This window comes from Pseudoalteromonas sp. NBT06-2 (assembly GCF_002276045.1).
Lineage (GTDB): Bacteria > Pseudomonadota > Gammaproteobacteria > Enterobacterales > Alteromonadaceae > Pseudoalteromonas.
In genome coordinates, this window is record NZ_NQMR01000068.1 from 1 (window position 1) to 46,749 (window position 46,749).

General features: G+C 34.4%; 42 protein-coding genes. 29 read left to right on the top strand and 13 right to left on the bottom strand.

Annotated elements, in window-relative coordinates; genetic code table 11:
• The coding region (locus CJF42_RS29545) for a hypothetical protein (protein WP_212668820.1) at positions 1-222 on the top strand (222 nt) is incomplete at its 5' end.
• Between the two features lie 4 nt (positions 223-226).
• Here the strand turns inward: CJF42_RS29545 and CJF42_RS29550 are convergent.
• Positions 227-394: a helix-turn-helix domain-containing protein gene (locus tag CJF42_RS29550; RefSeq protein ID WP_095367240.1), complete on the bottom strand. Its 168-nt coding sequence runs from the start codon at positions 392-394 to the stop codon at positions 227-229.
• Between the two features lie 148 nt (positions 395-542).
• Positions 543-1,178: a PAQR family membrane homeostasis protein TrhA gene (trhA, locus tag CJF42_RS13765; protein ID WP_095367241.1), complete on the bottom strand. Its 636-nt coding sequence runs from the start codon at positions 1,176-1,178 to the stop codon at positions 543-545.
• 340 nt (positions 1,179-1,518) lie between these two features.
• Here trhA and CJF42_RS13770 point away from each other — a divergent pair, with 340 nt between their 5' ends.
• Positions 1,519-2,223: a helix-turn-helix transcriptional regulator gene (locus CJF42_RS13770; protein ID WP_095367242.1), complete on the top strand. Its 705-nt coding sequence runs from the start codon at positions 1,519-1,521 to the stop codon at positions 2,221-2,223.
• Between the two features lie 56 nt (positions 2,224-2,279).
• Here the strand turns inward: CJF42_RS13770 and CJF42_RS13775 are convergent, their stop codons facing one another.
• From CJF42_RS13775 to CJF42_RS13795, 5 genes are read right to left on the bottom strand one after another with little or no spacing between them, the layout of a single operon-like run.
• Positions 2,280-3,086, bottom strand: a complete 807-nt coding sequence (locus tag CJF42_RS13775; protein ID WP_095367243.1) for a CsgG/HfaB family protein — start codon at positions 3,084-3,086, stop codon at positions 2,280-2,282.
• A gap of 2 nt (positions 3,087-3,088) precedes the next feature.
• The gene (locus CJF42_RS13780) at positions 3,089-3,538 is read right to left on the bottom strand and encodes a curli assembly protein CsgF (protein ID WP_095367244.1); all 450 of its coding nucleotides are present in this window, start codon (positions 3,536-3,538) and stop codon (positions 3,089-3,091) included.
• Positions 3,532-3,912, bottom strand: coding sequence for a CsgE family curli-type amyloid fiber assembly protein (locus CJF42_RS13785; protein WP_095367245.1), 381 nt, complete (start codon positions 3,910-3,912; stop codon positions 3,532-3,534). The genes CJF42_RS13780 and CJF42_RS13785 overlap by 7 nt, the downstream gene beginning before the upstream one ends.
• A gap of 40 nt (positions 3,913-3,952) precedes the next feature.
• Complete coding sequence (locus CJF42_RS13790) at positions 3,953-5,404, bottom strand: curlin (RefSeq protein WP_095367246.1); 1,452 nt, start codon at positions 5,402-5,404, stop codon at positions 3,953-3,955.
• 20 nt (positions 5,405-5,424) lie between these two features.
• Positions 5,425-5,916 (bottom strand): curlin subunit CsgB, encoded by a 492-nt coding sequence (locus CJF42_RS13795; RefSeq protein WP_095367247.1) that lies wholly within the window; start codon positions 5,914-5,916, stop codon positions 5,425-5,427.
• 394 nt (positions 5,917-6,310) lie between these two features.
• Between CJF42_RS13795 and CJF42_RS13800 the strand changes: the two genes are divergently transcribed.
• The 6 genes from CJF42_RS13800 (at position 6,311) to CJF42_RS13825 (ending at position 13,800) form a co-directional block, all read left to right on the top strand.
• On the top strand, positions 6,311-8,806 hold the full coding sequence (locus CJF42_RS13800; protein WP_095367248.1) for a S8 family serine peptidase: 2,496 nt from the start codon (positions 6,311-6,313) through the stop codon (positions 8,804-8,806).
• A 174-nt stretch (positions 8,807-8,980) separates the two neighbouring features.
• Positions 8,981-9,892, top strand: coding sequence for a tryptophan 2,3-dioxygenase (gene kynA, locus CJF42_RS13805; RefSeq protein WP_252097611.1), 912 nt, complete (start codon positions 8,981-8,983; stop codon positions 9,890-9,892).
• A 41-nt stretch (positions 9,893-9,933) separates the two neighbouring features.
• On the top strand, positions 9,934-10,644 hold the full coding sequence (gene fre / locus CJF42_RS13810; RefSeq protein WP_095367250.1) for an NAD(P)H-flavin reductase: 711 nt from the start codon (positions 9,934-9,936) through the stop codon (positions 10,642-10,644).
• A gap of 88 nt (positions 10,645-10,732) precedes the next feature.
• Positions 10,733-11,956: an LLM class flavin-dependent oxidoreductase gene (locus CJF42_RS13815; protein ID WP_095367251.1), complete on the top strand. Its 1,224-nt coding sequence runs from the start codon at positions 10,733-10,735 to the stop codon at positions 11,954-11,956.
• Between the two features lies 1 nt (position 11,957).
• Positions 11,958-12,887 carry an asparaginase gene (locus CJF42_RS13820; protein WP_095367252.1) on the top strand — a complete coding sequence of 310 codons (930 nt, stop codon included), beginning with the start codon at positions 11,958-11,960 and terminating at the stop codon, positions 12,885-12,887.
• A complete protein-coding gene (locus CJF42_RS13825) occupies positions 12,874-13,800 on the top strand; it encodes a LysR family transcriptional regulator (protein ID WP_170940610.1) in 927 nt (308 codons plus the stop codon). Before CJF42_RS13820 ends, CJF42_RS13825 begins: the two co-directional genes overlap by 14 nt.
• Positions 13,801-13,843: 43 nt before the next feature.
• Here CJF42_RS13825 and CJF42_RS13830 read toward each other — a convergent pair whose 3' ends face one another.
• On the bottom strand, positions 13,844-14,722 hold the full coding sequence (locus tag CJF42_RS13830) for an alpha/beta hydrolase (RefSeq protein WP_095367254.1): 879 nt from the start codon (positions 14,720-14,722) through the stop codon (positions 13,844-13,846).
• Positions 14,723-14,988: 266 nt separating this feature from the next.
• On the opposite strand from CJF42_RS13830, the gene CJF42_RS13835 reads away from it, so the two are divergent.
• The 4 genes from CJF42_RS13835 (at position 14,989) to CJF42_RS13850 (ending at position 21,188) form a co-directional block, all read left to right on the top strand.
• Positions 14,989-17,487, top strand: coding sequence for an EAL domain-containing protein (locus CJF42_RS13835; protein WP_095367255.1), 2,499 nt, complete (start codon positions 14,989-14,991; stop codon positions 17,485-17,487).
• Between the two features lie 361 nt (positions 17,488-17,848).
• Positions 17,849-19,585 carry a thiamine pyrophosphate-binding protein gene (locus tag CJF42_RS13840; RefSeq protein ID WP_095367256.1) on the top strand — a complete coding sequence of 579 codons (1,737 nt, stop codon included), beginning with the start codon at positions 17,849-17,851 and terminating at the stop codon, positions 19,583-19,585.
• Entirely contained in the window at positions 19,582-20,409 is an 828-nt protein-coding gene (locus CJF42_RS13845) for a citrate synthase family protein (RefSeq protein ID WP_095367257.1), read from the top strand. Before CJF42_RS13840 ends, CJF42_RS13845 begins: the two co-directional genes overlap by 4 nt.
• Positions 20,394-21,188, top strand: coding sequence for a citrate synthase family protein (locus CJF42_RS13850; RefSeq protein ID WP_095367258.1), 795 nt, complete (start codon positions 20,394-20,396; stop codon positions 21,186-21,188). The genes CJF42_RS13845 and CJF42_RS13850 overlap by 16 nt, the downstream gene beginning before the upstream one ends.
• 52 nt (positions 21,189-21,240) lie before the next feature.
• Here the strand turns inward: CJF42_RS13850 and CJF42_RS13855 are convergent, their stop codons facing one another.
• The 3 genes from CJF42_RS13855 to CJF42_RS13865 are packed head-to-tail and all read right to left on the bottom strand — an operon-like array spanning position 21,241 to position 25,830.
• The gene (locus CJF42_RS13855) at positions 21,241-23,373 is read right to left on the bottom strand and encodes a TonB-dependent receptor plug domain-containing protein (protein ID WP_095367259.1); all 2,133 of its coding nucleotides are present in this window, start codon (positions 23,371-23,373) and stop codon (positions 21,241-21,243) included.
• Positions 23,374-23,387: 14 nt separating this feature from the next.
• Positions 23,388-24,908, bottom strand: coding sequence for a sensor histidine kinase (locus CJF42_RS13860; protein ID WP_095367260.1), 1,521 nt, complete (start codon positions 24,906-24,908; stop codon positions 23,388-23,390).
• A 13-nt stretch (positions 24,909-24,921) separates the two neighbouring features.
• The gene (locus CJF42_RS13865; protein ID WP_095367261.1) at positions 24,922-25,830 is read right to left on the bottom strand and encodes an ABC transporter substrate-binding protein; all 909 of its coding nucleotides are present in this window, start codon (positions 25,828-25,830) and stop codon (positions 24,922-24,924) included.
• A gap of 121 nt (positions 25,831-25,951) precedes the next feature.
• On the opposite strand from CJF42_RS13865, the gene CJF42_RS13870 reads away from it, so the two are divergent.
• Entirely contained in the window at positions 25,952-28,243 is a 2,292-nt protein-coding gene (locus tag CJF42_RS13870) for a sensor domain-containing protein (protein WP_252097612.1), read from the top strand.
• The gene (gene tesB, locus CJF42_RS13875; protein WP_095367262.1) at positions 28,240-29,100 is read left to right on the top strand and encodes an acyl-CoA thioesterase II; all 861 of its coding nucleotides are present in this window, start codon (positions 28,240-28,242) and stop codon (positions 29,098-29,100) included. The genes CJF42_RS13870 and tesB overlap by 4 nt, the downstream gene beginning before the upstream one ends.
• Before the next feature lie 29 nt (positions 29,101-29,129).
• Here tesB and plsB read toward each other — a convergent pair whose 3' ends face one another.
• Entirely contained in the window at positions 29,130-31,595 is a 2,466-nt protein-coding gene (plsB, locus tag CJF42_RS13880; RefSeq protein ID WP_095367263.1) for a glycerol-3-phosphate 1-O-acyltransferase PlsB, read from the bottom strand.
• A gap of 172 nt (positions 31,596-31,767) precedes the next feature.
• Here plsB and lexA point away from each other — a divergent pair, with 172 nt between their 5' ends.
• The 5 genes from lexA (at position 31,768) to CJF42_RS13905 (ending at position 37,094) form a co-directional block, all read left to right on the top strand.
• On the top strand, positions 31,768-32,385 hold the full coding sequence (gene lexA, locus CJF42_RS13885) for a transcriptional repressor LexA (RefSeq protein ID WP_095367264.1): 618 nt from the start codon (positions 31,768-31,770) through the stop codon (positions 32,383-32,385).
• A 481-nt stretch (positions 32,386-32,866) separates the two neighbouring features.
• Entirely contained in the window at positions 32,867-34,012 is a 1,146-nt protein-coding gene (coxB, locus tag CJF42_RS13890) for a cytochrome c oxidase subunit II (RefSeq protein ID WP_095367265.1), read from the top strand.
• A complete protein-coding gene (gene ctaD / locus CJF42_RS13895) occupies positions 34,012-35,670 on the top strand; it encodes a cytochrome c oxidase subunit I (protein WP_252097613.1) in 1,659 nt (552 codons plus the stop codon). The genes coxB and ctaD overlap by 1 nt, the downstream gene beginning before the upstream one ends.
• Before the next feature lie 3 nt (positions 35,671-35,673).
• Positions 35,674-36,222: a cytochrome c oxidase assembly protein gene (locus tag CJF42_RS13900; protein ID WP_095367266.1), complete on the top strand. Its 549-nt coding sequence runs from the start codon at positions 35,674-35,676 to the stop codon at positions 36,220-36,222.
• Positions 36,219-37,094 carry a cytochrome c oxidase subunit 3 gene (locus CJF42_RS13905; protein WP_095367267.1) on the top strand — a complete coding sequence of 292 codons (876 nt, stop codon included), beginning with the start codon at positions 36,219-36,221 and terminating at the stop codon, positions 37,092-37,094. The genes CJF42_RS13900 and CJF42_RS13905 overlap by 4 nt, the downstream gene beginning before the upstream one ends.
• Before the next feature lie 106 nt (positions 37,095-37,200).
• Here the strand turns inward: CJF42_RS13905 and CJF42_RS13910 are convergent, their stop codons facing one another.
• The gene (locus CJF42_RS13910; protein WP_095367268.1) at positions 37,201-37,410 is read right to left on the bottom strand and encodes a DUF2909 domain-containing protein; all 210 of its coding nucleotides are present in this window, start codon (positions 37,408-37,410) and stop codon (positions 37,201-37,203) included.
• Positions 37,411-37,430: 20 nt separating this feature from the next.
• Between CJF42_RS13910 and CJF42_RS13915 the strand changes: the two genes are divergently transcribed.
• The 10 genes from CJF42_RS13915 to CJF42_RS13960 all read left to right on the top strand — a co-directional run.
• Complete coding sequence (locus CJF42_RS13915; protein ID WP_095367269.1) at positions 37,431-38,222, top strand: SURF1 family protein; 792 nt, start codon at positions 37,431-37,433, stop codon at positions 38,220-38,222.
• Positions 38,212-38,712, top strand: coding sequence for a redox-active disulfide-containing membrane protein (locus CJF42_RS13920; protein WP_095367270.1), 501 nt, complete (start codon positions 38,212-38,214; stop codon positions 38,710-38,712). Before CJF42_RS13915 ends, CJF42_RS13920 begins: the two co-directional genes overlap by 11 nt.
• A gap of 75 nt (positions 38,713-38,787) precedes the next feature.
• On the top strand, positions 38,788-39,837 hold the full coding sequence (locus CJF42_RS13925) for a COX15/CtaA family protein (RefSeq protein ID WP_095367271.1): 1,050 nt from the start codon (positions 38,788-38,790) through the stop codon (positions 39,835-39,837).
• Positions 39,838-39,988: 151 nt separating this feature from the next.
• Positions 39,989-40,900 carry a heme o synthase gene (cyoE, locus tag CJF42_RS13930; RefSeq protein ID WP_095367272.1) on the top strand — a complete coding sequence of 304 codons (912 nt, stop codon included), beginning with the start codon at positions 39,989-39,991 and terminating at the stop codon, positions 40,898-40,900.
• Positions 40,881-41,513: an SCO family protein gene (locus CJF42_RS13935; protein WP_095367273.1), complete on the top strand. Its 633-nt coding sequence runs from the start codon at positions 40,881-40,883 to the stop codon at positions 41,511-41,513. The genes cyoE and CJF42_RS13935 overlap by 20 nt, the downstream gene beginning before the upstream one ends.
• Before the next feature lie 270 nt (positions 41,514-41,783).
• The gene (locus tag CJF42_RS13940; protein ID WP_095367274.1) at positions 41,784-42,053 is read left to right on the top strand and encodes an STAS domain-containing protein; all 270 of its coding nucleotides are present in this window, start codon (positions 41,784-41,786) and stop codon (positions 42,051-42,053) included.
• A 12-nt stretch (positions 42,054-42,065) separates the two neighbouring features.
• Positions 42,066-42,428, top strand: coding sequence for a response regulator (locus CJF42_RS13945; RefSeq protein ID WP_095367275.1), 363 nt, complete (start codon positions 42,066-42,068; stop codon positions 42,426-42,428).
• A 22-nt stretch (positions 42,429-42,450) separates the two neighbouring features.
• Complete coding sequence (locus CJF42_RS13950; RefSeq protein ID WP_095367276.1) at positions 42,451-44,517, top strand: chemotaxis protein CheA; 2,067 nt, start codon at positions 42,451-42,453, stop codon at positions 44,515-44,517.
• A gap of 110 nt (positions 44,518-44,627) precedes the next feature.
• Positions 44,628-45,158, top strand: coding sequence for a chemotaxis protein CheW (locus CJF42_RS13955; protein ID WP_095367277.1), 531 nt, complete (start codon positions 44,628-44,630; stop codon positions 45,156-45,158).
• A 55-nt stretch (positions 45,159-45,213) separates the two neighbouring features.
• Positions 45,214-46,749: PAS domain-containing protein (locus tag CJF42_RS13960; RefSeq protein ID WP_141235559.1), on the top strand; the 1,536-nt coding region annotated here is incomplete at its 3' end.

The window sequence follows — 46,749 nt, forward strand, 5'->3', positions numbered from 1 at the left end:
GCTAAATGTTGCTTCATTACGGCTATATTAATAACTAGAGAAATAAGTGCTTCAGTTGCCCCTGTTGATGGGCTGGCAGCACCAAAATATAGGCCTATTCAAATAGTTGTTGTCTTACTGCTCTTGGTCGAGTTCCTTTTTTTGTCCAAAGCTTTGTCGTTGTATTCTGCTGGCCAAAGCGTGCTTCATCTTGGAACCATACATCAATGTTTTCAAGACTGACATTTCATGGGATCATAACGATCATTTCACTTTCGAATTTTTTAAAAGTCTCTTGTACTTCAACTGATTGTTTGGGGTGTCTTGAACGTGTTGTTATCCAATTAAACCCCATCGACTTTAATAGCTTATAAATAACATTAGGATGATAATTAATGTTAAAATTAGGTTTAATATAAGATGAATACTCTCACCTGTTAACCGTCCCCCAGTCTTTGAATGGCTTTGAGCTTTTATATATATATGCTAAATGCTTTCTTTTCCTGCTCATTTAGGTTATTAGATCATAAAATTATCGGAATTGGTATTAATACGCGATCTTCTTAAACGTAATTTAAAATCATAAAAAAATGTGAACAAGCACCGCCGATGACAAATAAATGCCAGATTGCATGATTAAAAATAATTTTCTTTTGTACATAAAATATAACACCTAAACAATAGATTAATCCGCCTAATACTAATAATGACATTCCTTCACTTGCAAGTGTACCCTTTAGCTGTGGCAATACGGCTAAAGATATAAACCCCATGCCAATGTAACTACAAAGAGATAACCATTTAAAACGATTGCTAAACTTTATTTTAAAAATGATACCTGCCAGTGCGATGAGCCAAATTAATGTTGTCATAGCATAGCCAAGTGGATCATTTAAGGTAACTAACATTAATGGAGTATAAGTTCCGGCTATTAATAAATAAATGGCGCAATGATCTAATAACTTAAATGTTTGTTTTACTTTTTTAGAGCTAAAAGCATGATAAAGCGTAGAAGCTAAAAATAAAATAATAAGGCTTGAACCATAAATACTAAAGCTGATGACTTTTGTTATATTTTGCTGATCAATCGCATTAGTTAATAAAAGAGTTAATCCAGCAACACTGAGTAGCGTCGCTATCCCGTGACTAACTGAATTAGCTATTTCTTCATTAACACTATATGTAGTTGAGTGAGTCATATTTTCTAGTTTATCTCTATGTATAACAAAAAGTAGTAGCTATTATATTTTAGTGTACAAGTGTACGCTCAAATTAAATCAAAGGAAAGTTGAATATAAAGTTTAAGAAAAGACTAAATAAAACTAACTGCTTAATTAGATAAAAATTTCAAATTAATTAATTAGTTAGTTTTTTTACCTGTATTTTCCCCAATAAAGAATTAATTATCTACTTTGTAATGGTTTTTACTTTTAAGACGGCATTTGATGAAATTAAAGTATAGACACTAAAACCCATAAAAGGTACATTTGTAATCATAAGGTTACATTTAAGTTTATAAAGAATTAATAAAGGAAGTGTATGGGCTCAGAAATGGTAATAAGCACAGCAAATATTCTTACGTCAGACGGCGCTATGCAAAATAACGCTCATAAAGTGGCTTTAGATAGTTTTATCGCCCTAATTAAAACATGTTCTATTGAAGTAACGACACAAAATAAATTTGCGGAACATCAAATCAATGATAATTATGATATCTATTTTATGGATTTATTTTATTGTGATTGGAATGGCAAAATTCCTAGTGATATTTTGAAATTAGCTAAAAAATCGAAAGTTATTTTATTCAACGTGCAAAATGATCAACTATGTGAAAAGCATTTATTGCTGGCTGGTTTTGAGGGGATATTTTATCTTGCTGATAGGCCTGATATTGTATTAAAAGGATTAAATCAATTGAAATATAGTGAACGCTGGTTTAAGCGCTCGTCTATGAATGATGCTTTTTCATACCTACTAAAATTAAATAAAACTTTGATTTTACCAGTTAATCATACTGAAGAAAAAACAATATTTCCGACTTTAACTAAGCGTGAAAATACAATTATTAATTTAGTAACTAAGGGTTCACAAAATCAAGAGATTGCAGACCAGTTGAATATTAGTACTAATACTGTAAAAACTCATATATATAGTATTTTTAGAAAAACTAAGTCAAGAAATCGCATTGAGTTAATTACTTGGTCTTTGCAATCTTCAGATCATCAAGGGTCTGTATTGAATTAATTATTTAAAGTAGCATTAACATGCTACCTTTAATAACATGCTACCTTTAATCTTTGTTATTTATATTGGTTATGATATTGATAAGAAGCAGTGGTATCTTGTGCTTTCCATACTCGCTTATCTAATCCTTTTTTAACTAACTCTGTTATTGCTTTTTCTAACGCTTGTTTTACACATATATGCATTGGTTCGTTGCTTGTGTAGCCTGCTTCGGCTTCGGCTAAACGTTTAAAACTGACATAACGGAAAAAACCAGCTCGTGCTTCAGTGCTTAGCACTGTTTTGCTGGTTGATACAGATACAAGTACTTGTCCTGTTCTGACATCAATCGCACGCATGTATACTGAGATTACATCCTCTCTATATAGTTCAGAGGCACCTATACCGAAGTACTCCGCACCAAATCCACCGGTTTTTGTATTCGAATCGTAACTTATGATACCGCCTTCTAATAAGATTTTAGCTGTTGTCAGAGGTGGTAACTCTGTTTTCCCATTTTTATTTTTGTTAGCTGCGCGTGTGATCTTTCTTTCAGTTAAAATATTCTGCAATCCTTCTCTTTCAACAGGTAAAAACCAATCAGAATCACTTAATGCCTGCATTAAAATTGAAGTTGCGCCTTGAGTTACAGCAGTTGAAAATGAGCTTATATTAGCTTGTGGTTTATATTGGCCAGTTTGATCTCTAAAAGAATAAACGGATACAGGAATAGCACCTTTAGGTTTTGGTAAAGACTTCAGTTCTTTAAAAGTTTCTGACTCTTCAATTTTTATTGCTGTTGCTATATCTGGTGGAACAAGATTACTTAAACTACTACAGGCAGATAATATAAAAGTAAGTGATAGTATTATTATTATTTTCATTTTTACTCCCCATATCTGGGTATTTCGATAACAGTAACTTCACCTGTTACAGTATTTGTTATTTGTACAGTGATGGCATCAGTATTACTTGTAAGTACTAAAATCTCGTAATCACCACTACTAAAAATAGAATCTTCTCCAAATAAGCTACTATCGCCTTCTTCCCCAAAAGCAAGATCTGTAATTTCTCTTACCATTTTACTAATATAAGCACGCTCGAGAGACTCTTGAAACTTTTCAGCGTATGATTTTTTAGTGATTGATGCTTTATGTTTATTTTGTGCACTTGCTTTACCTAATAAAAAGCTGCCATTAAGTGGGTTACCACCAAAACTAGGGTTGATTGGTTTATAAACTAATTCGGATGCTTTTAAGGAAGCTGGAATTAACAGAAGTATTATAAGTAATGTTAAATATACCTGATTGATAATGAATTTTTTCATAACTACCATCCATTTGTTGCTAAGTCAGGGTTGCTTTGACTTAATTGAGATTGTGCCATTGCTTCAATTAAAATTAACACCGCTTGTTCTACACGGTCTTTAATTGGGCTTTGTCGTCTACCAAGGTAGGTCACATATACGTTTTGATTATTTAAAATCACAGTTAAACGCGTACCTGAACGCGGGATTACGACTTCTTTTATGACAACAACATGGCTATTGGTATTTGGCACATCTTGCCATAATTGGCTAAAAGCTGTGAAGAACTCGTGACCTTGGCGGCTTCTTGTATTGTCTAATAACAATCCGCCTATTTCGACTTCACTTGAAAGTAGTGTTGAGGGGTTGAATAGAAATAGTAAAATTAATAATTTATACAGCATAATGATATAAAGGGGATCTCTCCCCTTTTTTAATCCAGTGTTATTGTTGGGTAATAACAGTGCTATTATTATCACCTACTTGGGTAATTGAAACACTACCAGAAGCACTAATTATAGAGCCCTCTACTAAATTACCAAAGCCTGTTTGACTTATATTTAGTGTAATATCAGCGCCACCAATTAACATCGCATCGCCATTGCTACCAGTTACCATATTTGAATCGCCATCTTGTGCAATATCAATACTGTGACCACTGCCTTCAACTAAGATATCTAAAGCATTTAAATCACCGTCTTGAGCAACATTAATAGTATTATCATTGCTATCTAGTATTGTGCTCATATTGATAACAGCATCATTCATATCACCAGCTTGATTAACTGTGATGTCATTGTTATCAGCGGTTAATGCATTATTATCTGCTGATGCTTGTACTACAGCTACATTTTCATCACCAGCTTGAATAACATCAATATCGTTACTATCACCATTAAAATTAACGATATGGCCTTCATTTAAATTACCAGCTTGAGTAATTGCAAAGCTGTTATCGTCACCTAAACCACCAATATATGCCTTATTTTCCATACCTGCTTGAGTAAAGTCGAAAGTATTGTCATCGCCAATTACATCAAATGTTGCAGCATTATCATCACCAGTTTGATTAACTGATACATCATTATCAGTACCTTTGAAAATATTAGAGGTTACTTCGTTATAAGTACCGTCTTGATCAATTTCAATTTCGTTTTTATCGCCATTAACTTCAGCAATGGTGATTTTATTGCGGTCACCATCTTGTACAAAGTCTAATTCGTTTGTATTGCCTTGCAGGTCAGTCACTTGGGTTACATTCCAGTAACCATCTTGCTCTACTTCAATGGTGTTTTCATCACCAACTATATTATCTAAATAAGTTTCATTCCACTGACCAGTTTGAGTCGTTTCAATGGTATTTGCATTACCGTTTAAATTACTATTATATGACCAATGACCACCATCGCCTTGATCCATAGTAATGTCATTATCATTACCTGTTACTGTATTAATTGATTTATTACCTAAACCTAAGTAGCCCTCACCAGCTTGCGTAAGCGTTAGTGTATTTTCACTGCCACTAACAGTTGTTTGTAGTTGGTTATTAACACCATCTTGGCTAATAGTTTGAGTATTACTTTTTCCTTCTGATGCACTAATAGCGATATTATCAGAACCAATCTGAGCTATTTCTGTTGTATTGTTTTCACCATTAACTGTTGCACTAATTCCGTTAAGATCACCTTCTTGTAATAAAGTTACATCATTACCAAAAACAGCACCTGTATCTGATGTTTGCGATAATATAATTACATTGCCAGCTGCATTTGCCATTAATTGTGTTTGTATTGGATTAGCTGTTTTTTTTGTTTCTTTTTCTGTAGCACTTGCTGAATGACTGGCACTTAATGCCACAAGTACAGCAGCTGTAATAATTGATTTTTGTAATTTCACCGTATTCTCCGTTCTAGTTTTTAATATTGTGTAATATTGACTAGCATTTCATTACCAATTTGATGAACAATAAAAGTTTGTTCACCTGTTTGTTTTATGTTGGCGATATTGGTGTCACCTTCTTGAATAACATCTACTAAATTACCGTCACCTTGTTGCAAGAGGTTGACTGTATTATTAGCGCCCGATTGGACTACGTTAGCCTGATTGTGCATACCGTTTTGAATAATGTTTATATCGTTAACCATGTCCGCCGCTTGGTTAACCATTACTGTGTTTTTTATTCCATACTGATTAATAGTTAAGTGTTGAATACTGTTATTAATCGTAACTGCTAAGCTAGTTGTAAGGCTTAATGATAAAGGAGAGTCTTGTAAATCAGTACCTGAAATTAGGTCTTCTGAGTGACAAAAAAATGAACTAATAATAAATAAAGGTGCCGTAAATAAAGCGATATTTAATTGCTTTTTTTGTATTTTACGTTTGTTATTATTTTTATTAATTGCGTTCATTTTTTATCTTCAAGTACTTCAGCTCGCTAAAAATTTTAATGTTTTATTTACACTATGAATATAACCTAAATTTTGTATTTTAATTTTCCCTTTAATTATCAGTCTGTTAGTGTTTTTCTTTGTTTTGCATCAATAATTAACCATAAAAAAGTGTGATATTTGTTTATTTGACTGAATTGAGTTTTGAGTACTAAAAATGTATTAAAAAAACCAGTGGGGAAATAATTACCTACTAAGGAAGTTGTGTTTTTTGGTTTTACTCTAGCAATGTAAAGCTGAATGTGATTAAAGTATAAGAGTTGCTAAATTCCATAAATAAAAGTTTGTAAGTCTTAATGTGAGGGATCTGTTTAATAGTCCGAAAATCCGGACAAAATGACTATGGATTCAAAACATGAAATATAAATTATCAGCGCTAACTTTGGCGTTAATTCCTGCATTAGCTAATGCATCAGTTGAAATCAGTGCATCTAACCAGGAAGCATATAAACATGATTCTTTGATCGTTGTTTATAAAAAAGAAGCGACGGCGTCAAATCGTCGTGCTGTTAGAAATTTAGTCTTAGCTAAAATTTCTGATATCAATAATGATGAGGTAGATGATAAATATCGCAATATTTTAAATGGTCGCATGGCTAATTATGAGTTAGATAAAATGTCGGTTAAAGATGCATTAGCTAAAGTTCGTAAAGATCCGGCTGTTTTATATGCAGAGCCTGATTACATCGTAAAAGCGAATGTGATGCCTGATGACAGTAGTTTTTCTGATTTATGGGGAATGCATAATACTGGACAAACAGGCGGCGTAGATGATGCCGATATAGATGCACCTGAAGCATGGGATATTTCCACTGGTAGTAGCGATATTGTTGTAGGTGTTATTGATACTGGTGTTGATCATTCTCATCCAGATTTGACTGCTAATGCTTGGGTTAACCCAGGTGAAATTGCTGGAGATGGTATCGATAATGATGGCAATGGCTATGTAGATGATATGCATGGTATAAATGCAATCACAAATGCTGGTGATCCTATGGATGACAATGGTCATGGTACACATGTATCCGGTACTATTGGTGCATCAGGTAATAATGGTTTAGGTGTTGTAGGTGTCAATCATCAAGTATCCATTGCGGGTTGTAAATTTTTAGATGCCGCTGGTTCTGGTTCATCATCAGATGCAATTAAGTGTATAGATTACATGGTTGATTTAAAAAATAACGGTGTAAATCTTCGTATTTTAAATAATAGTTGGGGTGGTGGTGGTTTTAGCCAAGCTTTATCTGATGCAATTACTTCATCTGAACAAGCTGATATTTTATTTGTTGCTGCAGCGGGTAATAGCGCAATGGATAATGATGTAAATGATTCTTATCCTTCAGGTTATGAACATGAAAGCATTTTATCTATTGCGAGTACAACTGCAAGCGATACGATGTCAGGTTTTTCGCAATGGGGTTTAACAACTGTTGATATGGGCGCGCCTGGTTCAGCAATATTATCAACGATCCCTGGCGGCGGTTATGATACATTTTCAGGTACATCAATGGCGACACCACATGTAGCTGGTGCGGCTGCGCTTGTATTATCAGTAAATCCAGATTTAACAACGAGTGAGCTAAAAGCGTTATTAATGAATAGTGGTGATGATAATGCGGCATTAACGGGTAAAACAGTTTCAGGTAAGCGCTTAAATGTACATAACGCATTGTTAGATGCAGATCCTACTCCTGGTTTTAAATTATCGGTATCACCTTCAAATGTGAACTTAACCGCTGGTGAAACAGCAACTTATCACTTTGAAGTTGGTTCAATAGCTGAATGGGAAGGTGAAGTTGCACTTACTATGACCGGGACTTTAGATGGAGCAACACTATCAACAACGACAGTTAATCCAGGTGAAAGCTTCCAAGTAACAGTGCCAACTATGGCAGATACACAATGGGGAGCTTATGAATTTGAAGTTACAGCTACAAGTGGAGAGTTAGTTAAATCTAAAAAATTAGGTTTATATGTTAATCCTCAAGGTTTAAATGATTTCACTTATACAAATGAGGTTCCAGCATCCATTCCGGATAATGGACCTGAAGGTGTGTCGTCTATACTGACAATAGCTGATGACTTAACTGTATTTGATTCAAGTACATATTTAAATATTAGCCATACATATATAGCTGATTTAGTTGTTACTTTAACTTCACCAGCGGGTACTACAGCGACTTTACATAATAAAGCCGGTGGAAGTGCTGATGATATTGATCAAAGCTATACTTCTTCAGCATTCAACGGAGAATCTACATTAGGTGATTGGACATTACATATTGTTGATACTTACGCTGAAGATACAGGTAATTTAAATAACTGGTCAGTTTCTTTCTCAGCTTTAGGTGAGGTGGGTCCTGCGGCGCCACATGCAGATTTTGATGCAGCAGTGAACTTCTTAGAAGTTAACTTTACTGATACGAGTTACGATGCAAACAATGATATTGTGAGCTGGAGCTGGAATTTTGGTGATGCAAATACATCAACAGAACAAAACCCTATGCACACATATGCACAAGCAGGTAATTATGATGTCACATTAACAACAACTGATTCAGAAGGCATGAGTGATACTAAAACTATGTCTGTTACTGTATCGGATGTAGCAATTGAGCTTGCAGTAAAACGTGCATATAAGTCGCGTTTAGGTAACTTACGTGTTGATATCACTTTCCAAGGTAGTCCAGCTGAAATGGTTGACGTTTACCGCAATGGTGAAAAGATAGCTACGGTAGCAAATAATGGTATTTACCGTGATAGAGAGCGCCGTGCTGAGGGCTCACAATTTATTTATAAAATTTGTGATGCTTCAAGCGCATGTTCAAATGAAGTTACAGTAAACTTCTAAACTTAAATATATAACGATACATAAAAGCCAGGTTTTCCTGGCTTTTTATATTGTTAATTTAACAATACATGAAATACATTCATTTTTTGAATCAAAATCAAAATATAATATAATTATTCTTATCAGTTAAAGCGCGTTAAACTTAAATATAATAATGCGTGTTGATTTTCATTTATGACAAAAATAAATAAAACAATAATCATCAATACGCCTAAGCTTAAAAATGGAGCGATGATTATGGGTTGTCCATATAATAATAACTCACGACCTATGGAAGATGGCATTCATACGGATTTTAAAGATGATATGTCTTATGGGGACTATCTTAATTTAGCGCCAATATTATCATCACAAAACCCTTTATCGGATCAACATGATGAAATGTTATTTATTATTATTCATCAGGCCAGTGAATTATGGCTCAAACTTGCAGGTCATGAATTAAGTAAAGCGATTCAAAATATTCAAGAAGGTGATTTTGGTCATGCATTTAAAGTCATTTCTCGCGTAAAGCAAATTCTTAACCAACTTACTCAATCTTGGAATATCTTATCTACCTTAACGCCAGTTGATTATCTTAAATTTAGAGATGCATTAGGGCATTCTTCAGGTTTTCAATCATATGGTTACCGTAAGATTGAATTTCTACTAGGCAATAAAAATGCATCTTTATTACAAGTTCATGAAAATGATCCTGTTATCTATCAAGAATTAAAGCAAATTTTACAGCAGCCTAGTCTTTATGATGTAACTATAAAAGTACTTGAAAAAACGGGGTTGAAAATAGCCCATTCGGTACTAGAACGTGACTTTACTCAGCCTTACCAGAAGCATGATTCAGTATTAAAGGCGTGGCTTAATGTATATCAAAATGCTGATGAACATTTTCAATTATATGAGCTTGCCGAAAAATTAGTTGATATTGAAGATAGTTTTCAACAATGGCGGTTTAAGCATATGTATACGGTACAGAGAATCATAGGAAATAAAGCCGGAACGGGTGGTTCTTCGGGTGTTGCTTTTTTAAAGCAAGCGTTAGATATCAGTTTTTTCCCAGAGCTATTTGAATTACGTACGCATTTGTAATTTTGATTAACACCTTTGCATATCGCTAGAGGGGTATAATAATGCAAGCATTAAAAGCTAATATTGCCGAGATCAGTCCTTTGACTGAATTTGTATTTAAAGTCGCACTAAAACCTGAGCAACCAGCTAAGTTTTCTGCTGGTCAATATCTGAAATTGGTACTAAATAAAAATGATAAACGTGCATTTTCTATTGCAAGTCGACCAAGCCAATTAGATTTACTGGAATTGCATATAGGTGTTTCAGCTGCTGACTCATATGCCCAACAGTCTTTAGATTATTTAATTAGTCATCAAAATAGCAATTCACAAGTAGAGTTAGAAGTGGGGTTGGGTCATTCATACTTGCAAGAAAATAGCAATCGACCAATTATTTTATTGGCTGGTGGCACGGGGTTTTCATATGTAAAATCTATGGCGGATCATTTAACTGAAGTAGAATGTGATCGTCCGGTATTTCTTTACTGGGGCGTAAAAGATATTTCAGATCTTTACGCTTTGAAAGAAATGCAAAATTGGGCTAATTCAAGTGATAATTTCAATTTTATTCCCGTTGTAGAGCAAGCTAAAACAGATTGGCAAGGTGCAACTGGTTTTGTTCATCAAGCCGTTATGAAAGATATCATTTCGCTTGAATCTTACGATATCTATATGGCTGGACGTTTTGACATGATAGGTATTGTAAGAGATGATTTCATCAAAAAAGGTGCATCAATAGAGCATATGTATGCAGATGCTTTTGCATTTATTTAATACTTTTAAATATTAAAATTAATGATTTTTGTCACGTGAATTCAAGGTTTTAGTTTTTGATTGGTGATTTTTAAGTAAGGAAGACATAATGAAATTTGATATTTTTTTCTCTCTTTGTCAGTCTGAGGTTGATGACTTTATCCCAACAGAAAAGCAAATGTTGTATAGCTTTTTTGATCAAGTGAAGCTAGCTGATACTTTAGGGTTTGAGACAGCTTGGATAGCGGAATCTCACTTCTCAGTACAAGTGCAAAAAGCAAACCCGAATGCCGTTGTGCCTAATTTTAAAGGTGAAATAGGGCTTAACTCTGATATTTTTCAATTAGCGCACCGTATTTTTTCATGCACAAAAAATATTAATGTCGGTTCTGCAATTATGAATCTGCTGTCAAGTGGTGGGCCCATCGCCAAGGCGGAAGCTGCAAAATTTTTTATGGCTTTACATGCATTAGATCCACAAGAAAAACGTAAGCTATTTTTAGGTTTTGCCTCAGGTCGCTTTCCTTATCAATCAGCTCCTTTTGGAATTCACCCGAGAAATGAGTTTGAAAAAGCTATCTGGCCGAGTTTAAAAGGTAAAATATTTTTACAAGGTATGGAAATATTTTTGCGTTTACTTAAAGGTGAAATAATAGGGTTTGAAAATATAAAACCAATAGTATTAACTTCTAATGATTTCCGTACGCAAGACGAATGGCAAACGGCACTAAACTTAGATATTAATGTTGATAAAAGTGAAAATGAGATCGATATACCTGCTTTTTGGCAGTTTGATAAGTTAGGCATAGTACCACAAGATATTGATTTTAAATTATTGCAATTGGTAATTGGTAGTCATGATCCGCAAGCGCAAAAGTTAGCAAATGAAATTTTGCCTTGCTCTGTATTTAACCTTTCAATTACATCAAATAAAGTTATCGAAAAAACACATGAAAATATGAATAATTGGTACCACAGTGATGGCGGTCAATGGCAACGAGATATGATGCCACGTACTAGTATGATATTTATAAATAATGATGAAGATGCAAGTGAAAATGAAAAGTGTTTAAGAGCAAAACAACAGGCTGAAAAAGCACTTTCTTCATTTTGGTTAGCAATGGAAGGCACCATAGATAAAAACAAAATAGAATCAGCGGTTAGCAATGCTTTATGCGGTAGTCCAACAGAAATTATTCAGCAAATGCGAGCTCGTTTTCATCCTGATGATAAGGTTATGTTATGGTTCGATTTTAATAATCACGATAATGACAATGTTAAAAATAGCATGAGATTGGTTGAAAAACATGTATTGCCAGTATTAAGGAGTTAATATGAGTTCACAATTTGATGTCTTGCTTGAGAGAAAAAGAGCAAACATAGCAGAGATTTTAGTGCATGGCTCGCTGTGCTGGGTGCATGGTAATGACGTTATTCATAATATTGGTGGAGATCCGCTTATTTATGGCCGCTCATTAATGAAGCCATTTCAAATGAAAGTCTTTAAAAGTGAGTTAAATGATTTAAAGCTTGAACAACAAGCAATTTCAGTAGCATCACATAGCGGTACGCAAAAACATATCGAAATGGCGCAAAGCTTATTGAATAAAAGTGATTGGCATAAATTACAAACACCAATATCAAGTGCCTTAGGTGGTAACTCAGATGAGAAAAGCCGATGGCATCATCCATGCTCAGGTAAACATGCGGGTATTATTTTAGGCTGTATTAAAAAAGGCTGGCCAACAGATGATTACCTTAGCCAAAATCATGCTTATCACAAAAGTTTTATGTATCAACTTGAGTTGGCTATGGGAGAAAAGCAAGAGGGCTTAGTTGCATGTCCTGATGGTTGTGGTTTGCCAACCTTAAATCATTATCTATCTGATTTAGCTAAAAGTTTTTCTTATTTAGCTAAAGAATCTAACAATGATTGGATATGGTCAGCAATGACCACACATTCTTGGTATATTGGTGGTGATGGCCGTATGGATAGTGAGATAATGCAAGCCTGTGCAGGTAAAGTATTAGCGAAAGAAGGGGCTGATGGTTTACTTGGCTTAGCTATTAAAGATGAACATTATCCCGATGGACTGGGTATTGTATTGAAAATAGCACATGGTAGAGATGAGCAATCGATGAAGCTCATTGCACAGAGTATTATTGATTATCTTGGATTTGAGTGGTATGTAGAAGAAACAAATTCAGAGCAAGTTGCTCATGTAAAAAATGGCGTACTACCTAATAAAAATGCATATAAATAAGACTCAGCTCAATATCAATCATTTAAAAATGATATGTACTATAGCTCAATCTTCAACTGTAAAACAAGCAGCTGAAATTTTGTTTATAACGCAACCAGCATTAACTAATAGGCTAAGAGAAGCTGAGCGGCGACTCAATACTCATTTATTTGTGAGAAATGGCCGCAAACTTATAATAACCAGTGCAGGTAAGCGATTATTACATTCAGCAGAGAAAATTTTACAGGAATTAGAAAGAGTAGAGTATGATATTTCGTTACTCGTAGATGGAATAGAGCAAGTTTTACGTATTGGTTTGCCCCATTATGCATCGTTTAAATGGTTACCTTTTGTGATGAGAGCCTTTAATAAAGAATATCCAAATATTGAATTGGAGATTATTGCAGATGCGGCTCAAGAGCCGATGACTATGTTATTCCAGGGAAAAATTGATATTGCAATGATCTCTAGTGCTAATAAGTTACTGGATTTAGATAGCGAGACTTATGGCACTTGCTGTATTTTACAAGATGAGCTTTTGGCTTGCTTATCAAAAAAACATAAAAAATCAAACCAAGTAAACTTTGATGCAGATGAATTTAAAGATGAAGTTTATATCACAAATTCGACTGTACCTGAAAGATCTCGTGAATATGAGCTGTTTTTTAAGCCTTATCATGTTTTACCCAAAAAAGTACTTCAAGTTGGCTTTAATGAAGCGATCATGGAATTGGTAAAAGCCAATATGGGCATGACTATTATGCCAAAAAGATGGCTCGACTCTAGTATTAATAATAAAGAGATCCATACGGCTAAATTAGGAGAAGCAGGCTTAAATATTTATTGGCATTTAGTTTATTTAAAGAAAGATAAAATAAATGAACCCGCTAATTTATTAACTCAGGTACTTAAAAAAAATTCACTATTAATTTAGTGATCCCGAGTGCAGCTGCGTTAAAATAAGTTTAGGTTAAGTTTCATAAATTCATTTGACGAAACACTTGATTACTTAACCAACTGTTGGAGTCTGCTAAGTCCAAAATAACATCAAAATGATTACGGTTATGGATTTCTTTGCATGAAACTTCAATGCCCGCTCGACCTAACACCATAAGTATTTCACTTGTTTGCCTTTTAAATTCAGATGTTTCTTGTTCACCAAATGCGAAAATAATAGGGCAGTTGTTGACTAAAGTTTTATTGTTCGGGCTATTTTGTTCAATTTCTAAAGGTGTTAATTTTAAAGTGTCATTGATGTAAGTTAAAGCTATCGGTATAAGATCATAAATACCACTTACCGCACAAACCCCTTTAATTAGTTGGTTATTTTTTATTTTGTCGCATTGAATATAGTCAGACCAATTCGTTTGTAGCATCATCATCGCTAAATGGGCGCCAGCAGAGCTGCCTGAGATATAAATTTCATCGGCATCAAAGCCTAATTGTGTTGCATGTGAATATAACCAAGCAATCGCTTTTCTATTTTGCTCTACTATCTCAGTTAAATTAGCATTAGGCGCTAAACTATAATTAATGGCAGCAAAATAACATCCTTTTTGTTGAAAATTACTAGCTGCAAAAGAAGATTCATTTTTTGACAATGCTTGCCAATAACCACCATGTATATATATGTGTAACTTTTTAGTATTGCCTTGAGTTGGTAGGTACAAGTCAATTAATTCATCTTGGCTTTTACCGTAATGTAAATCAGCTTCTAAAGCTTGTTCTCGCTTGGCTTTTTCAAGAGCCACTTTGCTTTGTAATATATATTTATCAATATAAATATTGATGTCATTAATACAACTACTGGGTGAATACTCTCGCTCTAAGTTAGCTAAATCAAAGTTTTTATACATAGTTATTCACTTATGAAGATAATTTATGATTTTGTTAATATTATATCCTGATTTCTATTTATTATAATTAATTTATTCGATGTATAAGTCTTTAAAAATTCAACTGATAAATCAATCATTATTTATAAATAACATTTGTTTTAAAACAGCTAGTTGAAGTAAGTCAAAAGCTTTTATTGAAAGGCTTTAAAATAAACTTGTAACTAAAATATGCCATGTTAACATGCTTGACATCTTTTATTTTTTAACCTCTTAGGTTTCATAATATGCCTACCAGCCTGAAGATATTATTAGTACATTCAAATGCTAAATCTCGAGAAAAAATTGTAGCGTTTTTAAATAATAATAGTGAGCATCAAATTATTGAAGCTTATGATGGTAAATGTGCGGCAAGCTTGTTGAAAACAGAGAATATTTCATGTGTTATTAGTGATATTGAAATTGGTCAACTAGATGGTTGGCGATTAGTTAGAATGGTACGTTCAGGGGTTTTTAATTGCAAAGCGTTAACCCCTTTTATTATGTTAGCTTCGACTTGGTGTGAACGCATCGCAGAAACAACTGCGAAGGAGTTTGGTATTAATGCTATTTTACCATATGAGAAATATGAACAAATTCCTCAATTAATCACGTTACATCACATTAAAGAAATCAATTTAATTCAAAATAAAATATTGGTTATCGAAGATGCTGAAGATACAGCTGATTTGGTTAATCGTATGCTGCGTCATAAATATAGTGTTGAAATAGCAAGTGACGGTAAACAAGGTTTATCGAAATGGCAAGCAGGTGAATATGAGATTGTATTGCTAGATATTATGCTACCAGGTATATCTGGAACAGAAGTATTAGATGAAATTTTAAAGAAAAAACCAGAGCAAACAGTGGTAATAATGACGGCGCATGGTTCGATGGATCTTGCTGAGGAACTGATTTTTAAAGGTGCATGTGATTTTATTAGTAAACCTTTCAGAGCTGAACAGCTGAGAAAGGTAATAGATATTGCAGCGAGAAGAGATGACTTTTTAGTTAGTAATGCACAATTTGCGCAAACCATAACAACATTAAAAGATAATGAAATAGCTAAAAACTCACTCGCTATGGCGCACCAAAGGCTACTTGATAATTTAACAACGAGTGTGTTGGAGTTGGATGAAAGCGGCAAAATATGTTTTGTAAATCAATCTTGGTTTAATTTAACAGGCTACTCGACTGAACAAACTTTAAATGTATGTTTATCACAATTTTTAAGTGACACAGGCTCGATTAATAATACACGCTATAAAAATGTAATGGCTAAGTTGATTAATGGGGAGTTAGAAAAAGAAAAACTAGAATTAAAGTTAAAACACAGGCATGAAGACGAACATTGGATTGAAGCTCGTTTTAATCGTATTCCGAATCAAAATAAAGTCGCTATTTCAGTGACTATTGATGATATTACCTCAAGAAAAATAGCTGAAGATAAGTTAGCTTATCAAGCACTTCATGACCCTTTAACACAATTATATAACCGGCATTATTTTGATCAAAAGCTGAGTGAGTTTTCGTTATTAGCACAAAGGCAAGAGCAAGAACATGGGCTATTATATTTAGATTTAGATCATTTTAAATCGATCAATGACACTCAGGGACACGGCCAAGGTGATTTAGTTTTAACTGACATATCAGAACAATTGACAAACAAACTACGAAAAACAGATATTTTATGCCGTATTGGTGGAGATGAATTTGCTATTTTACTGCCATATACCGATATAGTATCAGCAAGAAAAATAGCTGATTTCATTTGTAAAGATGTTGCATCAGGTCATTTTTATTTTGAAGATCAGATTTATAAGGTGACTTGTAGTGTTGGCATGAGCATGATTGATGGCAAGGAAAAAAATGCTCAAACATATTTACAACGTGCAGATATCGCATTATATGTAGCAAAAGGGCAAGGCAGAAACCAAGTACATTGTTTTACAGCGGATGATAAAGAAAGTGATGAATTTAGAAGTAATATGCGGTGGATTCATATTTTACATCATGCTCTAGAAAATGATCATTTAGAAATGCACTATCAACCTGTCATTAATATAAAAACAAATGATATTGCTTATTATGAAGCCTTAGTGCGGTTGACAGTTGAAGGTAAACTTATTTATCCCAATGAATTTATACCGACTTTAGAAAAATTTGATGATATGAACTTATTGGATCATCATGTGGTAGATTGCGCGTTAAAAGACCTTGCCAACTATCCAGAACTAAAAAAAATAGCAATTAACCTATCTGCGTACGCATTTAGAGATAAACGTTTATTACCATTGGTTGAAAGCTCTTTAAAAGCTTATAGTATTGAACCAAAAAGCGTTATTTTTGAATTGACAGAAAGTGCTTCCTTATCAAATTTAAGTGCGACACAAAATATGATATCTCAGTTATCAAAACTAGGTTGTGATTTTTCAATTGATGATTTTGGTACTGGATTTAGTACTTTTTCTTATCTTAAAAACTTACCCGCCGACACAGTTAAAATTGATGGATCTTTTGTAAAAGAGATGGTTCACGATAAGATCGATTTAGCGTTAGTTAAAGCAATATGTGAAGTTGCTAAAGCGTTAAATAAAAAAACGGTGGCTGAATTTGTTGAGAATAAAGAAATTTTGAATCTATTAAAAGAAATCGATGTTGATTTCGCACAAGGTTTTTATATCGGGAAGCCCAAGCCATTAAATATATTATTTCCTATAAGAAAAAAGAATTTATCACTCGATTGATAATTATAAAATAGCTATTATTTTACCCATGTTACTTCAAAATGCATATTTCAGAGCTATCTGAGCGAGCCCAATTCAAGGCGTATTGATGCAGGAATAGGCACCTTTGGAGCCAATGATAAAATGGGTTTGCTCAAAAGCGCCGTCTCGGCGAGTTTAAACAGGGTTTATGCTGCGTTATTAATTTTAATAAGGGAGCAACCATTATCTTCAATTAATATCTTACCTAAATCCTGTTTAATTCTCGCTGAAATCGAGAATTTTTAGGTATCATGGGTATAGACTCTGCTTGTGATTTTTAATTATTAACCTTTACTTCTGAGTATCAGCATGTCGCTGATATTTTTTATTGGAGGTTTATATGACAACACTCGTGTTGGAACAAAAGCATACGGAGCTACTTTCAAATTCACAAGAAACTTACGCTGATTTGATAATTCGTTATTTAGATGAATTTGAAAGTCAGTTTGTATTTGGTGTACCTGGAGGTGCTATTGAACCATTTTTAAATGCATTGGCAAGAAGTGAAAGGAACAAAAAAACCAAACTTATCGTTGCTCGTCATGAAGCCGGTGCTGCTTTTATGGCCGATGGTTTTAGTCGTGAAACAGGAAAGCTTGGTGTGTGTTGCGCCACAACAGGACCAGGCGCAACTAATTTATTAACCGGTGTCGCATGCGCATATACTGACAATATTCCTATGTTAGTGATAACTGCACAAGTTGCGATTGTTAAATTTGGCAGTGGTGCTTTACAGGATAGTTCTTGCTCAGCAATCGATATGATCGGCATGTTTAAGCATTGTACCAAATATAGTAGTTTAGTATCACATGTACAGCAGTTAGAGCGAAAGCTAAAAACCGCAATTTTAGCCGCCTTTACAGAACCAAAAGGCCCTGTTCATTTAAGTATTCCGTCTGATATTTTAGGCAAAATAACCCAAGTTAAGCCTTTACAAAATGTCAAATTACTCACTCGGACAAGGCCTATGTTTGATCATTTGGCATATCACCAATTATGCTCCAAGATAAAAGTTACAAGTCGTATCGTTTTATTTATAGGTAATGGTGCTCAGTCATGTGGTAATTATATAATGACATTAGCCCATAAACTTCAGTCCCCGATTATTTGTGACATGATGGGAAAAGCGTGGGTTGATGAAACAGATCCTTTATTTTATGGGGTTTATGGCTTCGCTGGTCATCAAAAAGCTAAAAAGTTAATCGAAAACCAAAAATTTAGTTTGTTAATAGCAATTGGTACTCAGTTGGGGGAGTTAGCTACAAGTGGTGGTGATCTTTTGTTATTGAATCATAAGCTAGTACATATAGATCAAAATTTAGAACATTTTTCACGCTCGACTATGGCTAATTTACATCTACACGGTCATATCCCTTCTATATTAATTAAGTTGCTTCATGACCCCGAAATAGAGCAAAAAAACCTGATTGTTCATGATATTGCTACTTATTTAGAGCAAGAAACTGAAATTTTAGCTCGCGATAAAGTTTTACATCCTCAGTTTTTATTTGAGTACTTAAGCCAAAGTTTACCTGAAGATACACGTACCTTTATTGATGCTGGTAACGCCTGGTCATGGGCAAGTCATTATTATTTACGTGCCGATTATGAAGGTTATTATCGGATAGCGACAGGATTGGGTGCTATGACTTGGGCTATCGGCGCATCAATTGGATCTGCTTGTATTGCAAAAAATAAACTCACGATTTGCATTACTGGAGATGGATCTTATTTAATGAGTGCTCAAGAAATTACGGTTGCAAAGCAGCATAATTTACCTGTTGTGATTATTGTTTTAAATGATAGCGCATTGGGAATGGTAAAGCATGGACAACTACTTGGTGGGGCAGAACCTTTGGGGTATGAATTGCCGGATATTAATTTTTCAGCAATGGCTAAAGCTATGGGGATTAATAGTCTTGAGATCACTAATATTAATGACTTAACTAAGATTAATTGGTTGGTATTGAAAGAGCTTAAGGCTCCCACTTTAATCGATATTCATATAGATCCAATTGTTATTCCTCCTATGGGAGAAAGGATCAAAGGGCTGGCAACAAGTGGAGATGCAAAATGAGTGAAGTATATTTGAAGTCCTATTCATGGAATGAAATTACGGATCCCCAAGATCAATACCAAACAAAAAAGCATTTATGCCATGGTTATGATGTATATGGCGATATGCTATCTTATGCAGATTTGACAGATTTAAAACTCTTATTGTTATTGGGAAAGCCACCTTCATTAGATGAAAAAAAAATATTTAATGTATTAGAGTTCTGTTTAGCAAATGCAGGACCGAGAGATTTTTCAGTTCGTGCTGCAATGAATGCAGGTGTGGGTGGCTCATCTCCTGCAGCGGCCTTAATGGCATCTTTAGCTGTTTCATCGGGTAATCTATCTGGTATTAATGAGTTAAAAAGTTTAATAGAAAGTTGGCAACAAGCAGATGAAAAAATAGAGAGTTGGATTTGGCTTGAAAATAAAAAAACTCAAGCTGAAATATTACCTGACTTTGAGCATATACCAGGCTTTGAGATAAAATCTAAAGTGACTCCATTACCTGTATTGCAATCACTCAAAGTCCTTAGCTCTGTAAAAAACACGACTAAAATTCAGTATCTATATGATCATCATTTAGCGTTAACGCAATATCATCAAAAAGGCTTAACCATGATATCTGTTGCAGCCTGTGTGTATCTAGATTTAGGTTTATCTATTGAACAAGCGCAGTATCATTATTTACAAGCAAAATTAGTGGGGGCAGCCCACCATGCTATAGAGCAAAAAAGCTTAGGTTGGAAAAATTTTCCTTTTGCGAAAAAAATTAATTTGAAAAATGATCCGGGTTTTAAAGGGTTACCTGAAATAGAAGGATTAAAACCATGCAGCAAACCTTAGATTTAGAGAGTTATTCAACTGAAATAGGGGCTGCTTTCTTGGGTGAGAGAGCTGTTTATCGAGGAAAAGATTTACATCATGAATTAGGAGATAAAACCTGGTTTGAATTATTAATTTTTGGCATTAAAGCAAGAAAATATAGTTTGAAAGAAGTTAAAATTTTAAATTATATATGGCTATCAACAAGCTACCCAGATCCACGAATTTGGCCTAATCAAGTAATGGCTTTAGCGGGTAGTGTCAGGGCAAGTATTTGCTTGGCCAATAGTGCTGCTATGGCTTTAACTGAAGCGACTATTTATGGTCAAACGGCGTTTACTAAAGGGTTTGACCTTTTTAAACGAGTAAATATTAGGCTTAAACAGGGTAAATTATTAGATGAAATTTTAAAACAAGAGATTAAGGAAAATAATATACTTTATGGTTATGGTCGACCTATTTCAGCGACAGATGAAAGAGTGCCTCATTTTATGAAAAAAGTATCTGATTTAGGGTTTAAATCAGGTAAATATTATAAAATTGCATTCGATATTGGAGACTATTTAAAGCGTAATAAAGGTTTAGAGATGAATATTAGTGCGCTTTATAATGCTATCTGTGCGGATTTGGGTTTTACTTTATTAGAATATCAAGCTTTTATGATTCACTGCTTTAATGCAGGCATGTTGCCATGTTATCTAGAAGCTAGAGATAATGCGGAAGGTGATTTTTTTAACTTACCAGTATCAGCGGTTAAATATCTAGGGAATCACTTGCCAAGGTCTTGGCCTAAAGTATAATATTATAAGGATCAATCGCATCACTCGAATTTGAGTAATGCGATTGAAATATTTAAAAATTATATTTTACATTAAACCATAAACTCCGTTTATAATGTGGTAAATCATCAGGAAGATCAACAGTACTAGCACCTTGAGCTGGTCCTATACTGGATTCTTTTATATCATAATTTAATAAATTTTTTATTGAAAAAGATAAATTAACATTGTTTATCAATTCTGATGCAATTAGGGTTGCATCAACTTTGTGGTAACCATTTAACGCCTCTCTAGGATCATTATCCATTCTTTCTCGTTCGCCGATGTAATTCCATTGCACATTTAGCTGCCAAATATCAGAGATTTGATTATGACTTGTTAAGTAAACGGAATGATTAGCTGCATGGCCTGGAGGAGAGATAATTTTGATATTTTGTGAAATATCAACCTTTACCTCAGAATCTTGATAGGCATAACTAGCTGATATCGACCAGTTAGTATTTACCTTTACTTTAGCCTCAACCTCAATGCCATGACCAGTCTGTTCACCTGAATTTTTCGCAGATACTGTATTTGCGCCAGTATCTGGTACAAATTGAATGCTATCATCTATATGGTAATTAAATACATTGAAATCTAATTCAAGATTATTATTAGGTTTATAATTGAGTGCCAGCTCATAGGTATTGATCACTTCCGGTTTTAGATTGGTATTACCTAGCGCAACAGGGTTATTAATTGCATATAACTCAGTAAAAGAAGGGGCTCTAAAAGCTTGGCCGTATAAGGCTTTAAAAGATAAGTTATAATCAGCTGACCATACTAAGGCTAATCTAGGGTTCAGGGTAGAACCAAAATCAGAATAATCATCATAGCGGGCACCAATAGTAAGCTCCCAATCAGTTAAAATTTTCCATTCATCTTGTAAGTAAAAGTAATGATTATCTCTTCTATTTTCATGTAAATATACGGCATCGGTATCGCTTACATCTGTTAAGCCTTGCGGTAATGGCATAAATGCAGAGTCGAAGTTTTTGCTTTCTTTTACTTCATAAATTCCGCCGTCAAATAAACCTAACCCCATGCGAATTAAATGTTTATTTCCTTTGTAACTTAAGGTAGCTGAGGCTCGAGTATTTTGTTCTTTGTATTCAGGATTTCCTATCATGCCATCAGGGTACATGCCGTAAAATCCACCTTCAGGAAAAAGGTATGTATCTTCTTCCGAATTCATAGTGCCATGGTAATAGCTTGTTTTAAATTGATATTCCCATTTATCCAATATTTGTTTTTTATAAGTTAAATCGAATGTTGTGCGTTCACTACCATAGCGACCATTGGGGTCTAAGGCACTAGCAATACCAAAATCAGTACCAATATTATATCTACCTTGAAAGCCAAGTCTCAAAGTTAAGTTTTTATAATTGGCTTCAACTCTAGCTTCAGTGGTATCCACTGAGCGATTTACAGTACCAGGTACTAAAGAAGCATTTGTTCCTATTGCATTATCAATACGAGACTGCGCATCATGATTAACTGTTGGGGCTTCACCATCTGTTTTGCCATATTCTAACGACAGAAAATATTTTAAGTCAGAATCATTATTTGAAAATTGAATGAAACTATTACGGTTATTAAAGTTACCGATAGTAAGACCCATGTTATTTTTCGAGTTGAGCTGACCATTTTTAGTAATAATATTTATAACACCTGCGAATGCATCCGCTCCATAAATAGCCGAACCGGGTCCTCGAATAATTTCAATTCTTTCAATTGCTTTAATAGGCATCCCGGCCCATACATTACTTTGGTTACCAGTGAATAAACTCGTTATGGGTGTATAGTTGATCATTAATAAAGTTTGAGGATTATAAGTGGATGAAATACCTCGAATAACAAATTTATCTAAATTATTTTGCGGGTGTTTTTCAATGTGTAGACCAGGCACCATTTCTAATACATGACGTATATCTTGTGCGCCTGATTGCATAATTTGCTGTTTGGTTATGATACTGGCAACGGCTGGGGCTTTATTGATCGGCTTACTATAGCCTGTTGCTATCGATATAAACTCATCACCGCCATAAAAGTCAGCAAATTCATCGCCATCATCAAACATATTCTTTTCTAACTCTTCTAATGCCCAAGTTGTGCAAGAGAAAAGTGATAGGAATACTAACCACGAAATATTTGCTTTTTTCATCATACATCAGCCTGATTTTAATAGGTTTTGTGTTTCACTGTGATTGGTAACTCCAGTGTAAAGCAAGATCCTTCGCCAAATTGACTACTTACTTTTATATTACCACCTAAAAGTTTAGCGAAACTTTTTGATATCGCTAGGCCGAGTCCAGTTCCGCCATATTTTCTTTGTTCTGTACCATCTACTTGATGGAACTCTTCAAAAATGTACTTTTGTTGTTGTATCGTTAACCCGATACCATTATCGATTACTGTTAATCGAAATGTGTTATGCATGTGATCAATTGATATCGTGATTTTTCCTTGGTGTGTAAATTTACACGCATTTGATAGTAGGTTTAAAATGATTTGTAATAGTTTTTCTTTATCAGTAGATAGTGTTATATCACTAAATGTATCAATAGATAATGTATTTTTATTGTTTTTTACTAATGGATAGACTGTACTTGCACATTCTTTAATGATTGCTTCTAATGAAGTTTTTTGAATATTAACGTCCATTTTTCCTGATTCTGTCTTTGCGAGTGCTAAGATCGAGTTTATTAAGTTTAGTAAACGTCCAGCTGCTTGTTTTACTTTGTTTAAATCTTCAACTTCTTGCAGCATTACTGCAAACTCTAGCTCTTCAGATACCAAATCAATGTACCCAATTATCGATTGTAATGGCGTGCGTAATTCATGACTGATATTGGCTAAAAATTCTGATTTAGTTCTTAGTGCAGTTAAAGCACTGTCTCGTGCTTGGATGAGTTCTTGCGTTCTTAACTCTACTTCAGTACTCAGCCGATCGTTGTAGTTTTTAAGATTTTGTTCTTGATGTTGTAATGTTTGCATCAATTGATTGAAACTATAGGCCATTTTTTGAACTTCTTGAGGGCCGTTCGTTGGAGCAAGCTTAAATTCTTGTGTTTTACGTGCTTGATCCATGATGAAGGATAGCTCTCGAATTGGTTGGGTCAATCGCGTCACAATAATTGCGGTTAATATGCCAACAATTAAAGCTATAATTAAACCTGTTATAGTATTTCTATACAGTAATTCTGAGGTAATAAAATGTAATGAAGCTTTACTCACATTTAACGATATATACCCTAAATATTGCTCGGTAGGTTCATCAAACTGGAGTTCACTTTGTTCTGTAGATTTTAAATAAACAGGTGCCATTATTTTCCACGAATCTAATGTATCAATTATCTTTAACTCATCAATAATTTGCGCATGTTGTGACTGCCAAAACTTACCCTGATGATAAACTCCCACATTTTCAGAGGTAAATATAGCTGTGCCTAAAATGTCTTGAAAATTCATAATAGGAGAAAGTGCATCATGAGCATCTTGTTTATTATGAGTAACTAAACTAAGCACACTTCTATGAGCTAAGTCTTCGGCGATTTGGGTTGTATATTCTTTTAGATTTTTTTCGATTTGTATACTTGAACTGAAATAATTTAAAATAGCGGCTAAGAATGACAATATAGAAACTAAAGATACCACCATAATCAGTAAACGTTTACTAAAACTAAATTGTTTATTAAGCAAAGGTGCCTCTCAATTATAGGGGGGTTGGATAGGTAGCACTGAAAGATTCTTTTTGTCCGTTACTGTATTTTAATCCGAGGTGATCAGCTGTTCTTAAATTGACTCCTAATTTGTTACTTTTCATTGGTTCAACACCAGGTTTTGTTTTTTGATAATAAAGTTGTTTAACCATTTGTACTAAGCGTTCACCCGAACCTTCATTATTTGGAAAAACAGAGAATAAAGTACCGCGTTTAGCATGAGAGGGTTTAGATGAAAAAAGCAGTAATTTTTTTCTCCAACTTTGCTTTAACACTAAAGGTAGAACGACTTCTTCATTGGACGTGATTTTATCTAAGGGTAACCATAAGGCATCTTTTTGGTTATCAGCTGATTTAATCACTTGTTTATATGTGGCAATTGCATTTGGTAAATCATTAACTTTATAACTACTTAGCGTTAACTGGCGTTGTTTTGCGGCATTGTGTGCTAAATCAATTAGCCATTGATTAATAGGACTGTAAATAACATGAACTTTTTTTGTATTGGGTGCAAGTTCTAATAGTTTATTGAGTAAACTATTGGGATCTGCGATTAAGCTCACTCCGGAAATACCATTTGGTTTTAAAGGCAGTGCACCACTGACAAAAGAGATGTTATTCATTAATAAATCAGCCATTAAAAAGCCACGACGACCTAAAGTAATTACCATATCGACATTGTTACTTTTAAGTTTTTTTAAAAGCAGCTCTGGGTCATAATTTTTCTTTAAGGCATGGTTTTCAATATCTTGTTTATATTTTGATTGTATGCCATTTAATATTTGTTTAAAAACGAGATTATATGGCGCTCTTACTTCAGGATAAAGCACAGCTAAACGTTCAGCATAAATCGGACTACTGAAAAAATTTAAAATGAGTAAATAGATGATTATTTTTAACAATATTTATTTCTATTTATTATCTTTATCAAATCCATTATATCTAGATTAAATGTAAATAGGGATAAATTTATAATGAATAATTAGTTTGTTTAATTTATTTATAGGTTCTTAGAAGTTACTTATGAAGTATGTTATTTTTATATTTCGTAGTTTATTATTGATTTTGCTTATGCCTTTGGTGGCTTTAGCAACACCCACATTTTGGGATTTTTTTAATAAGCATAATTCTATTATGCTTTTGATAGATCCCCGAAGTGGGCATATCAAACATGCAAATAATGCAGCTAGCCAATTTTATGGTTATAGTCAAAAACAATTACAATCTATGACTATTCAACAGGTAAATACATTAACGCCAAAGCAAGTATCAGAGGAAAGACGATTAGCCGAACAACAAGGGCGTAATTTTTTTATATTTAGGCATCGATTAGCAAATTCAGAAATAAAAACTGTTGAGGTGTACTCTGTCCCGCTCAATTTCGATGGAAAAACGTTACTTTACTCAATTATTAGGGATATTTCTAAAGAACGAGGATTAGAAGCTGATCTTTGGCACTACCAAACGCAATTAGAAGCTATGGTCGAGTTACAAACTAAGGAATTAAAAAATCAAAGTGAATTATTAATATATATTTTTTCGGCTGCAATTTTATTTATGTTGTCACTGATTCTTGTGCTTGTTATTACGTTACGCCATGTTAATTCATCCCGCAAAAAATTAATAAAAAATGAAAAAGAATTAAGACTTGCAGCTGGCGTGTTTGAAACAGCAAGTGAAGCTGTGATGATCACTAATACTCAAAATCAAATTATAAAAGTGAATAATGCTTTTAGTGATATTACGGGTTACCGAGAAAATGAAGTGATTAATCATAGTTTAACCCAGTTTAAATTTACATCTGAAGATGCTGTTTATTTAAAAAATATATTTACCATCATAGAGAATCAAGGACATTGGCAAGGAGAACTTTGGAGCAAAAAAAAGAATGGTGAGAGGTACCTGCAGAAGTTGGCCGTATCGACCATGAAGGATCCTAATAATCATGTTGAAGGATATGTTTTTTTGTTTAGTGATATAACGCAAAGAAAAGCGGATGAAAAACGTATTTGGAAGCAAGCTAACTTTGATTCTTTAACAGGACTAGCTAATAGAGGTTTATTTATAGAACATTTCTCTCGGAGCATTGAGCGAGCCAAAAGAAGTAATAAGCTAGTGGCATTGTTATTTATTGATTTAGATAGATTTAAATATATAAATGATACTTTTGGTCATGCCGCAGGCGATTTATTGTTAATTGAAGCTGGAAACCGTATTAATAAAAACTTAAGAAAGGCAGATACAGTTGCACGTTTTGGTGGCGATGAGTTTGCTTTGGTATTACCTGACATTAATGACTTACATAATGTAGAAGCAGTTGTTAATAAGCTCTTAATATCATTGTCTCTCCCTTATGATTTAAAAGGAAAAAAAGCAATTATATCAGCGAGTATTGGCATTGCTATTTATCCTGAAAATGGTTCTGATATTGATATTTTATTAAGAAATGCAGATAGTGCCATGTACAAATCGAAAGAAATAGGCCGTAATACCAGTTACTTTTTCACACATGCAATGGATGTTGAAGCACAGCGTCGTAGAGCCCTTGAGCAAGCACTACATAGCGCGGTAAAAAATAATGAATTAAGTTTAAATTTTCAGCCTATAATCAACTTGAAAACCGGTGAAGTTGCAAGCTGTGAGGCATTAATTTGTTGGCAACATAGCGAATTTGGTATTATTTCACCAGAGGAGTTTATCCCTTTAGCGGAAGATGTAGGCTTAATAATACCCATTGGTGAATGGGTATTAAAGCAAGCTTGTAATGTGGCGATGAGTTGGTTTAATTCAAAACAAACAAAAATTCCTTCAATATCCGTTAATTTATCTAGTTATCAATTTAAAAAACAGGATATTACCAAATTAGTTAAACAAATATTATTTGAAACAGGACTACCGGCCTCAAGGTTAATCCTAGAAATTACCGAAAGTTTGTTAGTGAATGATGATGAATCAACGTTAAATCAATTAGAGCAATTGAGAGCCTTAGATGTTTCAATATCCATTGATCATTTTGGTACGGGTTACTCTTCATTAAGTTATTTAAAAAAATTTCCCATCAATTATCTGAAAATAGATAAATCTTTTGTGATAGACCTAGTATTAGATAATGAAAGTAGAGCCTTAATTGAAGGTATAGTATCGATGGCCAAAAGTCTAAAATTAGATGTGACAGCCGAAGGTGTTGAAAGTAATGCGCAAGCTACATTTTTGAAATCACTTAACTGTTCATTTGCTCAAGGTTATTTATATAGTAAGCCTTTAACTGAAATAGCTCTAAATCGTTATTTAGAAAAAATAAGGTATAAGTTATGAGCCAAGTATTAGATGATTTATTGTCATTATTGGATTTAGAAACCATAGAAAAAGGGCTTTATCGAGGTAATAGTCAAGATTTAGGATTTAAAGCTGTTTTTGGTGGGCAGGTAATGGGGCAAGCTTTATCAGCTGCAAAAGAGACTGTAGTTGAAGAACGGTTGGTACATTCACTGCATTCATATTTTTTACGTCCAGGGGATGCTTCAAAAGCTATCGTATATGACGTGGAAAATATTCGAGATGGTAAAAGCTTTAGCACTCGCAGAGTTAAAGCGATTCAAAATGGTAAACCTATATTTTATATGACGGTATCATTTCATAATGAAGAGCCGGGTGTAACCCATCAAGCATCTATGCCTAATGTTCCTGGACCTGAAAACTTACGCTCTTCATTAGAGTTTTATCGTGAAAATGCCAGTTTGATCCCTGAAAAAATAAGAGAAAAAGTATTATGTGATAAGCCTATTGAAATAAGACCGGTTAATTTTCAAAGCCCATTTAAGCCTGAAGTGACATTGGCAAATCGTTATGTTTGGTTCAAAGCCTCTGGTGAAATGCCAAGTGATCCACGTATTCATAAATATTTATTAGCTTATGCATCTGACTTTGAGTTTTTACCAACGGCATTACAGCCTCATGGCCTTTCTTTTATGCAGCCTAATATGCAAGTTGCCACCATAGATCATGCTATGTGGTTTCATAGAGAATTCAAAATGGATGAATGGATTTTATATGCAGTCGATAGTCCATCTGCAAGTGGTGGCAGAGGTTTAGTGAGAGGACAGTTTTTTAACCAAGGCGGAGTCTTAATTGCTTCAACCATGCAAGAAGGATTGATCCGCCAAAGGAGATAGTCAGTTTTAATAATGTAGGGCTAATCTTATTAGCCTATGCATTTATTGTTATGTTGAGATGTAGTAAGTTCAATCGACTGTAAAACATTAGGTGAAAGTAAATGAGTTACTCTATCATAGAGTTCAATAAGCTCTGAGCTAGATTGAAAATCATTATTATGATCAACTTCTAATAATTCATTTTCTTTGAGGCCTAAAATAAAGCTATTTAAAACTTTTTTATCAAAGAATTCTGGTGTTTTTATACCGTGTAGCAAGCTAAGTCTTTGTGCTAAATTTTGGCTACTTGTTTCTAATTGAGCGCGACTCACTCCAGATCCTTTTGGAATAAGGCCCAATACCACAGCATATCTTTGTAAAGTACAGTCAATTATACGACTTAGTAAATCTAGCTGAAAATATGCACTGCTAGAATCACTGATGATAGATATATCATCTCCTATAACTTGAATTAAACCTTGCTCATGTAAGTTATTTAAGATCGTTTCTATATAATCATTGGCTAAAGGTTTTAAAAACCACTCAACTGCAAATAATGGATAAAGTTTTCCTACTAATTTTTTACAGCTTTCTATATTTGTTTTTTGTTGTTGTAAAATAAAACGAGCCAACAAACTTGGAACACAAAAAAGATGTATTACATTATTTCTATAATAGTTTAATAGCACTTTTTCTTTATCTTTAATTACTACAATATCGCCAAATGAATCTTGTAATAAGTTTAACTTATTTAGTTTAAGCGCATGTTCTAATAGTGTGTGCGCATCTTCATCTGGTTGCGTCACCCTATCTGTATAAGGTGCATGAGTTTGCAGGTTTAAATAAAGTTTTAGTTGGGTTAATACTTCAGGCCGACTTAAAGCATGTTTATCACTATTTAATAATATGAGCGCGAGTAGGTTAATTGAATTTAATGCCGCTGCATTATTTATATTTACCATGATCTGTTGCGCTAAATCACTTACTTGTCTGCCTAACCATTGTGGCTTTATAGAGTCATCATCACTAATAGAATCACGCCAATCAGGCTGGTTATCATTTAAAAATTGATTTACGTTTATTGGTTCTGCAAAATTAACATAACCACGACCATAGTTTTTTAAATTTTTAATCGCTTTAAATATACCGAATATAGACTCATTCTTTTTATGATCACCAGCCAACTCTTTTAGATAGGTACTTACTTCCATTACATGTTCATAGCCAATATAAACTGGTACGATAGAAATGGGCCTATCTAAGTCTCTGAGCATAGCTTGTATAGTCATCGCTAACATGCCTGTTTTAGGTGCTAGCAATCGACCTGTTCTACTACGGCCACCTTCCGTATAAAATTTTATCGAATGACCTTTGTTAAATAACTGAAATAGGTATTCTTTAAAAATAGTCGAGTAAAGTTTATTTCCCTTAAATGAACGGCGAATAAAGAACGCACCACAACGCCTAAATATTGGACCTGCAGGCCAAAAATTAAGGTTAATTCCTGCAGCTATATGTGGTGGTACTAATCCTTGCTGATAAATAGCATGAGTTAATAACAAATAATCCATATGACTTCTATGACATGGCACATAAATAACTTCGTGACCTTTTTGCGTTAGTTCATTCACTTGCTCAATATTTTTAACGTCAATACCATTATACAGTTTGTTCCATAACCAAGTGAGCACTCTTGCAAAAACACCAATAACAGCGTCGTTATAATTAGCGGCAACCTCATTGAGTTGCTTTAAAGCATTTTCTTGTGCTTTATCATTACTAATATTTTTGCTTTTAGCTTCATCAGCAATTGCTTTTTTTATATTTTTAGAAGCTAATAATCCTTGAAATAGTTGGTCTTTTGAAGGTAGTTTAGGTCCTGTTACAGCCAACTTTTGACGTTTAAAATGTGCACGTGCCACTCGAATTAGCTTATGAGGTAAATTATCTGTTGCATGTTTTTTATTTAGCAATTCTCTTGCGTTAACGGCTTGGCTAAAACGAATAATATTATCTCGACCTGAAAATATAACAACTAAAGATTTACGCAACCAACTAGGGCTTAAAGAATGAGACAATAAAGTACTTAGTCCAGGTTTTTCTTTACCTGGATCCCTGCCCCATAATATGGTGACAGGGATAATCTGCACTGTTTGCTCAGGGTTATCTTGCAACGCTTTAAATATTATTTCACCTTGACCCAAAGCGTTTGTTTTTTTTATTTTAGAGCCAAATAAAGGAGTAGGGTTTGCTAAAGGAATTAAACTTGGCAGTGAATAGTCTCCTAAGTTTTGATTTTTTCTTGGATTAGGTAACCCCAGTTTTTTACATTGATGTCCTAATGCAGCTATATCACTGCGAGAGTTTAGTCGAGTAATATAAAAAGTTGGTAAATTGGCTTTAAGACCTAATTGTGAGCAAGGATCTTCAGGGAGCAGTTTGCTTTTTACAAAGATACTATTAGCTAATTTAGTTAATAAGTTAAACCCTGTATTCAAAAAAGAAAAAAATGCCATTAGTTTACCTAAGAAAAAAATTTGCGTAAGGATATCAGTTATTCAATATTTATTATAGAACTGGCCTGACCATGAAGTTTATGAAATGGTGAACATCTTTAAATAGATGTTTACCATTTTAAATTAACTGTATATACTCACAGTAACATGTACTGTATGGAAACCCAGTTGTATGCGTCCATTAACAAAACGACAAGCACAAATATTAGAATTAATTAAAGTATTTATCAAAGATACAGGCATGCCTCCAACAAGGGCTGAAATAGCACAATCTCTCGGGTTTCGTAGTGCAAATGCAGCTGAGGAGCATTTAAAGGCCTTAGCTAAAAAAGGTGTGATCGAAATGGTACCTGGCGCTAGCCGTGGTATTCGTGTTGTTGAAGAAGATCAACCTGAGCAACTTGGCTTACCATTAATTGGTCAAGTCGCTGCGGGCTCTCCGATACTTGCGCAAGAGCATGTCGAAAGCCATTACGAAGTTTCAGCTGATTTGTTTAAACCAGCGGCTGATTTCTTATTACGTGTTAATGGTATGAGTATGCGAGATATAGGCATTATGGATGGAGATTTATTAGCCGTTCATAAAACGCAAATTGCTAATAATGGTCAGGTAGTTGTTGCCCGAGTGGGTGACGATGTCACCGTTAAACGTTTTGAAAAAAAGGGAGATAAAGTGCTCTTACACCCTGAAAATAAAGATTTTTCAGATATTGTAGTAGATTCAGAAAGTGAGTCGTTTAATATTGAAGGCTTAGCCGTAGGTGTTATTAGAACAGCAGACTGGATGTAAGTTAATTTACATCTAGGTTCAAGCTTTTTAACGCTAATGTCTATTCAGATAAATGTATATTAGCGTTTTTTATCATTATTATAAATTAAATACTTCAAATTTCATTCATATCAATAAAAATTATCCAAATTCTATTTTCTAATAGAAAACTTCTACCTATCTAGCTACAAAGCTTGTTTTTACTGCTTTTATCTAAATTTCCCTTTCATATTTTTTTTATTAACTTACTGATTTTACAAATTTATCAAAAATATACTTGTTGTTTTTTTGTTAAAACTTGCACAAATAACAATCATAGACTAATTGGTTATAGAGCTGTTTAAAATAAAATTAATTTAAAACAGTAATAAAAATAAATACCAATAATAATAGTGAAATGGCATAGTGCGTTAGAGGTTAAATTTAATTACCTAGTCTGAGGTTATTTTATTCGATTGATATCTTTGCCATTTTTTTGCTTTAAGCATAAAGGAGATGTCACATGGGTGTCGTGCGCTTTACCTTGTGGCTTATATTGCTTATCCCTCAATTAAGTTTTGCAAATAGCTCGCTTAATATGAGAGTTGGAGTAACCGATATAAGTGAAAACGTTTATCAATTGCATATGATCATTTTTATGATTTGTTGCGTGATAGGCATAATTGTCTTTGGCCTAATGTTTTGGGCTATATTCCATCATAGAAAATCAAAAGGGGTTAAACCTGCCCAATTTCATGAAAGTACAAAAATTGAAATATTATGGACTGCAATTCCTTTTGTAATCTTAATTGGTATGGCTGTACCTGCTACTAAAGCACTTATTGCAATGGAAGATACCTCTAAAGCGGATCTCACCATAAAAGTAACTGGTTCTCAGTGGAAATGGCATTATGAATATTTGACCTACCAAGGTAAAAAAGGGGATGTTGATTTTTATTCCATTATGTCTACCTCACAAGATCAAATAACTAACAAAGAAGGCAAAGGTGAACATTACTTACTTGAAGTAGATAAACCTTTAGTGATCCCAACAGATAAAAAAGTACGCTTTTTAATAACTTCAGATGATGTAATTCACTCTTGGTGGGTGCCTGATTTTGCGGTGAAAAAAGATGCTAACCCAGGTTTTATTAATGAAGCTTGGGCCCGAGTAAATACACCGGGTACATATAGAGGTCAGTGTGCAGAATTGTGTGGTAAAGATCATGGTTTTATGCCTGTAGTTGTGGTTGCTAAAAAACCTACTGAGTTTGATGCATGGTTAATTGAAAGCCAAAAAGAGAAACAAAATGAAGCACAAGCAGATCAAGCATTATTATCTCAAACATTATCAAAAGAAGAGCTTATGACTTTAGGTCAGCAAGTATATATGTCTAGCTGTGCTGCATGTCATCAACCTACAGGTTTAGGGATCCCTGGTGTATTCCCAGCATTAAAATCAAGTCCAATTGCTTTGGGTGATGTAAATGCGCATATAGATATGGTTTTACATGGAACGCCAGGTACGGCAATGCAAGCATTTGCCAAGCAGCTTACTTTAAAACAATTAGCTGCAATTGTGACCTATGAGCGAAATGCTTGGGACAATAATATGGGTGATGTAGTGCAACCTAGCCAAATTAAAGCCAGAATAGGGGGTGATGAATAATGAACTCTATTACTCAAGATAATGAAAGTACACAAGAACAATTAGATCAAATTAAAACGCAAGAAGGTGTGAGCATAACTGATCATGATGACACTCACACAGAGCATCATCATGGACCTGAAAAGGGGATTAAACGTTGGCTGTATACAACCAATCATAAAGATATTGGTTCAATGTATTTAGTTTTTTCATTGGTGATGTTTTTAATTGGTGGCAGTATGGCTATGGTGATCAGGGCTGAGTTATTTCAACCTGGTTTACAATTAGTTGATCCGCATTTCTTTAATCAAATGACAACGGTTCATGGTCTTATTATGGTATTTGGTGCCGTAATGCCAGCTTTTGTTGGTTTAGCTAACTGGATGGTGCCTTTAATGATAGGCGCACCAGATATGGCATTACCGCGAATGAATAACTGGAGCTTTTGGATCTTACCATTTGCATTTGCAATTTTACTTGGGTCATTATTTATGGAAGGTGGCGGCCCTGCTTTTGGTTGGACTTTTTACGCACCACTTTCAACAACATATAGTAATGATAATACTGCGTTATTTGTATTTGCAATTCACATTATGGGTATGAGTTCAATTATGGGAGCGATAAATGTTATCGTTACCATAGTGAATATGCGTGCGCCAGGCATGACTTGGATGAAATTACCTTTATTTGTTTGGACTTGGCTGATAACCGCATTTTTATTAATTGCTGTTATGCCAGTATTAGCAGGTACGGTCACTATGGTACTCACCGATAAATACTTTGGGACTAGCTTCTTTAATGCTATGGGTGGTGGTGACCCAGTGATGTTTCAACATATATTCTGGTTTTTTGGTCACCCTGAAGTATACATAATGATTTTACCTGCCTTTGGTATTGTTTCTTCTATTATTCCTGCTTTTTCTCGTAAAAAACTATTTGGTTATGCTTCTATGGTATATGCCACCGCTTCGATTGCATTTTTATCTTTCATCGTTTGGGCACATCATATGTTCACTACGGGGATGCCGTTAGCGGGTGAGTTATTCTTCATGTATACCACGATGCTGATTTCGGTTCCTACTGGGGTAAAAGTCTTTAATTGGGTCGCAACCATGTGGCGAGGTTCTCTGAGCTTTGAAGTGCCAATGTTATTTGCGATTGCATTTGTAGTGTTATTCACCATAGGTGGGTTTTCAGGTCTGATGTTGGCAATTACACCTGCAGATTTCCAATACCATGATACTTATTTTGTGGTGGCGCATTTTCATTATGTATTGGTAACAGGGGCGATCTTCTCGATTATGGCAGGAGTATATTATTGGCTACCAAAATGGACTGGCAACATGTTTGATATTGCACTGGCTAAATGGCATTTCTGGTTATCATTGGTCTCGGTAAATGTATTGTTTTTCCCGATGCATTTCGTTGGTTTAGCAGGTATGCCTAGACGTATTCCTGATTATGCACTGCAGTTTGCTGACTTTAACGCGATTATTAGTATTGGTGGTTTTGCATTCGGTTTATCACAACTGCTGTTTGTTGTTGTGGTTTATAAGTGTATAAAAGGTGGTGATAAAGTCCCAGCAAAAGTATGGGATGCTGCTGAAGGTTTAGAGTGGGAGGTAGATTCACCCGCGCCATATCATACCTTTGAAACACCACCAAAAATAAAGAATTAGACAATGACTAGTCAGGGGAAATTAATACGAAATTTAGCTTTTGCTTGTATTGGTATGTTTGCTTTTGCTTTTGCTTTAGTGCCGTTATATGACGTTTTTTGCGATATCACCGGACTTAATGGCAAACCAAGTTTAGAACAAGCAAAGGTAAGCGAAACCATAGATACTAGCCGAATAGTTGATGTGGGTTTTATAACTCATATTCAAAATAAAGCACCTTTTAAGGTTTCGGCTGATCAAGCTGTGATTTCGGTGCAACCTGGTGCGATGAGCAAGGTAGTGTTTAAAGCTAAAAATATAAGTAGTGAAAATCGGATGATGCAGGCTGTGCCGTCTATATCACCGGGGCTTGCTGCGAAATATATGCATAAAATTGAGTGTTTTTGTTTTAATCAGCAGGCATTAGCGGCTGGAGAAGAGGCTGATCTTGCTTTGATGTTTTACATAGATACTGCACTACCTATAGAAATTGAAGAATTAACTTTGTCCTACACCGTATTTGATATTACGCAAAGCGGTCAGATGGGGTCCTCCCAAGGAGCAAGTAAATGAAAGAACAATATGAAAAATATTATGTCCCAGCGCAAAGTCCATGGCCATTTGTAGGTGCCGTAGGGTTATTTTTTATCGCAGTTGGCGCGGGCTTAACCGTAATGCAAATGGGAAAAGAAGCAAGCTCTGGCCAATATGTATTATTAGTTGGGATTATAGTGATCCTGTATATGTTATTTGGGTGGTTTAAAAATGTGATAGATGAGTCTATGGCAGGTTTGTATTCAAAGCAATTAGATGTTTCCTTTAGGCAGGGTATGGCTTGGTTTATTTTATCTGAAGTCATGTTCTTTTTTGCATTTTTTGGTGCTTTATTTTATGCCCGAATGTTATCGGTACCTTGGTTAGGAGGTGCTGATAATAATGTAATGACCAATGAAGTTTTATGGAATGGTTTTGAAGCGGCTTGGCCATTATTAACCACGCCATCAGGTGAAACGACACAAGCTATGGGATGGCAAGGGTTGCCATTAATTAATACTTTAATTTTATTAACCTCATCTATCACAGTGCATTTTGCTCATGTTTCAATAGAAAAAAATAAACGTACTCAGCTTAAAGTATTTATGATGCTCACTGTATTGCTTGGTATCGGGTTTTTATTTTTGCAAGTTGAAGAGTATATACATGCCTATAATGAATTAGGGTTAACTTTAGAGTCTGGCATATATGGTAATACCTTTTTCATGTTGACCGGATTTCATGGCATGCATGTGACATTAGGCACAATTATGTTATTTGTGGTTATGCTAAGAGTATTCAAAGGGCATTTTAGTCCAAAAAATCACTTTATGTTTTTAGCCGCAGCATGGTACTGGCATTTTGTTGATGTAGTTTGGTTAGGTCTATTTATGTTTGTTTATGTAATTTGATATTGATGCTAGGCGGGGCTTCAGACGTGTTATATATTCAAGGGATTGAAGCCCGTCTACAACAGGGAATTTGTAGGCGGGAATTTATTCGCAAATTTAATATTAACTAAAATGGACTTGAATTTGGCGTGATCCAACCGAGCATAATAGCAACAATAATAAATATCATGGCAAAAGCTGAAAACATTACCCTGCGACCAAGTAGTTGAGATATAGAAGGTCCATCAGGATCATTTTTTAACATAACAAATAAAGCTTTAAAAAGATTTAATACGATAAAAATCAATAGTAAAGCAATAATAATTTTAACTAACATCTTTTTCTCCGGAAGTGTCTATGTTGATTAGTTTAAGAAGTAAACAATATCATTGTTCATTTATATCATTAATTTTGGTGATTTTGGTAGTATCTTTGTGTTTGTATTTAGCTGCATGGCAATTACAAAGAGCTGAAAATAAACAACAAAGACTAGACTATATCGAAGCGATGAAAAATAAAGGAGAGTTTAGCTGGGCAAAGCTTAACTATTTGCCTGCTACTTTTAATAAAACGGGATTGCAGTTAAAAACGAAAGGTAAGTTTAATACACATAAGTATTGGTTACTAGATAACAGAACGCTGAATGGCCGCCCAGGCTATGATGTTATTACAATTTTTTACCCATCAAATAGCTCCCAAGCCTTATTGGTAAACTTTGGCTGGATAGCTCAAGGTGAAAGTAGAAATAATTTACCTACTATTCAATTACCTAATCATGAAATTGCTATAAACGTACAATTAAAACAGGGAGATTTAGCTGGTTTTTATCTTAATGGCGCTCAGTTATCGGTTCAAGGCTGGCCAAAATTGATTCAATTTATCGATATAAAAATGCAAACAAAACAAAGCACCCAGCAGTTAGTTGATTTTATAGCATACGCAATAGATAAAAATCCATATGCACAACCACATTATCAAAATGTGGTAATGCCGCCAGAAAAACATCACGCATATGCTTTACAGTGGCTACTAATTGGTATCGCTGCTTTAGGTATTTTTATATTTGCTGTACGTAGTCAAAATAATAATCAAACAAAAAGCAGTGACTTTAATACACAAATTCCTACGGGAGAAGTAAATGACAAATAAAAAAACAATTATTATTTTCATTGTCAGTTTTATCATACCACTAGCTTTGGCATATATGGTATTAAAATTAGACTTAATTCCAACCAAGACAGTTAATACAGGAGAGTTTTTAACACAAGAGATAAAGCTAAACTCTTGGACAGAAATAAACCCCAAAGCGTGGTCAATTGCATATATTTCTCCCAAGCAATGCAATGACATTTGTACGAAACGCAGATCTGAAATAAAAAATGTTTACTTAGCCTTAGGTAAAAATCAGGGTAAAGTTGATTTAGTTTTATTAGGAAGAGAAAAAGTTGTAGCGATAGGTTTTAAAAATTATATTTACAATAAAGAGCAGCTTAAACAAGACGCTTTATACCTAATAGATCATATGGGCTTGGTTGTATTGACTTATCCAATTACCAATGATGAACAAGCTAATAGAATGACGAATAAAGGTATGATAAAAGATCTTAAAAAGTTATTAAATTATGCCCGTAGTTCGTAACAAATATTTAGAGAAGGAATAAATACACACTTAAAATAAAAATTGTGATATTAAGTAGTTGAAGGATTCATAATAATGAAGAAAAATATATCTCAGTATTTTAAAAATAAATATCAGATTCTAGTTTTAATCAGCTGTTTATTTGCAGTGGTCGTTGTCGGTTTGGGTGCTTATACTAGGCTTAGTGATGCAGGGCTTGGTTGTCCTGATTGGCCCGGTTGTTATGGCTTTTTAACTGTGCCAAAACACCTCGATGATATATCATTGGTTGAGCAAAAATTTCCAGGAGCCGTTGTTGAATCAGGAAAAGCTTGGAAAGAAATGATCCACAGATATTTTGCTGGAACTTTAGGTTTAATATTGTTAGGGGTTATGTTTTATTCGATTTATCGTTTTAAAAATACGACTTCAAATTCAGCGCAACGAATAAAACATATCAGGCCACTAAAATTACCCATATTTATATTTTTGCTTGTTATATTCCAAGCCATGTTAGGCATGTTAACTGTCACTATGGCTTTGCAACCTTTGATTGTAATGGGTCATTTATTAGGTGGCTTTGCCATATTAACTTTATCGAGTTTGCTATATTTTCGTATTGCTAGTCAACCTATCGTTGGTGGTGATGCTTCAGTCATTGGTTATTTTTCTTGGTGTATATTTGCTTTGGTTGTATTACTAATGCAAATAGCGTTAGGGGGGTGGCTGGCTGCAAACTATGCAGCACCTCATTGCTCAGGATTGCCTTTATGTACGGGTAATTGGCAGCAAACATTTTCCTTGTTAGATGTATTTCAACTTCCTTCAGCATCAAGTAATTATGAATATGGTGTTTTATCTTCTGAGGCGCGCCAATCAATTCATTTAGTCCACCGCTTTTGGGCCATAGTCACTGCAACTGTGATTTTATTTGTTGCTATACGCATTTGGCTTCGTGCTCAGTCTAATAAAATTAAAAATAGTGCATTGCTCGTTGTTGTCGCAGTTATATGTCAAATTTTATTAGGAGGGATTTTGGTGTATTGGCACTTCCCCATTAGTATTGCTTTAGCCCATAACCTCATGGCGGCCATGTTATTGATAAGTTTGATCCGATTAAGTTTTTATATACACAGAGTAAAATAGATAGCTAAAGAAGCATAATAGCGACAAATTTAGCAAAGTAGTTTTAGTTGATGGGGCTTCATTCGCGTGCTGTTAAAATGTAAACGGCTTAGCTAAGTTCTTTACTGAAAAATAGAATAAAAATCCGTCCCTAATTTTTAGGAGTAATAAAATGGAAAATGCATTAGTACAAAAAAAATATATAAAAAGAGCAACAAGATCTGTAAGTATTAAAGATTACATGGAGCTATGTAAAATAAAAGTAGTTGCTTTATTGGTATTAACAGCGCTGGTGGGCTTAGCTTTAGCCCCCGATATGGGACGCAGTATATTATTACAGAGCGTGAGCTTAATTGGCATTGGGTTATTAGCAAGTAGTGCCGCTGTTATAAATCATATAGTTGACTATGAGATTGATGCCAAAATGGCACGCACAAAAAATAGACCAGTTGTAAAGGGTAGGGTATCACGGGCGCAGGCATTAATATTTTCAGCATCAATCGCCATTATAGGTTTTGTTTGTTTAGTTTTCGCTGCTAACTGGTTAACTGCTGAGTTAACTTTGCTTGCTTTAGTTGGTTATGCCTTTATTTATACCCTATATCTTAAACGTGCTACACCACAAAATATTGTGATTGGTGGTTTAGCTGGTGCTATGCCACCTTTATTAGGTTGGGTATCTGAAACGGGTCAATTAGCTGCGGAACCTTGGCTATTAGTGATGATTATATTCACTTGGACGCCACCTCATTTTTGGGCTTTGGCTATACATAGAAGAGAAGATTACAAAAAAGCGAATATCCCTATGCTACCCGTTACCCATGGTATTACATTCACTAAAACTTGTGTTTTGCTATATAGCTTATTATTAGCTTTAGCATGTATTTTACCTTATTTGATAGGCATGTCAGGTTATTTTTATTTAGCAGGATCAATAATTTTAAATGGCGTATTTATTTATAAAGCGATTAAATTAAAACTATCAAATACATCTGACGGTGCAATGGACTTATTTAAGTTTTCTATTATTCAATTAATGTTACTCTTTATCGTACTATTTATAGATAAAGCAATTGTGGCATAAGAAAATGATGATCAGAGTCTTATTTATTTTATTAATTGGCTGTACAGTCTGTGGTTGTTTTGAAGTAAAGCCTCCACAAACGAAAGCACTTGTTTATTCAGAAGCCAGAAAGCTTAAACCATTTGTTTTGGAGGATCAAAATGGAAAAAAAATTACCAATGAAGCATTGAAAGGACAGTGGAACTTATTATTTTTAGGTTATACCCATTGCCCAGATATTTGCCCTCTGACCTTGGCTAAACTCAGCCAGATATATAAAAGTGTTGCTACAGAACATACATTAAAAGTTTGGTTTATTTCAGTAGATCCAGCACGAGATTTAGTTGATAAAAGAAAGCAGTATATAGAATACTTTAATTCTGATTTTATCGGCGCGACAGGGTCTCATATTCAACTATTTCCTTTTGTAAGAGACTTAGGTTTAATTTACGCCATTACAGATGGTGAGATGGGGCAAGAGTATGCCGTAGACCATAGTGCTTCTATCGCTTTAGTTGATAGTGAAGGTAAGCTTAGAGCTATTTTTAAACCTGAATTTGTAAAAGGTCAGCCTCCACTGATAAATACTGAACAATTAATAACGGATTTTAAATTGGTTGCTGAATATTATTAACATAAAAAACTGGTGAATTTTTAAAATAGAATTCACCAGTATAAATCATGTTTATGATACTAATTTATTCCTCCCTAAATCAACAGCCCCTAGTTCTTTCAATTTTAAATATTCATATTAAGAACAATAATTATTTCATATAGCACAACATCCCTGAAAGTCTATGTTTTATAAATATCTCTATTAAATTTAATTAATTATCAATTTTTGTGGCAAATTAAAGATCACCGTCTAAGCTTTTAACTAAAGATAAATAAGGATTGATCATTAATGTTTCAGTTGCCAGAAGAGCTTAAAATAAACAATGTTGCTACATTACATCAAACCTTTATTGAGCTACTTAATGAAGGCAAAGCAATCGAGATAGATGTCAACCAAGTAGTACAAGCCGATACCGCATCAATACAATTATTATGCGCCTTGCAAAAGCACTTACTTTTAACACAGCATAAAATTCAATGGCATGGTAAAAGCGATGCTTTGAATGCCTCAGCCAAAGCGCTAGGGGTATTAACTTTTTTAGAAATCGAACAATCATAATAAGAGGTCATTATGAAAAAAATATTGGCTGTAGATGATTCCGCATCTATGAGACAAATGGTTAGTTTCACCCTAAAAAAAGCAGGCTTTGATGTAACAGATGCTAAAGATGGTAGTGAAGCATTAGGGATTGCAAAGCAAGGTACTTTTGATGCCGTTATTTCAGATGTAAATATGCCAATAATGGATGGCATTACCTTAATCAGAGAGCTTAGAGCATTACCTGAATATAAGTTCACACCTATGCTAATGCTAACTACTGAGTCAGGTTTAGATAAAAAAAGTGAAGGTAAAGCAGCTGGTGCAACAGGTTGGATAGTGAAGCCTTTTAATCCTGAGCAGTTATTGGCAGTCATAAAAAAAGTGATCCGTTAAAAGTAAGAAATAGGGTGGTTATATGAGTATCGATCTTAGTCAATTTTTTGAAGTGTTTTTTGAAGAAAGCTTTGAAGGCTTAGATGCAATGGAAGCTGAATTACTTAATTTAGAACCCGGAGATCTTGACTCAGAAACTATCAATACTATCTTTAGAGCAGCTCATTCTATCAAAGGGGGGAGTGGTACATTTGGTTTTAATTCAGTTGCTGATTTTACTCATGTTCTTGAGACTTTATTAGATCAAATTAGAAATGGCGAACGAAATTTAGAGAACATACATGTAAATCTGCTTTTAAAATCAGTTGATTGTCTACGAGAAATGCTTGGTGCATTACAGGTAGAGCAAGAACCTGATTTAACAGAATCAAATGTATTAAAAGCTGAATTTGAAAGCATATTAAATATTTCACATGGCGATGCTCAAGAATCAAGTTCACCGATTAATTCTAAATCATTAGATACCTATCAAGTAGACTTTAAACCATTACACCATTTATTTAAAACTGGTAATGAACCTTTATACCTGTTTAATGAATTAGCTGATTTAGGTGAATGTTCTGTTTCATCAGATTTAACCGATATACCTGATATTCATGATATCGAGCCCGATGAATGCTATATCGCTTGGACATTTTTTGTAGAAACCCATGAAAATGATACAAAAATTAAAGAAATATTTGAATGGGTTGAAGACGATGCAACAATTAAAATCACATTATGTGGTGGATTATTTGAAGATGATGAACCAACGCTTGAGCAAGACAAAATAGTTGAAGAAAGAAACTCTGAAGTTGAGGTCGAAGTTACATCAGTCAAAGAAGCAACTAGTGAAAAAAATAAAAAGCCAACTAAAACAATTGGTGAATCAACTTCAATTAGAGTAGGTATAGATAAAGTCGATTCCTTGATTAATATGGTTGGTGAGTTAGTGATTACTCAAGCCATGCTTACCCAGCTTGGTGAAGGTGATATGACCGAAAACAAACAAATGGCGCTTAAAGAAGGCTTAGCTCAACTAGCTCATAATACCCGAGACTTACAAGAAAGTGTTATGCGTATACGTATGATGCCAATTAGTTTTGTATTTAGTCGTTTTCCACGTTTAGTACGAGATATTTCAGAGAAATTAGGTAAAGAAGTTGAGCTAAAGCTCATAGGTGAAACAACAGAATTAGATAAAACGGTAATGGAAAAAATCTCTGATCCTATGGTGCATTTAGTACGTAACTCATTAGATCATGGGCTAGAAACGCCAGAACATAGGATTGAAGCAGGTAAAAACCCTGTAGGCAAAGTCACCCTAAATGCATTTCATCAAGGTGGCAATATTGTTATTGAAATAATGGATGACGGTAACGGCTTAAATACCGACAAAATAAAATCTAAAGCAATTGAAAAAGGCCTGATAGAAGAAAGTGCTTCTTTAACCGATGATGAAGTTAACGATCTAATTTTTTTGCCAGGCTTTTCTACCGCAGATGCTGTAAGTGACTTATCTGGCCGTGGTGTGGGTATGGATGTTGTAAAGCGAAATATACATGCGTTAAACGGTTCAATTGATGTTACCTCTGAGCGCGATAAAGGCTCTACATTCACAATACGTTTACCGCTTACTTTAGCCATACTCGATGGTCAATTAGTCACTTTAGGAAAGCATACTTATATTGTGCCGTTAATTTCAATTGTTGAGTCATTACAGGTTGATTTAAAACAAATTAACTGTGTTGGTGGTGGCGTTGATGTACTGAGGTTAAGAGAAGAGTACATTCCAATATTAAGACTATTTCAAATCTTCAATCATACCGGTGCTATAGAAGAGTTAGATAAAGGTTTATTGGTCATAGTTGAAAGTGATAATCAAAAAGTCGGTTTATTAGTTGATGATTTATTAGCACAACAGCAGGTTGTTATAAAGAGTTTAGAAGCCAATTACCAAAAAGTAGATGGTGTCTCAGGTGCAACAATTTTAGGTGATGGTCGTGTATCACTTATTGTTGATATCAGCGGTTTAATAAAACTTGCAGGGTTAAAAAGAGCGGGAAGTCAAAAATTAGCAATCGATAAGTCTATATTAGAGTCTGGGTAAATTATAAGTAGAGAGTGTAAATCACATTAATGTTAAGAACCAAGTCTGGCTAGATTAGCCAGAACAAAAGCAGAATCAGTCATAGTAAACACTATGTTGGGGTAGATTAGATGGAACAAACACAACAGCAGTCTCAGCAAATAAATGAACTTCATTCACCCAGTGTTAATCAGGAGGATATTCAGCAATTTTTAACTTTTATTATGGATGAAGAAGAGTATGGGGTTGATATTTTAACGGTGCAAGAAATTCGTGGCTGGGAAGAAATTACCGCCATACCGAATGCACCTGTTTTTGTAAAAGGAGCAATCAACCTCAGAGGTACCATAGTACCTATTATAGATTTACGTTTAAGGTTTGGTTTAACGTCAGTCAAGTATGGGCCATTAACTGTAATAATAGTGGTTAAGGTTGAATTAAAAGTAGGTTCAAAAATAATGGGGTTAGTTGTAGATGCCGTATCTGATGTTTATAGCATAGGTCAGCAACAAGCGACAGATGTACCCGATATTAGTAAAAGCGAGAATGCAGAATTTGTACATGGGTTAGTCAATGTGGGAGATAAAATGGTTGTACTTCTACATTTAGAGCGCGTATTAAATTTATTACGAGAAACAGAAATCGATTTATTAGCAGGTTAATTATTCAATTTATTTTAATTATTAAGTCAGGAAATTCCTTACGCAAGGGGGCGAAATGGAACAAATCAGTGTAAGAGCAAAACTCGTGAATAAGCTGCTAATAGTAGCTGTCGTTATTCTGATATCCTTTATTATTAGCCTGCAAATCGCTGGCGTTAACTTTGAACAACAAACCATGATGGCCATTTTTATATTTGCATTGGCTACAAGTGGTGCCTTGTTTTATTTGCATCAAACATTAGATGTATTAGCGGCCAAACTTGACTTAGTGGAATCTAGTTTACCCTATCTAAAAGATAACGATCAATATGGTTTTGATAAGCTTAATCAAGATGCTTATCCCGCCTTTTTTAGAAGCGTATCAGATTTATTTACTATAGAGGTCGAAGAACCAGAGCCAGATAAACTGGATATAGCAAGGTTAAAAGCATTAGATGTATGTCAGGGTAATGTGATGATGGCCGATGCCGATTGCAACATTACTTATGTCAATACTTCAGTAACTGCCATGTTGCAGAAAAATGAAACTGCACTTCGAGCTTTGCTACCTAACTTTAATGTTGCAACCCTTGTTGGTACTAATGTAGACGTTTTCCATCAGAACCCAAGTCATCAACGTTCTTTATTACAGTCACTTAGGCAATCATATAGTACCAAACTTGAATTAGGCGATTTAACCTTTAGCCTTATTGCATCTCCTTTATTTGATGAAAAAGGTGAGCGTTTAGGGACTGTTGTAGAGTGGGAAGATATTTCAGATCGTTTAGCCGCAGAGAAAATTGCTGAAGATATTGCCAATGCAAACCAAAGAACCACAAGTGCTTTAGATGTATGTCAGGCCAATGTCATGATGGCCGATGCTGATTACAACATTATTTATGTTAATGAAGCTGTAAAAGTTATGCTATCAAATAATGAGCAGCAGCTACGTACGGTATTACCTAACTTTAATGTTGCTAACTTAATAGGTACTAATATTGATACCTTTCATGTTAATCCGGCACATCAACGTACTATGTTAGATAACTTAAAATCTACCTATAAAACAAATTTAGAACTGGCAGGTTTTACCTTTGGTTTAATTGCGACTCCGGTATTTAACGATGATGGTGAACGTTTAGGCACAGTGGTTGAATGGGAAGATAAAACAGAGCGTTTAGCGGCAGAAAAGATTGCAGAAGACATAGCTAATGCCAACCAAAGAACCACCAGTGCATTGGATGTATGTCAGGCCAATGTGATGATGGCAGATGCAGACTTAAATATTATTTATATTAATGGTGCAGTTAAAGCGATGCTTCGCAGTCGTGAAAAACAGTTACAAGAATTATTACCAAACTTTAATGTAGATAACCTAATAGGTACTTGTGTTGATGACTTCCATAAAAACCCAGCACATCAAAGGGGGATGTTAGAAAACTTAAAAAGTGTATATAAAACTGATTTAGAACTTGGAGAAATGACCTTTGGATTGATAGCGACCCCGGTAATAAACGATAACGGTGAGCGTTTAGGCACAGTTGTAGAGTGGGAAGATAAAACAGAGCGTTTAGCAGCAGAAAAGATTGCGGCAGAGATAGCTAATGCCAAC

Excerpts from the sequence above, each read along its gene's own strand:
- CJF42_RS13925 (WP_095367271.1), top strand. The coding sequence starts at position 38,788 with ATGAAGAAAAATATATCTCAGTATTTTAAAAATAAATATCAGATTCTA.
- CJF42_RS13910 (WP_095367268.1), bottom strand. The coding sequence starts at position 37,410 with ATGTTAGTTAAAATTATTATTGCTTTACTATTGATTTTTATCGTATTA.
- CJF42_RS13840 (WP_095367256.1), top strand. The coding sequence starts at position 17,849 with ATGACAACACTCGTGTTGGAACAAAAGCATACGGAGCTACTTTCAAAT.
- CJF42_RS13850 (WP_095367258.1), top strand. The coding sequence starts at position 20,394 with ATGCAGCAAACCTTAGATTTAGAGAGTTATTCAACTGAAATAGGGGCT.
- kynA (WP_252097611.1), top strand. The coding sequence starts at position 8,981 with ATGACAAAAATAAATAAAACAATAATCATCAATACGCCTAAGCTTAAA.
- CJF42_RS13920 (WP_095367270.1), top strand. The coding sequence starts at position 38,212 with ATGACAAATAAAAAAACAATTATTATTTTCATTGTCAGTTTTATCATA.
- CJF42_RS13820 (WP_095367252.1), top strand. The coding sequence starts at position 11,958 with ATGAGTTCACAATTTGATGTCTTGCTTGAGAGAAAAAGAGCAAACATA.
- CJF42_RS13770 (WP_095367242.1), top strand. The coding sequence starts at position 1,519 with ATGGGCTCAGAAATGGTAATAAGCACAGCAAATATTCTTACGTCAGAC.
- lexA (WP_095367264.1), top strand. The coding sequence starts at position 31,768 with ATGCGTCCATTAACAAAACGACAAGCACAAATATTAGAATTAATTAAA.
- CJF42_RS13915 (WP_095367269.1), top strand. The coding sequence starts at position 37,431 with ATGTTGATTAGTTTAAGAAGTAAACAATATCATTGTTCATTTATATCA.
- CJF42_RS13905 (WP_095367267.1), top strand. The coding sequence starts at position 36,219 with ATGAAAGAACAATATGAAAAATATTATGTCCCAGCGCAAAGTCCATGG.
- CJF42_RS13955 (WP_095367277.1), top strand. The coding sequence starts at position 44,628 with ATGGAACAAACACAACAGCAGTCTCAGCAAATAAATGAACTTCATTCA.
- trhA (WP_095367241.1), bottom strand. The coding sequence starts at position 1,178 with ATGACTCACTCAACTACATATAGTGTTAATGAAGAAATAGCTAATTCA.
- CJF42_RS13825 (WP_170940610.1), top strand. The coding sequence starts at position 12,874 with ATGCATATAAATAAGACTCAGCTCAATATCAATCATTTAAAAATGATA.
- CJF42_RS13900 (WP_095367266.1), top strand. The coding sequence starts at position 35,674 with ATGACTAGTCAGGGGAAATTAATACGAAATTTAGCTTTTGCTTGTATT.
- CJF42_RS13785 (WP_095367245.1), bottom strand. The coding sequence starts at position 3,912 with ATGCTGTATAAATTATTAATTTTACTATTTCTATTCAACCCCTCAACA.
- cyoE (WP_095367272.1), top strand. The coding sequence starts at position 39,989 with ATGGAAAATGCATTAGTACAAAAAAAATATATAAAAAGAGCAACAAGA.
- ctaD (WP_252097613.1), top strand. The coding sequence starts at position 34,012 with ATGAACTCTATTACTCAAGATAATGAAAGTACACAAGAACAATTAGAT.
- CJF42_RS13800 (WP_095367248.1), top strand. The coding sequence starts at position 6,311 with ATGAAATATAAATTATCAGCGCTAACTTTGGCGTTAATTCCTGCATTA.
- CJF42_RS13835 (WP_095367255.1), top strand. The coding sequence starts at position 14,989 with ATGCCTACCAGCCTGAAGATATTATTAGTACATTCAAATGCTAAATCT.
- plsB (WP_095367263.1), bottom strand. The coding sequence starts at position 31,595 with ATGGCATTTTTTTCTTTTTTGAATACAGGGTTTAACTTATTAACTAAA.
- fre (WP_095367250.1), top strand. The coding sequence starts at position 9,934 with ATGCAAGCATTAAAAGCTAATATTGCCGAGATCAGTCCTTTGACTGAA.
- CJF42_RS13950 (WP_095367276.1), top strand. The coding sequence starts at position 42,451 with ATGAGTATCGATCTTAGTCAATTTTTTGAAGTGTTTTTTGAAGAAAGC.
- CJF42_RS13940 (WP_095367274.1), top strand. The coding sequence starts at position 41,784 with ATGTTTCAGTTGCCAGAAGAGCTTAAAATAAACAATGTTGCTACATTA.
- CJF42_RS13830 (WP_095367254.1), bottom strand. The coding sequence starts at position 14,722 with ATGTATAAAAACTTTGATTTAGCTAACTTAGAGCGAGAGTATTCACCC.
- CJF42_RS13845 (WP_095367257.1), top strand. The coding sequence starts at position 19,582 with ATGAGTGAAGTATATTTGAAGTCCTATTCATGGAATGAAATTACGGAT.
- CJF42_RS13815 (WP_095367251.1), top strand. The coding sequence starts at position 10,733 with ATGAAATTTGATATTTTTTTCTCTCTTTGTCAGTCTGAGGTTGATGAC.
- CJF42_RS13870 (WP_252097612.1), top strand. The coding sequence starts at position 25,952 with ATGAAGTATGTTATTTTTATATTTCGTAGTTTATTATTGATTTTGCTT.
- tesB (WP_095367262.1), top strand. The coding sequence starts at position 28,240 with ATGAGCCAAGTATTAGATGATTTATTGTCATTATTGGATTTAGAAACC.
- coxB (WP_095367265.1), top strand. The coding sequence starts at position 32,867 with ATGGGTGTCGTGCGCTTTACCTTGTGGCTTATATTGCTTATCCCTCAA.
- CJF42_RS13855 (WP_095367259.1), bottom strand. The coding sequence starts at position 23,373 with ATGATGAAAAAAGCAAATATTTCGTGGTTAGTATTCCTATCACTTTTC.
- CJF42_RS13780 (WP_095367244.1), bottom strand. The coding sequence starts at position 3,538 with ATGGTAGTTATGAAAAAATTCATTATCAATCAGGTATATTTAACATTA.
- CJF42_RS13795 (WP_095367247.1), bottom strand. The coding sequence starts at position 5,916 with ATGAACGCAATTAATAAAAATAATAACAAACGTAAAATACAAAAAAAG.
- CJF42_RS13775 (WP_095367243.1), bottom strand. The coding sequence starts at position 3,086 with ATGAAAATAATAATAATACTATCACTTACTTTTATATTATCTGCCTGT.
- CJF42_RS13945 (WP_095367275.1), top strand. The coding sequence starts at position 42,066 with ATGAAAAAAATATTGGCTGTAGATGATTCCGCATCTATGAGACAAATG.